Annotated in this window: 57 protein-coding genes and 1 pseudogene (1 of these 58 running past the window's edge); 23 read left to right on the top strand and 35 right to left on the bottom strand. The window is 69.5% G+C overall.

The genetic code is table 11. The features are described from left to right. Positions 1-1323, top strand: the 3' portion of a protein-coding gene (locus D7X30_RS10110; protein ID WP_120562690.1) for a ChaN family lipoprotein. 237 nt of this gene lie to the left of the window's left edge; the window shows 1323 of its 1560 coding nt (coding positions 238-1560); its start codon lies off the left edge, out of view; it ends in the stop codon at positions 1321-1323. A 60-nt stretch (positions 1324-1383) separates the two neighbouring features. Further along, the gene (locus D7X30_RS10105; protein ID WP_120562689.1) at positions 1384-2064 is read left to right on the top strand and encodes a hypothetical protein; all 681 of its coding nucleotides are present in this window, start codon (positions 1384-1386) and stop codon (positions 2062-2064) included. 70 nt (positions 2065-2134) lie between these two features. Here D7X30_RS10105 and D7X30_RS10100 read toward each other — a convergent pair whose 3' ends face one another. The 7 genes from D7X30_RS10100 to D7X30_RS10070 all read right to left on the bottom strand — a co-directional run bounded on the left by D7X30_RS10100 (position 2135) and on the right by D7X30_RS10070 (position 7177). Beyond that, positions 2135-2530: a LysM peptidoglycan-binding domain-containing protein gene (locus D7X30_RS10100; protein ID WP_120562688.1), complete on the bottom strand. Its 396-nt coding sequence runs from the start codon at positions 2528-2530 to the stop codon at positions 2135-2137. A gap of 109 nt (positions 2531-2639) precedes the next feature. Next, positions 2640-3584: a hypothetical protein gene (locus D7X30_RS10095; protein WP_120562687.1), complete on the bottom strand. Its 945-nt coding sequence runs from the start codon at positions 3582-3584 to the stop codon at positions 2640-2642. Positions 3585-3666: 82 nt separating this feature from the next. Beyond that, positions 3667-4053: a hypothetical protein gene (locus D7X30_RS10090; RefSeq protein WP_120562686.1), complete on the bottom strand. Its 387-nt coding sequence runs from the start codon at positions 4051-4053 to the stop codon at positions 3667-3669. Positions 4054-4180: 127 nt separating this feature from the next. Beyond that, complete coding sequence (locus tag D7X30_RS10085) at positions 4181-4732, bottom strand: hypothetical protein (protein WP_120562685.1); 552 nt, start codon at positions 4730-4732, stop codon at positions 4181-4183. A 91-nt stretch (positions 4733-4823) separates the two neighbouring features. Next, on the bottom strand, positions 4824-5621 hold the full coding sequence (locus D7X30_RS10080; RefSeq protein ID WP_120562684.1) for a class I SAM-dependent methyltransferase: 798 nt from the start codon (positions 5619-5621) through the stop codon (positions 4824-4826). After that, positions 5611-6387 (bottom strand): SDR family NAD(P)-dependent oxidoreductase, encoded by a 777-nt coding sequence (locus D7X30_RS10075; RefSeq protein WP_120562683.1) that lies wholly within the window; start codon positions 6385-6387, stop codon positions 5611-5613. The genes D7X30_RS10080 and D7X30_RS10075 overlap by 11 nt, the downstream gene beginning before the upstream one ends. A gap of 163 nt (positions 6388-6550) precedes the next feature. Then, the gene (locus D7X30_RS10070; protein WP_120562682.1) at positions 6551-7177 is read right to left on the bottom strand and encodes a TetR/AcrR family transcriptional regulator C-terminal domain-containing protein; all 627 of its coding nucleotides are present in this window, start codon (positions 7175-7177) and stop codon (positions 6551-6553) included. A gap of 91 nt (positions 7178-7268) precedes the next feature. Here D7X30_RS10070 and D7X30_RS10065 point away from each other — a divergent pair, with 91 nt between their 5' ends. Continuing rightward, the gene (locus D7X30_RS10065; protein ID WP_120562681.1) at positions 7269-8735 is read left to right on the top strand and encodes an FAD-dependent monooxygenase; all 1467 of its coding nucleotides are present in this window, start codon (positions 7269-7271) and stop codon (positions 8733-8735) included. Positions 8736-8902: 167 nt separating this feature from the next. Here the strand turns inward: D7X30_RS10065 and D7X30_RS10060 are convergent, their stop codons facing one another. Genes D7X30_RS10060 through D7X30_RS10040 form a run of 5 tightly spaced genes read right to left on the bottom strand, consistent with a single transcriptional unit; the run spans position 8903 to position 12944 of the window. Continuing rightward, positions 8903-9730, bottom strand: coding sequence for a 3-keto-5-aminohexanoate cleavage protein (locus tag D7X30_RS10060; protein ID WP_120562680.1), 828 nt, complete (start codon positions 9728-9730; stop codon positions 8903-8905). Next, a complete protein-coding gene (locus D7X30_RS10055; protein WP_014396341.1) occupies positions 9727-10125 on the bottom strand; it encodes a hotdog fold domain-containing protein in 399 nt (132 codons plus the stop codon). The genes D7X30_RS10060 and D7X30_RS10055 overlap by 4 nt, the downstream gene beginning before the upstream one ends. Beyond that, positions 10122-10907, bottom strand: coding sequence for an OAM dimerization domain-containing protein (locus D7X30_RS10050; RefSeq protein WP_120562679.1), 786 nt, complete (start codon positions 10905-10907; stop codon positions 10122-10124). The genes D7X30_RS10055 and D7X30_RS10050 overlap by 4 nt, the downstream gene beginning before the upstream one ends. A gap of 4 nt (positions 10908-10911) precedes the next feature. After that, positions 10912-11397, bottom strand: coding sequence for a hypothetical protein (locus tag D7X30_RS10045; protein ID WP_120562678.1), 486 nt, complete (start codon positions 11395-11397; stop codon positions 10912-10914). Beyond that, entirely contained in the window at positions 11394-12944 is a 1551-nt protein-coding gene (locus D7X30_RS10040) for a lysine 5,6-aminomutase subunit alpha (protein WP_120562677.1), read from the bottom strand. The genes D7X30_RS10045 and D7X30_RS10040 overlap by 4 nt, the downstream gene beginning before the upstream one ends. A gap of 314 nt (positions 12945-13258) precedes the next feature. Between D7X30_RS10040 and D7X30_RS10035 the strand changes: the two genes are divergently transcribed. The 3 genes from D7X30_RS10035 (at position 13259) to D7X30_RS10025 (ending at position 17530) form a co-directional block, all read left to right on the top strand. Further along, complete coding sequence (locus D7X30_RS10035; protein ID WP_304984687.1) at positions 13259-14803, top strand: catalase; 1545 nt, start codon at positions 13259-13261, stop codon at positions 14801-14803. 101 nt (positions 14804-14904) lie between these two features. Continuing rightward, a complete protein-coding gene (locus D7X30_RS10030; RefSeq protein WP_120562675.1) occupies positions 14905-15522 on the top strand; it encodes an ankyrin repeat domain-containing protein in 618 nt (205 codons plus the stop codon). Between the two features lie 310 nt (positions 15523-15832). After that, entirely contained in the window at positions 15833-17530 is a 1698-nt protein-coding gene (locus D7X30_RS10025; RefSeq protein ID WP_233591498.1) for a glycosyl hydrolase family 18 protein, read from the top strand. Here D7X30_RS10025 and D7X30_RS10020 read toward each other — a convergent pair. Genes D7X30_RS10020 through D7X30_RS42275 form a run of 3 tightly spaced genes read right to left on the bottom strand, consistent with a single transcriptional unit; the run spans position 17527 to position 20625 of the window. Then, positions 17527-18552: an L-erythro-3,5-diaminohexanoate dehydrogenase gene (locus tag D7X30_RS10020; RefSeq protein WP_120562673.1), complete on the bottom strand. Its 1026-nt coding sequence runs from the start codon at positions 18550-18552 to the stop codon at positions 17527-17529. The two genes, D7X30_RS10025 and D7X30_RS10020, sit on opposite strands and share 4 nt — an antisense overlap. Before the next feature lie 14 nt (positions 18553-18566). Beyond that, a complete protein-coding gene (locus tag D7X30_RS10015) occupies positions 18567-19574 on the bottom strand; it encodes an esterase family protein (RefSeq protein WP_120562672.1) in 1008 nt (335 codons plus the stop codon). Positions 19575-19608: 34 nt separating this feature from the next. After that, positions 19609-20625, bottom strand: a complete 1017-nt coding sequence (locus D7X30_RS42275) for a uracil-DNA glycosylase family protein (protein ID WP_199724234.1) — start codon at positions 20623-20625, stop codon at positions 19609-19611. A gap of 225 nt (positions 20626-20850) precedes the next feature. On the opposite strand from D7X30_RS42275, the gene D7X30_RS10005 reads away from it, so the two are divergent. Further along, complete coding sequence (locus tag D7X30_RS10005; protein WP_120562671.1) at positions 20851-21414, top strand: NADPH-dependent FMN reductase; 564 nt, start codon at positions 20851-20853, stop codon at positions 21412-21414. A 5-nt stretch (positions 21415-21419) separates the two neighbouring features. On the opposite strand, the gene D7X30_RS10000 is transcribed toward D7X30_RS10005, so the two are convergent. Then, complete coding sequence (locus tag D7X30_RS10000; protein ID WP_304984686.1) at positions 21420-22211, bottom strand: helix-turn-helix domain-containing protein; 792 nt, start codon at positions 22209-22211, stop codon at positions 21420-21422. Between the two features lie 183 nt (positions 22212-22394). Between D7X30_RS10000 and D7X30_RS09995 the strand changes: the two genes are divergently transcribed. The 4 genes from D7X30_RS09995 to D7X30_RS09980 all read left to right on the top strand — a co-directional run bounded on the left by D7X30_RS09995 (position 22395) and on the right by D7X30_RS09980 (position 24957). Beyond that, positions 22395-22802 (top strand): hypothetical protein, encoded by a 408-nt coding sequence (locus D7X30_RS09995; RefSeq protein WP_120562669.1) that lies wholly within the window; start codon positions 22395-22397, stop codon positions 22800-22802. A 72-nt stretch (positions 22803-22874) separates the two neighbouring features. Further along, entirely contained in the window at positions 22875-23780 is a 906-nt protein-coding gene (locus tag D7X30_RS09990) for a hypothetical protein (protein WP_120562668.1), read from the top strand. Positions 23781-23931: 151 nt separating this feature from the next. Then, complete coding sequence (locus D7X30_RS09985) at positions 23932-24474, top strand: hypothetical protein (RefSeq protein ID WP_233591497.1); 543 nt, start codon at positions 23932-23934, stop codon at positions 24472-24474. 9 nt (positions 24475-24483) lie between these two features. Further along, positions 24484-24957, top strand: a complete 474-nt coding sequence (locus tag D7X30_RS09980) for an SMI1/KNR4 family protein (RefSeq protein WP_120562666.1) — start codon at positions 24484-24486, stop codon at positions 24955-24957. 10 nt (positions 24958-24967) lie between these two features. Here D7X30_RS09980 and D7X30_RS09975 read toward each other — a convergent pair whose 3' ends face one another. Further along, positions 24968-25870: a LysR family transcriptional regulator gene (locus D7X30_RS09975; RefSeq protein WP_120562665.1), complete on the bottom strand. Its 903-nt coding sequence runs from the start codon at positions 25868-25870 to the stop codon at positions 24968-24970. Between the two features lie 115 nt (positions 25871-25985). Between D7X30_RS09975 and D7X30_RS09970 the strand changes: the two genes are divergently transcribed. Then, complete coding sequence (locus D7X30_RS09970) at positions 25986-27044, top strand: SDR family oxidoreductase (protein WP_120563256.1); 1059 nt, start codon at positions 25986-25988, stop codon at positions 27042-27044. On the opposite strand, the gene D7X30_RS41915 is transcribed toward D7X30_RS09970, so the two are convergent. The 6 genes from D7X30_RS41915 to D7X30_RS09945 all read right to left on the bottom strand — a co-directional run bounded on the left by D7X30_RS41915 (position 27034) and on the right by D7X30_RS09945 (position 34178). Then, positions 27034-27204, bottom strand: a complete 171-nt coding sequence (locus D7X30_RS41915) for a hypothetical protein (RefSeq protein ID WP_158619225.1) — start codon at positions 27202-27204, stop codon at positions 27034-27036. The genes D7X30_RS09970 and D7X30_RS41915 overlap by 11 nt on opposite strands. Before the next feature lie 76 nt (positions 27205-27280). Further along, on the bottom strand, positions 27281-28498 hold the full coding sequence (gene coaBC / locus D7X30_RS09965; RefSeq protein WP_120562664.1) for a bifunctional phosphopantothenoylcysteine decarboxylase/phosphopantothenate--cysteine ligase CoaBC: 1218 nt from the start codon (positions 28496-28498) through the stop codon (positions 27281-27283). A 40-nt stretch (positions 28499-28538) separates the two neighbouring features. Continuing rightward, positions 28539-31514: a carboxypeptidase regulatory-like domain-containing protein gene (locus D7X30_RS09960; protein ID WP_120562663.1), complete on the bottom strand. Its 2976-nt coding sequence runs from the start codon at positions 31512-31514 to the stop codon at positions 28539-28541. 110 nt (positions 31515-31624) lie between these two features. Then, positions 31625-32917: a Stp1/IreP family PP2C-type Ser/Thr phosphatase gene (locus D7X30_RS09955; RefSeq protein ID WP_120562662.1), complete on the bottom strand. Its 1293-nt coding sequence runs from the start codon at positions 32915-32917 to the stop codon at positions 31625-31627. A gap of 57 nt (positions 32918-32974) precedes the next feature. Then, positions 32975-33487 carry an FHA domain-containing protein gene (locus D7X30_RS09950; RefSeq protein WP_120562661.1) on the bottom strand — a complete coding sequence of 171 codons (513 nt, stop codon included), beginning with the start codon at positions 33485-33487 and terminating at the stop codon, positions 32975-32977. A gap of 70 nt (positions 33488-33557) precedes the next feature. Then, positions 33558-34178: a hypothetical protein gene (locus D7X30_RS09945; protein ID WP_120562660.1), complete on the bottom strand. Its 621-nt coding sequence runs from the start codon at positions 34176-34178 to the stop codon at positions 33558-33560. A 109-nt stretch (positions 34179-34287) separates the two neighbouring features. Here D7X30_RS09945 and D7X30_RS09940 point away from each other — a divergent pair, with 109 nt between their 5' ends. Continuing rightward, positions 34288-34482 carry a hypothetical protein gene (locus D7X30_RS09940; protein WP_120562659.1) on the top strand — a complete coding sequence of 65 codons (195 nt, stop codon included), beginning with the start codon at positions 34288-34290 and terminating at the stop codon, positions 34480-34482. Between the two features lie 15 nt (positions 34483-34497). On the opposite strand, the gene D7X30_RS09935 is transcribed toward D7X30_RS09940, so the two are convergent. The 3 genes from D7X30_RS09935 to D7X30_RS09925 form a co-directional block, all read right to left on the bottom strand. Beyond that, the gene (locus D7X30_RS09935) at positions 34498-35127 is read right to left on the bottom strand and encodes a DUF2716 domain-containing protein (RefSeq protein WP_233591496.1); all 630 of its coding nucleotides are present in this window, start codon (positions 35125-35127) and stop codon (positions 34498-34500) included. A gap of 190 nt (positions 35128-35317) precedes the next feature. Next, positions 35318-35854, bottom strand: a complete 537-nt coding sequence (locus tag D7X30_RS09930) for a hypothetical protein (RefSeq protein ID WP_120562657.1) — start codon at positions 35852-35854, stop codon at positions 35318-35320. Between the two features lie 112 nt (positions 35855-35966). Continuing rightward, on the bottom strand, positions 35967-37406 hold the full coding sequence (locus D7X30_RS09925) for an RluA family pseudouridine synthase (RefSeq protein WP_120562656.1): 1440 nt from the start codon (positions 37404-37406) through the stop codon (positions 35967-35969). 93 nt (positions 37407-37499) lie between these two features. Between D7X30_RS09925 and D7X30_RS09920 the strand changes: the two genes are divergently transcribed. From D7X30_RS09920 to D7X30_RS09905, 4 genes are all read left to right on the top strand, one after another. Beyond that, positions 37500-38324 (top strand): helix-turn-helix domain-containing protein, encoded by an 825-nt coding sequence (locus tag D7X30_RS09920; RefSeq protein WP_120562655.1) that lies wholly within the window; start codon positions 37500-37502, stop codon positions 38322-38324. 66 nt (positions 38325-38390) lie between these two features. Beyond that, on the top strand, positions 38391-39158 hold the full coding sequence (locus tag D7X30_RS09915) for a dienelactone hydrolase family protein (protein WP_120563255.1): 768 nt from the start codon (positions 38391-38393) through the stop codon (positions 39156-39158). Positions 39159-39204: 46 nt separating this feature from the next. After that, entirely contained in the window at positions 39205-40575 is a 1371-nt protein-coding gene (locus D7X30_RS09910) for an FAD-binding oxidoreductase (RefSeq protein WP_120562654.1), read from the top strand. Between the two features lie 123 nt (positions 40576-40698). After that, positions 40699-41109 (top strand): VOC family protein, encoded by a 411-nt coding sequence (locus D7X30_RS09905; protein ID WP_120562653.1) that lies wholly within the window; start codon positions 40699-40701, stop codon positions 41107-41109. A 1-nt stretch (position 41110) separates the two neighbouring features. Here D7X30_RS09905 and D7X30_RS09900 read toward each other — a convergent pair whose 3' ends face one another. The 3 genes from D7X30_RS09900 to D7X30_RS09890 are packed head-to-tail and all read right to left on the bottom strand — an operon-like array spanning position 41111 to position 42738. Beyond that, positions 41111-41569, bottom strand: coding sequence for a GNAT family N-acetyltransferase (locus D7X30_RS09900; protein ID WP_120562652.1), 459 nt, complete (start codon positions 41567-41569; stop codon positions 41111-41113). Positions 41570-41602: 33 nt separating this feature from the next. Further along, positions 41603-41974: a hypothetical protein gene (locus tag D7X30_RS09895; RefSeq protein WP_120562651.1), complete on the bottom strand. Its 372-nt coding sequence runs from the start codon at positions 41972-41974 to the stop codon at positions 41603-41605. Between the two features lie 2 nt (positions 41975-41976). Continuing rightward, positions 41977-42738 (bottom strand): hypothetical protein, encoded by a 762-nt coding sequence (locus D7X30_RS09890; RefSeq protein ID WP_120562650.1) that lies wholly within the window; start codon positions 42736-42738, stop codon positions 41977-41979. A 210-nt stretch (positions 42739-42948) separates the two neighbouring features. Here D7X30_RS09890 and D7X30_RS09885 point away from each other — a divergent pair, with 210 nt between their 5' ends. From D7X30_RS09885 to D7X30_RS09870, 4 genes are read left to right on the top strand one after another with little or no spacing between them, the layout of a single operon-like run. Beyond that, the gene (locus D7X30_RS09885; RefSeq protein WP_120562649.1) at positions 42949-43629 is read left to right on the top strand and encodes a hypothetical protein; all 681 of its coding nucleotides are present in this window, start codon (positions 42949-42951) and stop codon (positions 43627-43629) included. Continuing rightward, positions 43626-44708, top strand: coding sequence for a hypothetical protein (locus D7X30_RS09880; RefSeq protein WP_120562648.1), 1083 nt, complete (start codon positions 43626-43628; stop codon positions 44706-44708). Before D7X30_RS09885 ends, D7X30_RS09880 begins: the two co-directional genes overlap by 4 nt. 55 nt (positions 44709-44763) lie before the next feature. Then, positions 44764-46503, top strand: coding sequence for a serine/threonine-protein kinase (locus tag D7X30_RS09875; RefSeq protein WP_120562647.1), 1740 nt, complete (start codon positions 44764-44766; stop codon positions 46501-46503). Positions 46504-46555: 52 nt separating this feature from the next. Continuing rightward, positions 46556-46981, top strand: coding sequence for a DMT family transporter (locus tag D7X30_RS09870; protein WP_233591495.1), 426 nt, complete (start codon positions 46556-46558; stop codon positions 46979-46981). Here the strand turns inward: D7X30_RS09870 and D7X30_RS09865 are convergent. The 3 genes from D7X30_RS09865 to D7X30_RS09855 are packed head-to-tail and all read right to left on the bottom strand — an operon-like array spanning position 46924 to position 50162. After that, on the bottom strand, positions 46924-48186 hold the full coding sequence (locus D7X30_RS09865; RefSeq protein ID WP_120562646.1) for an MFS transporter: 1263 nt from the start codon (positions 48184-48186) through the stop codon (positions 46924-46926). The genes D7X30_RS09870 and D7X30_RS09865 overlap by 58 nt on opposite strands. Before the next feature lie 3 nt (positions 48187-48189). Continuing rightward, positions 48190-49140, bottom strand: a complete 951-nt coding sequence (locus tag D7X30_RS09860) for a DUF1259 domain-containing protein (RefSeq protein WP_120562645.1) — start codon at positions 49138-49140, stop codon at positions 48190-48192. Further along, entirely contained in the window at positions 49137-50162 is a 1026-nt protein-coding gene (locus D7X30_RS09855; RefSeq protein WP_120562644.1) for a chromate resistance protein ChrB domain-containing protein, read from the bottom strand. The genes D7X30_RS09860 and D7X30_RS09855 overlap by 4 nt, the downstream gene beginning before the upstream one ends. Before the next feature lie 160 nt (positions 50163-50322). On the opposite strand from D7X30_RS09855, the gene D7X30_RS09850 reads away from it, so the two are divergent. Continuing rightward, the gene (locus tag D7X30_RS09850; RefSeq protein ID WP_147443150.1) at positions 50323-50628 is read left to right on the top strand and encodes a hypothetical protein; all 306 of its coding nucleotides are present in this window, start codon (positions 50323-50325) and stop codon (positions 50626-50628) included. An 84-nt stretch (positions 50629-50712) separates the two neighbouring features. On the opposite strand, the gene D7X30_RS09845 is transcribed toward D7X30_RS09850, so the two are convergent. Further along, positions 50713-51921 (bottom strand): multicopper oxidase family protein, encoded by a 1209-nt coding sequence (locus D7X30_RS09845; protein ID WP_233591494.1) that lies wholly within the window; start codon positions 51919-51921, stop codon positions 50713-50715. A 460-nt stretch (positions 51922-52381) separates the two neighbouring features. On the opposite strand from D7X30_RS09845, the gene D7X30_RS42745 reads away from it, so the two are divergent. Beyond that, the gene (locus tag D7X30_RS42745; protein WP_233591493.1) at positions 52382-52768 is read left to right on the top strand and encodes a hypothetical protein; all 387 of its coding nucleotides are present in this window, start codon (positions 52382-52384) and stop codon (positions 52766-52768) included. Positions 52769-52833: 65 nt separating this feature from the next. On the opposite strand, the gene D7X30_RS09835 is transcribed toward D7X30_RS42745, so the two are convergent. Together D7X30_RS09835 and D7X30_RS43795 are read right to left on the bottom strand one after the other, a co-directional pair. After that, positions 52834-53310, bottom strand: a complete 477-nt coding sequence (locus D7X30_RS09835) for a hypothetical protein (RefSeq protein ID WP_120562641.1) — start codon at positions 53308-53310, stop codon at positions 52834-52836. Between the two features lie 170 nt (positions 53311-53480). After that, a pseudogene (locus tag D7X30_RS43795) lies at positions 53481-53777 on the bottom strand (YkvA family protein); the annotation flags it as partial. Positions 53778-53933: the final 156 nt, after the last annotated feature.

Here is a 53933-nt window from a genome sequence, read left to right as displayed (position 1 = left end):
GACCTCGCGGAGCGCGCCCTCGCCTCCGGCCGCCGCGTCGTGCTGGCGCTCGAGTGCGTGGAGGGCCGTCATCAAGCCGCCCTCGACGCGTACCTCGCGGGACGCCTGCCCGAGCGCACCCTGATGTCCCGGCTGGGCCATGGCCCCACCCCGGGCTTCGGTCCCGGCGCCGGCATCCGCGCCGTGCTGGCCTTCGCGAAGCGCCTCAAGCTCCAGGTGGCCGCCATCGACCGGAGGGCCCAGGGAGAGCGTTCGCTCGCGCTGCGCGACGCCTTCGCCGCGGAGCGCATCGCCCGCGTGGCCCGCGCGGAGGACGTCCCGCTGGTGATGGTGCTGGTGGGCCAGTTCCATGCAGCGCCCTGCCACCTGCCCGCGCAGGTGGAGCGCGCGTTGGGTGACGCCCATCCGCGCCGCGGCCTCGTCGTGTACCAGAACGCGGAAGGCCTCTGGTGGCGCCTCGCGCGCGAGGGCCGGCTGGGCAGCGCGGAGGCCGTGGAGCTGGCGGACGGCGCGCTGTGCCTGATGAACGCCTCGCCCGTCCTCTGCCAGCAGAGCTTCCTGGACTACCTGGAGGCCGAAGGCGACGACGCGCCCCTCCTGGACCGCAGCGCCGCGGAGCGCTTCCGGGACATGGCGGAGCTCATCGGCGGGCTCGCGGGCGTGCCCGTGGGCCGCGAGTTGGACTCGGTGGAGGTGACGACGGCGGCGGACGGCGACGTGCTCGCCCGCATCCGCCGGCGCGGCCGCTTCACCCAGGCGGAGCTGTCCCAGCTGCGCAAGCACATCCTGTCGCGCGAGAGCGGCTACATCCCGCGCGCGCGCACGGCCTGGCTCGCGTCGCTGTCCCTCAACCACGCCGCGGAGGAGGCCGCCCACTTCGTGCGCCACTGCGCCGTGGGCGACGCCATGGACGCCCCGCGCGGCGCGTCCGAGGCCTTCTACGCACGCTGTCTGGAAGAGGCCCTGGGCTTCTTCGGCTCCAAGCTGATCAACCCGCGCCGCACCTGCCCCAACGTCGCGGAGTGGGCGAAGCGCTTCGGCGAGGCCCGGGGCCTGGAGCGGCAGATCGCCGCCTTCGTGCTCGCCCACAAGGCCACGGAGTCCGAGGCCCCCGACGAGGCCGTGAAGCTCCTCCCCCTGCGCCGCGACCGCCTGTTCCACGGCGTCAGCCACGCGCTCGGCTATCTCCTGGGGGACAGCCTCTACCGCGCCTTCGACGCCGGTCAGGTGGACACCGCCGGCATCCGCGCCCTCTTCCGCGACCCGTTCGTGGATCCGCGCGGTGCCTACCTCGCCTGGGCCGCGCGCCTGCGCGGTCTCTAGGCCCGTGGTAGCGGCGACCCAGCTGAATTCCGCGGCCGCTTGAAGCTACATTCCAGCGGCATGACCCCATCCCCTCGTCCGCTCACGGGCGTTGTGTCCGCTGTCCTCCTGTCCCTCGCCGTGGGCCTCGTGCTGCCCGGGTGCTTCTCCACTCAGAGCGCCTGCGTCCATGGCTCGTCCATCTACTTCTGCAATGAGGACACCGAAGACGAGTGCCGCGACTTCTGGTGCGACGGCTGGGACTACTGCGGCTACTTCGACGGCGACTCGTGCGAGGACGTGGGCTTCTCTGACGGCGAGGTGTACCTGAACAGCTTCTCCGAGCCGAGAACGCCGGAGTGGAGCTGGGGGACGCCTTCTGGCGGCTCGGGCGGCGGTGGTGGTGGCGGAGGCAGCAGCGGCGCGTGCGCCTACTACGACGGGAACCTGAACCGCGTGCTCTGTGAGCAGCGCACCTCGGCCTCCAGCTGTTCGGGCAAGTGGATGGGCAGCGGCACCAACTGCTCCAGCCTCAAGTGCACGAGCAACACCGACCCCAACACCTGCACCGTGTCGGGTGGAAGCTCGGGCGGCACCTGCACGCCCACCTACCAGGGGCCCACCGGCGACGCGCAGGTCTACACGCAGTGCGCTTCCGTGTGGAACTACCGGTGCCAGCAGAAGAACGACAGCGCCGCGGACCAGAACTGCCTCGTCTACGACTCGCTCGAGGCGACGGTGGACTGCCCGTACTGCCCCTGATTCAACGCACCACCGCACCGGGCCGGTGGGCCGCGAGATAGCGGTCCACCGGCAGCGGGAGCGCCGAGGCTCAGGCGCGGTTGGCGATGGTCTTCGGCGGCAGCTTGAGGACCTGGCCCACCTTGATGTGGTCCGGGTCCTTGAGCTGATCCTTGTTGGCCTCGAAGATCTTCGTGTACAGCTTCATGTCCCCGTAGATGTCCTTGGCGAGCTTGCTGAGCGTGTCGCCCGACTTCACGGTGTGGACGCCGTAGGGCTCGGCGTGGGTCACGGTGAGCATCACCATGATCTCGTCGTTCCACTTCGGGTGCTTCGCCTTGATCTGATCCCACATGCGGTCGCGGTCGAAGGCATGATCGACGGCGCCCTTGATGACGAGCTTGCCGTTCTCCTCGCGCGTTTCGATCTTCGCGCCCACGTTCTTCGCCACGTCCAGCACGTCCTGGTAGTCGTTCTGCAAGGCCATCCGCGTCCTCCTGTCGTGAGGGCGCGAACTCAAGCACCCCGCCCCCTGGCCATGACGGACCGCTGGGAAAGACGTGAACGAAGCTCAACACTGCGCAAGCAGGAGCTGTTCAGAGCACCACGTCCGCGCCGGGCTCCGGGGCGACGTTCAGCTCCTTGGGCGGAGCGAAGGTGCCGTCCGGACGCAGCTCGCGCAGGACCTCCTCGCGGCTCAGGCGCACCGCGCGGATGGTGCCATCCGGCGACAGCGCGTAGACGCAGTCCTGGTCCGCCCCGCCCACGAAGAGGCCACCCAGCGCGGGATAGAGCATCACCAGCGCGAGCTCCGTCTCCAGCGGCCCCGGGAAGAGCACGTGCGCGTGCGCGGAGAACTGGGGCCGCTCGCCGTCCGCGTCCGGCGCGACGGACACCGGGATGAGCCCCTGGTGCAGGGGCAGCTCCTGGAGCTTCTGGCGGCCGTCCTTGCTGAACTTGAAGCGGAAGTCGCCGCCCAGCAGGTACAGGTTCGAGTCGTCGAAGCCCTGGAGCACATAGACGGTGATGCCGTCGTCCTCCTCCAGCACGACGGGGTTGAGCTGCTTGCGGCCGTGCACCTGGAAGACGCGCTCGCAGGCGGTGCTCACTGCGCGGGCCAGGGCGTCCATGCCTTCGGGAAGGGACTCGACGGGGAAGTCCTCCATCTCGCCGGAGAACTCGATGGGCGCGCGGTAGGCGTATGAGGGAACGAACACGTCCTGCGGATTGAAGCGGCCGAAGACGGAGTACCAGGCGTTGCCGCGCGGCACGGTGAAGAACCAGTTCATCCGCGAGCGGTCCAGGTCCGGACGCGCCAGCAGCAGGTCCGTGGCGCTGATGGCGCCCTTCTCCGATTCGACGATGTACCGCGCGCGCTTCTGCACGCGCTGGAGCTCCGCGTCCGCCACCAGCACCCCCGAGGCTTGCGCCGCGTCCGGCGCGTCCACCGGGGCCTGCGCCACCTCCGCCTGGGGCGCGCTGGAGTGCGCGCGGCAGCCAGCGGTCAGGGCGACGAGGGCGACGAGGAGACTGCGAAGCATGGGGACTCCCGCGGACGTAAGGGCCCGGTCAGTCTGTGCCGGCCGGGGCCCTCGCGTCACGTCCCCCAATCACGGCGGGACCTCAGGCGCCCTGCTGCGTGGGCGCCAGCGCCGCCTTGATCTTCTCCTTCAGCGCCTTGCGGCGCTCCTTGAACTGCGCGCGCGTGGTCTCATCCACCTGGCCGTTGTTGGAGGCGCGCGCGGCCTTCATCTCCTCGTGGAGCTGTTTGGCCTCCGCCTTGAAGCCGTCGGCCTGGGCCTGCGACAGGCGCCCCTCGGCGACCTGCTTGTCCAGCCGGTGCTCCATGCGGCCGAACTTGTGGCCCCCGCCGCCGTGCTTGCCCCGGCGCCCTTCGCACTGGCCGGCCTTGGCGTTGGAGTCGGACGGCGCGGCCGTCTGGGCGAGCACGGGCACGGCGAGGAGCAGCGTGGCGACGGCGGTACCGCGAAGCATGGACTTGAGCGACATGGTGTGTGGACTCCGGGTTCAGGTCAAAACGCTCCGGGAGCAGCCGTGCAGCCTGCTCCCCGTCGCGCTCTGACACTGAAAACCCCGGAGCCCGCCGAAGGTTAAATCGCCTCCGGAAAAGCGTCGCCTACTGGCAGTCCGCCAGGCCGTAGGTGAAGTCCTGGCGCGGCGTCTGGCCCGGGTCCTGGTTGATGGCCGCGATGCTCAGGTCCGTGTACGACACCGTCTGCGTGCTGCCGATGACCATCTGCGTGCGCTGCACGCGCGTGGTGGACAGCACCACCTTGCCAATCGAGCCGGTGGGCTCGACGCGGTAGCAGTTCATGATGCGCGGATCCACCGTGGAACGGCGGCACTGCGTGTACTGCCCCAGCACCGTGCGCTTCTCATACGTGCAGCGGCAGTCCCAGGGGTCATAGGCCTCCACCACCGTGGCCGCCTCGTAGCCCGTGGCGGTCTGCACCACTTCCAGGTAGCTGCCATCCTGCGGCTGCGTGCAGCGCATCAGCGTGTCGCCCACGGCGCCCTGCTTCACCTCCGCCAGCGCCGGCTCCACCTTCACCTCGGCGCCCGCCTCGATGGCCTGCAGCGGATCCCTCGAGTCCGCACCCTCACAGCCCAGGCCCAGCAGCGACACACCCAGCAACACGACCGCGGAAAGACGCAGCGACACTTTCATGGACGACTCCTACGAATGGGGGGATGTCCCGGAGGACCCGGACATCTCTCCTGTAGGCTTTCCAGGCGGCCGGGTGCAACGCCCTTCTGCGTCACGAACGCGATACGGGCTTCAGGGCACGCGTGGCCATGAAGGTGGGCAGGAACGTGGAGAGCAGGTCCTTCCCTCCCTCGTAGTTGTCCTCGAACAGGTTCGTGAGCACGAAGCCCGCGTCCATCTGTCCGCCCAGCTGATCCTCCAGCGAATGGCCCACGACCATGGGCTCATCCTTGTCGGTGTAGCGGCGGCGCTCCTCGTCCGTGAGGCTGGTGAAGTCCGAGTACGGCATCGTGTACTTGAGCCGCATCACGCCCTTCTCCTCCTCCGCCGGGTCGAAGAGGTAGCGCACCGGATTGCAGATGCCCGACAGGAGCACGCCACCCGGGCGCAGCACGCGGAAGGCCTCGCGCCACACCGGGAGGATCTCCTCCGCGAAGCAGTTGGAGCACGGGTGGAAGATGAGGTCGAAGCTCCCGTCGGCGAAGGCGGACAGGTTCCGCATGTCGCCCTCCACGTACTGGAGCGTGAGCCCCTCGCGCTCGGCGACCTTCCGGTCCTGCGCCAGCTGCGCGGGCGAGTTGTCGAACACGGTGACGTTCGCGCCCGCCGCCGCGAGCACCGGGCACTGCTGGCCGCCCGCGCTCGCCAGGCCCAGCACGTCCTTGCCCTTCAGGTCCCCGAACCACGCACGCGGCACGGGCTTCGTCGGGGTGAGCACCACGCTCCAGTCACCCCGCCTCGCGGCGGCGATGACCTCCGGGGACACCGGCAACGTCCACTTGTTGCCCCGTCCCACCTCGCCGTTCCACGCCTCGCGGTTGTACGTCCGCACGTCCAGCTCAGTCTTCATGCAGCACCCTTCCTTCCATGCCCCCGGCCACGGTGACGACCTCGCCCGTCACGTGGCCTGAGATGCGATCCGACGCGAGCGTCACCACGACGCGCGCCACGTCCTCCGGCTGCCCCACCTTGCGCAGCGGCATCGTCCGCGTGACGCGGCCGACGAACTTCGGGTCCGTCAGCTTGTCGCGGTTGCGGTCCACTTCCGTCCAGCCCGGGCACACCACGTTGACGCGGCCCATGGGCGCGATGCGGTGCAGCTCGTTCTTCAGGCTCTTCACGAAGCCCGCCGCCAGCGCGCCCTTGGCCGCCGCGTAGTCCGTGTGGCCCGCTTCCCCGAAGAGGCCCGCCGTGGAGCTGATGATGACGATGGTGCCCGTGCCCGTGGTCTCCACGTGGCGCAGGAACGCGCGGCAGCTCAGGAACACGCTGTCCAGGTTCTGCGCCAGCGTGCGGCGCCAGCGCTCCAGGGACATCTTCCACAGCGGTTCATCGGGCGCGGGGTACACGCCGGTGTTGCACACCAGCACGTCCAGCCGGCCCAGGTCCTTCACCGCCTGGGGCACCAGCGCGTCCACGTCCGCCTCCACCGTGAGGTCCGCGCGCACGGCCGCGCCGCCCACCTCGCGCGCGAGCGCCGCCGCCTTCTCCTGACTGCGGTGGTAGTGCACCGCCACCTTCGCGCCCTCGCCCGCGAACGCCCGCACCAGCGCGGAGCCGATGCCACCCGCGCCGCCCGTCACCAGCACGCCCTTGCCCTGCAGTCCCGTGTCCATCGCTTCGCGACTCCTCGTGGGCTCCCGTCAGAGCGGGAGGAATGCGCGGCATGATGCCCGAGCCGTCCGGTGCGGACAGCCGGGACGAAGAGGCGGTGTTGGGGGATGCGCTGCGAGCCGGGCAGCGGGACGAAATCCGCGCCGGACTCCTGACAGCGCCGCGCTACGGCGTGGACAGCCGCGCGCGGATGCCCGCGACGAGCAGGTCCAGCCCGAAGGCGAACCGGCGGTCGAAGTCCCGGTCCAGGATGGCGTCCACCGCGCCGGCCGCGTGCGGATAGCGCGCCGAGGCAAGCTGACGCAGCGCCCCTTCCCGCTCCTTCGCTTCGGCGTCCTGCGCGGTGAAGCCCTGCTCCTCGATGGTGAAGCCCAGCACATAGTCGAGCACGGTGAAGGCCGCCCAGCCTGCTGCTTGCGAGTCGAACCCCGCCCGCGCCAGCGCGCCAATCACGGTGTCGGAGACGCGCAGCGTGTGCTCGGACACCACGAGGGTGCCGGCGTAGACGCGAGCGCCGTCCCGGTGGGCCAGGAACGCGCGCCGCAGCTCCTCCGCCACGGTGCGCACCACCGGCTCCCACGGTGACTCGGGCGTCAGCGTCCGCGCCACGTCCCGCACCAGCGTGTCCGCCATCGCGTCCAGCAGGGCCTGCTTGCCCGGGAAGTGCCAGTACAGCGACGGAGCCTGGATGGAGAGCGCCTTCGCCAGGACGCGCATCGTGAGGCCCTCCAGGCCGTGCTCGTCCAGCAGCGTCCACGCCGCCGCTACCACCTGCTCCCGTTGGATTCGCATGCCCGCGCTGACCCTCGCTGGCTTGACAATCTAACGTCGTTAGTTGATCCCTAACAACGTTAGTTTGACGCCTTCGGGCGGGAGGTCGGTCATGGCGGAGGTCCTCGATGTGGCGGTGGTGGGAGGCGGTCCCACCGGGCTGTGGCTCGCGTGCGAGCTGGCGCTGGCGGGCGTCCGGGTGGAGCTGTTCGAGCGGCGCGTGGAGGCCGTGCGCGAGTCGCGAGCGTTGACCCTGCATCCGCGTTCGCTGGAGGTGCTCGCGCTGCGAGGGCTGGAGGACCGGTTCCTGAAACGGGGACGGCCGCTGCCTACCGGCCACTTCGCGATGCTCGACACGCGCCTGGACTTCAGCGTCCTGGACACGCGCTTCCCCTTCACGCTGTTCCTTCCGCAGGCGGTGACCGAGGCCCTGCTGGAGGAGCGGGCGCGGGAGCTGGGCGTGGCCATACGGCGAGGCCACACGGTGGAGGCCCTGCGCCAGGACAGCGAGGGCGTGGACCTGGAGGGCTCCACGGACGCGGGCACGTTCCGCATCCGTGCGAGCTTCGTGGTGGGCGCGGACGGAGCCCGGAGCGCGGTGCGGAGGCTGTCGGGCATCCCCTTTCCGGGGACGGACGTGACACGCACGGCGATGCTCGGGGACGTGACGTTGGGCGCGCCGCCGGTCCAGCCCGCACTCGGCATCTCGAACGAGCGGGGCGGCGTGATGGTGGTGCCCATGGCGCCGGGCGTCCACCGCATCGTCGTCACGGATCCGCTCCGGGAGAAGGCGCAGGTGCGCGAGCCCGTCACGCTGGAAGAACTGCGGGAGAGCACGCTGCGCATCGCGGGCTCTGACTTCGGCATGCGCGAGCCCCGGTGGCTGTCCCGCTTCGGCAACGAGACGCGGCTCGCGGAGCGCTACCGGGAGGGACGCGTGCTGCTCGCGGGCGACGCCGCGCACATCCACTTCCCGGCGGGAGGCCAGGGGCTCAACGTCGGATTGCAGGACGCGATGAACCTGGGATGGAAGCTCGCGGCGGTGGTGAAGGACGGCGCACCGGAGGCACTGCTCGACAGCTACTCGCGCGAGCGCCGTCCCGTGGGTGAAGCATTGATCCACAACACGCTGGCGCAGACCGCCCTCATGGGTGCCACGCGGGAGACGCTGGCCCTGCGCGAGTTGCTGAGCGGCCTGCTCCGCGAGCCCCGGCTGAACCGCCAGCTCGCGGACAACATCGGGGCGCTCGACGTGGGCTACGCGCCGCTGGACGTGCCTGCGCCGGATGCACCCTCACCGCTCCTGTCCGAGTGGTGCGGCCGGCGCCTGAGCGACCTGGAGCTCTCACGGAGGGACGGCGCGGACGCGCGGCTCTACGCGGCGCTGCATCCGGGCCGGTGGCTGCTGCTGGGCCTGGGAGAGGACGACTCACGCCCCCTGCCCCGCTGGGAACCCGGCTGGCCCTCCCAGGTGACGACGTTGCGCGCACGGGGCCGCGTGGGACGAGGGAACCTGGAAGGCGTGGGCGGCATGCTGGTGCGCCCGGATGGCCACGTCGGCTGGGCCTGGGCCGCCTGAGCCGCTCGGATGCCCGAGCAGCCTGGACCGAAGCCTGCCCGGGCGCGGCTTCTCCCGGCGGCGCACGTGTCTGGCGTGGTCCACGTGGGGGCGGGTCCCCTGAAACACGAAGGCCCGGGGCGTCGTCCGCTCCCGGGCCTCGTGTGGTGGCTCCGCGAGTGGCGTTCTCAGCCCAGGCGCAACAACTGCCGGGCCTGCTCGGGGGTGGCAATCTCACGGCCAGCGGCACGGGCCCGCTTCGCGGCCTCCGCCACCAGCTCGAAGTTGCCCTTCGCGAGCACGCCCTTGGACAGGTAGATGTTGTCCTCCAGGCCCACGCGCGCGTTGCCGCCGCGCTTCGCGGCCTCTTCCACGAACGGGAGCTGCTGGCGCCCCACGCCCGCCACCGTCCAGGAGCTCCCCTCCGGCAGCGCGGCGATCATGAAGTCCAGCACCTCCGGCCGCGCCTGCAGCGTGCCCGGCACGCCCAGCACGAAGTCGAAGTGCGCCGGCAGCTCCACCAGCCCCTCCTTCGCCAGGTAGCGCGCCTCGTCGATCATCCCGACGTCGAAGCACTCCAGCTCCGGCTTGAGGCCGATGCTCTTGATGCGCTTCGCGATGTCGCGCACCAGAGGCCGGGGATTCCAGAAGACTTCCTCCCCGAAGTTCACCGTGCCCGTGGTGAGTGTGGCCATGTCCGGCTTGTCCGCGCCGGTGAGCGTGAGCCCGCCGCACCGCTCGTCCACGTCCATGCCCACCGCGCCGCCCGTGGACACCTGGACGAGCACGTCCGTGCGCTTGCGGATGGCGCGGATGGCCGCGCGGAACAACTCCGCGTCCTGCGACGGCTTGCCCTCCGCCGTGCGCACGTGGATGTGCACCATCGCCGCGCCGGCCTCGCGGCACTTCGCCGCGTCCTCCGCGATCTCCTCGGCGGTGATGGGCAGGTACGGCGTCTGCTCGCGCGTCGTCTCCGCGCCCACCAGGGCGGCGGTGATGACCATGGGCCTGCTCATCGCTTCACCCGCTGCTTGTCCTTGGGCACCACGCACGTGCCCGAAGCGCGGCACACCACCACCGCCTCCGGCAGCACGTCCGCCGCGGAGTCATTCACGTCCGGCCGGGGCTTGATGACCTTGCGAGCCTCGAAGCGCATCTTCCGCGACGTGTTGCCCTCGCTGATGATCTCGCCCTCCGCCTCGATGAAGTCGCCCGCGTACACCGGGGCCAGGAACTCCACGGAGTCGTAGGCGCGAAACAGGCCCTCGTCCCCGTCCGAGCGGATGCACAGCTCCGTGGCCACGTCCCCGAACAGACCGAGCATCCGCGCCCCGTCCACCAGGTTGCCGCCGTAGTGCGCGTCGTGGCTGCCCATGCGCAGCCGCAGTACCGCCTTGGTGCCAGTGCTCACGTGGGTTCCCCCTGGTAGTGGGAGTCCGCGGACTCCGTGCCCTCTTTCTTCATCACCGCGTGCACGATGTAGTTCGCCACGTCGGACGGCTTGGTGCCCGGCCCGAAGCCCGCGTCGAAGCCCAGCTCCAGCGCCAGCTTGTGGTCCACGCGCGGCCCGCCCAGCAGCAAGAGCGTCTTGCCGTGGATGCCCGCCGCCTTCGCCGCGTCGATGAACTGGCGCGAGTTGTCCTTGTGCACGTCGCGCTGCGTGACGACCTGGGACACCAGGATGGCGTCCGCGTGCTTCGCGGTGGCCTTCTTGATGAGGTCCTCGTTGGGCACCTGGCTGCCCAGGTTGAACGCCTCGAAGCCGGGGTAGCGCTCCAGGCCGTAGTCGCCCGCGTAGCCCTTCATGTTGAGGATGGCGTCGATGCCCACCGTGTGCGTGTCCGTGCCCGTGCACGCGCCGAAGACGACGATGCGCCGGCGCACCTTCTCCTTGATGAGCGCGTTGAGGTCGTCAAACCCCATCTTGCGCACCACCACCTCCGGCACGTCGATCTCCGCGTAGTCCAGCGTCACGTTGGAGCGGGCGTAGACGACGAAGAACGTGTACTGGTCCGCCGCGCGTTCGGCGGCGGCCACCTTCACGTCCGTGAAGCCCATCTTCTTCGTGAACTGGGCGGCGGCCTCCTTGGCCTTCTCCGACAGCGGCACCGGCAGCGTGAACGACAGCTGCACCATGCCGTCGTCGCGACGGTCGCCGTAGGGGCGGATGATCTGCTTGCTCGGCTTCACCATCGAACTAGCCCTTCTTGCCCTTGGGCGGCGTGAACGACACGCTGGTGCCCACCTTCTCGGCCACCGCGGAGAAACGATCCTTCTTGCCCTGCTCCATGTAGAAGACCACCGACCACGTCGTCTTCCCGTTGCAGCCCACGTACGTCACGGTGTCCACGTTGCCGCTGCCGTCCGGCGCCGCGTCCGTGTCCATCTTCGTGGCCGCCGGCTGACCGCCGACCTTCAGCATCGTCCAGCTGTCGCCGCCCATGTTCGCGAGGATCTTCGTGCGGCACAGCTCCGCCTTCATGCCCGCGGTCTGCACCGTGCCCACGTCCACCATGAAGTACGCGTCGCCAGAGGGCGCCAGGAACTTCTCGGAGCCGTCCACGTTGGAGCGCGTCCACGCCGCCGGAGCCTTCAGCGCGATGTTCTTCACCGTGACGCTGCTCAACGCATCCGCGCTGCCGCCCGCGGCCATCATCACGGCAACAAAGGTACTCAGGATCATGACGCCTCCAGCATTTCCAGGAACGGATTGAAGTAATCCGGCGCCTTCTCCAGCACGCCGTCCAGGCCCTTGCCACCGGTCTCCTCGCGCTTCACGTCGCCGAAGCGCCCCTTGCCGATGGCCGCCACCATGCCCTCGGTGTGGCACTCGCGCAGCAGCTCCTCCGCCTTGGCGAAGACCTCGCGCGCGCGGTTGGCGATCTTCCCGTCCTCGCGGACGGTGAACTCCTCGTCGATGCCCCGCGCCGCGCGGTGGATGTACGACGCGGACTTGAGCGCCACGTACCGGTCCGCGAGCAGCGGCGTGTGCATGGCCTCCGTCATCATGCCCAGCAGCTGGATGCCCTGCCGCGTCCAGATGGCCACCAGGTCCGCCATCACGTCGTACGCGTGGCTGAAGAAGATGTCCGTCTCCTTGTGCTTCGTGGGCGGCATGTACTTGAGCGGCGCGTCCGGGAAGCAGCGGCGAACCAGCATCGCCTGCGACAGCTCCAAGAGCAGCGTGTCGTCCCGGTACGGGTCGATTTCGTACGAGTGCCCGATGCCCAGCTGCCAGTCCTTGAGGCCCGCGCGCTTGGCGAAGCACTCGTTGATGAACTGGCTGGCGATGACGGTGTGGGCCGCGTCGTAGGCGTCCGCGGTGGTGATGTAGTTGTCCTCGCCGGTGTTGATGATGATGCCGGCCAGGGCGCAGATGCGGCGGCTGAAGTACTGGTCGATGAACGTCCGCCGCATGTTGATGTCGCGGAAGAGGATGCCGTACATCGCGTCGTTGAGGAGCATGTCCAGCCGCTCGTACGCCGCGCAGAAGGCGATCTCCGACATGCACAGGCCGGACGAGTAGTTGGTCAGCTGGATGTAGCGCTTGAGCTTGCGGCTCTCGTCGTCCAGGGCCTCGCGCATCACGCGGAAGTTCTCCTGGGTGGCGTAGGTGCCGCCGTAGCCCTCCGTCGTCGCGCCGTGGGGCACGTAGTCCAGCAGCGACTGCGCCGTGGAGCGGATGACCGCGATGACGTCCGCGCCCGCCTGGGCCGCGGCGCGCGCCTGGTCCACGTCGTCGTAGATGTTGCCGGTGGCGACGATGACGTACTTGTGCGGCGCGGGCGACATGGGGAACTGCTCGCGCAGGGCGTTGCGCTGGGCGATGCGGGACTTCAGCTCCGCCATCGCCGCGCGGGCCTCCTCGCGCACGGCGTCGCGGAGATTGGATTCCATCTCCGGAGACAGCGCGCCCAGCTTGTCCGTGGGCAGCGCGGTGATCCGCTCCACGGCGTCCAGCGGACTGCTGGCGCCCAGTTGCAGCGCGCGGCCGTACCAGTACGCGGCGCCCCGGTTGAGCACCCCGGCGGACTGCAGCTTGTCCACCATGAGGTTGGCCAGGGGTACGCCGCGCGTACCCGCGCCGGAAATGCCAAAGAAGCGCAACACGGTGCGCTCATTGGAAACAGTGGTGTTGCGTTGGATGAGGTCGAAGATCGGATTGACGATCTCGTCCGCCAGCTTGCGCGCTTCGGCAATCCGCGCGTCGTCGATGAACGGGCCTGACATGCGCGCACCCTACCCGAGCGCAGCGTCCTTCGGCTCAAGAACACGGCCCCCGCACTGCCAGCAAACGATGCCGCACCGCGCCTCTTGAATGGCGAGACGCATCACGCAAATACCTTCTCACCGAAATTTCATTGCCGCCTCCAGCACCGAAGAATCGGTGACGGTGACTACCGGCAATTCGGTGAATGCACCGAAATGGCGGTGGAAGGCACCGCCGACCTGTATCCAACCTGCTGAATTCACAAGGCCCGAAGGGTCGGCACGAGGCGTGCTCTAGGGGTGGCCCGGTTCCCCCGTAACCCAAGGAGTCCCCCTTGAACCGACGCTCGTTGATGTTCGCCGTCCTGCTGTCTGGCGCCCCCGTCCTCGCAGCCGGCAACCCGCCGCCCATCACCACCGACTCGGGCGCGCCGCTGGGCACGAACCAGAGCTCCAAGACGGCCGGCCCGCGGGGCGGCATCCTCCTGGAGGACTTCGCCCTCATCGAGAAGCTCGCGCGCTTCGACCGTGAGCGCATCCCGGAGCGCGTGGTGCACGCGCGCGGCGTGGGCGCCTACGGCTCCTTCGAGAGCTACGGTGACTTCTCCAACCTCACGCGCGCGTCCGTCTTCTCCCAGAAGGGCAAGAAGACGCCGATGTTCGTGCGCTTCTCCACGGTCATCCACCCCAGTGGTTCGCCGGAGACGCTGCGCGACCCGCGCGGCTTCGCGCTGAAGTTCTTCACGGACGAGGGCAACTGGGACCTGGTCGGCAACAACCTGCCCATCTTCTTCATCCGTGACGCCATCAAGTTCCCGGACATGGTGCACTCGCTGAAGCCGTCCCCCGTCACCAACCGGCAGGACCCGGGCCGCTTCTTCGACTTCTTCAGCCACCAGCCGGAATCCACGCACATGCTCACCCAGCTCTATTCGGACCTGGGCATCCCGGCGAGCTACCGGCAGATGGACGGCAACGGCGTGCACGCCTTCAAGTTCGTCAACGCCAAGGGCCAGGTGAAGTACGTCAAGTTCAACTGGAAGTCGCAGCAGGGCGTGAAGGGCCTCACCGCGGAGGAGGCCACGAAGCTGGGCGGCGAGGACTTCCAGCACGCCACGCACGACCTCTACACGAACATCCAGGCCGGGAAGTTCCCCTCGTGGGAGCTGAGCGTGCAGGTGCTGGATCCCAAGGACCTGGACGGCTTCACGTTTGATCCGCTGGACGCCACCAAGGAGTGGCCCAAGGACAAGCTGCCCCCGGTGAAGCTGGGCAAGTTCACGCTCAACAAGATGCCGGACAACTTCTTCGAGGAGACGGAGCAGTCCGCCTTCTCCCCGGGCGTGATGCCGCCGGGCATCGAGCCGTCCGAGGACCGGCTGCTGCAGGGCCGCCTCTTCTCCTACGCGGACACGCAGCGCTACCGCCTGGGCGCCAACTACCTGTCGCTGCCGGTGAACCGCGCACGCGCCGCGGTGAACAACAACAGCCAGGCCGGCGCGATGAACAGCGGCAACACGAAGTCGGACGTGAACTACGAGCCCAGCGTCACGCGTGAGACGCAGGACACGCCCTCCGCCCTCTTCTCCAACGCGCCGCTCACCGGCACCACGCAGCAGCGCCCCATCGCGAAGACGGACAACTTCGCGCAGGCGGGCGCCTTCTGGACGGCGCTCGACGCGGGCGGCAAGGAGCGGCTCATCCAGAACCTGGCCGGCGACCTGGGCCAGGTGCGCGACGCGAAGGTCAAGGCGCGCATGGTGGGCCACTTCTACGCGGCCAACCCGGACTACGGCACGCGCCTGGCCAAGGCCGTCAACGTGAAGCTGGACGACGCGAAGGCCACCATCGCCCCGCTCGCCACCACCGGCCAGCCGTGACCTGACGCACCGGGGCCGCCGGTGACGCCACGGCGGCCCCACTGCCCTCCCCTCTTTCCCGTCCCCGCCCGCACGCGCGCGGGGCCCCTGGAGATGCCCTCATGGTTCGCAAGCTGCTGCTCGGTTCGCTGGGTCTGGTGATGCTGGTGTGCACGGTGCTGACCGCCGCGTGGATGTCCCTGCGCGCCCCGGCGACGCCCGCCGGACGGCTGCTCGCCACCAGCGACGCGGAGCGCTACCTGCTCGCCGCCGCGCGCGAGGGTGAGACGGACATCGTCCAGGGGCTCGTCAAGGCCGGCACGCCCGTGGAGGCCCGCGACGCGCGAGGCTTCTCTCCCATCATCCTCGCCGCCTATTACGGCCACACCCAGACGGTGCAGGCGCTGCTCGACGCCGGGGCGGACGCGTGCGCGGGTGACAGCCGGGGCAACACCGCCCTCATGGGCGCCGCCTTCAAGGGCTACGCGGACGTGGTGAAGCTGCTCTCCGCCCAACCCTGCGCGGTGGACCAGACCAACCGGCTGGGCCAGACGGCCCTGATGTTCGCCGTCCTCTTCGGCCGCACGGAGGTGGCCGACCAGCTGCGCCACCAGGGCGCATCCCCCGCTCTGCGCGACGCCAGCGGCCGCTCCGCCAATGATTGGGCCCAGACCCAGACGCCGGACGCCCCCGTGGCGCCCACCCCGCTTCCGGACGCCCCCACCGCACAGGTGCGCTGAGGTCCGCACGCCAGGGACGGGGCCGCCTGTCAGCCGCCCCGGACACCAGCCATCCCCAGGGGCTTCATTTCCCACCCACGGAGGTTCTGTGATGACCTACGGGAATGGGATTAGTCGGCTTAATAAGTGTTTTACGAGGCATACAAAAATACCGCAATATTTTGCCTAACCTTGACTCTTACAGGGGGTCCTACCGCATAACATCCCGCGTCCGATCAGGAGTGCGGGAATGAACAGCCATTGGTCAAAGCGGTTGCAGCGATGTGTGGTTTTGGCACTCGCGGGGATGTTTGGCGGTTGTGATTTCGGAATGGGCCCGGACAAGGAGGACGCCCCTCCCGCCGCGCCCGAGGCTCCACAACAGGTCGTCGCGCAGCCGGCGGACGCTTCCGCCCTGGTGACGTGGACGGTGCCGCTCAAGGATGGAGGCAGCCCGATCCTCTACTACGTGGTGCGCTGCATCCCCGAGTGTGGCGGCGCACTGGTGAACGCGCCCGACACGCAGGCCACCATCCGGGGGCTGAACAACGCCTTCCCCTACGCCTTCAAGGTCGCCGCGGTGAACGCGATGGGCGAGGGCCCGGGCTCCATGAACTCCGAAATCGTCACGCCCCAGGCGGGCATGGCCATCGCGACCCCCACGGTGCCGGGGCAGCCGCGCGCGGTGAACCCCACGGCGGGCAATGGACAGGCCTACGTGAGCTGGCTGGCCCCGGCGAGCTTCGGGGGACGGCCCTTGAGCTACTACAAGATCATGGCGGAGCCCGGTGGCCTCACCCAGCGGGTGAACGCCCCCTCCTCCGGGATGCTGTTCGAGGGCCTCGCCAACGGCACCGCGTACACCTTCAGCGTCTGCGCGGCCAACGAGATGGGCGAGGGTCCTTGCACCCGGGTGCCCGCGCCAGTGTCGCCGCGGAGCGGTGGCGCCCCGGTCAGCTGGGTCATGGGCTACTGGGTGGGCTACCAGAAGGACCTCTACCCGGCGGAAACCGTGGACATGTCGCTGCTCACGCACGTGGCCATGGGACGCATCCGGCCGAAGGAGGATGGAACGGTCATCAAGCTCTTCGACATCAGCGAACACGAGGGACCGATCCATGCCCGGAAGATCGCGGAGCAGGCGCACGCCGCGGGCAAGAAGGCCCTGCTGATGCTGGGCGGCATGGATGAGCACGCGGGCTTCAAGGGCGCGACGGAGACGGTCGAGAAGCGCCGGAACTTCGCCCGCAGCATCGTCGCTACCGTGCACGAGTTCGGCTACGACGGCGTCGACGTGGACTGGGAACCCATCGACCTGTCGGCGGGGGATGGGCCGCCGCTGCTCGCCCTCCTGGACGACCTGCGCGCCCTGGACGACAAGCTCATCATCACCGTGCCCGTGGGCTGGGTGAACTCCAACTTCGGCCTGAGCAAGGAGGAGAAGGAGTTCTACCCCCAGCTGGTGGCCCGCGTCGACCAGCTGAACATCATGTCGTACAAGATGAGCGGCGACTGGGCGGATTGGGAGGTGTGGCATTCCAGCGCGCTCTTCGGCGACACGCTGGCCCACCCCACCTCCGTCTCCAGCTCCGTGAAGGCGTACCTCGCGGCGGGCATCCCCGCGCAGCGCCTGGGCGTCGGCACCGGCTTCTTCGGAACCTGCTGGAAGAACGCCACCGAGCCAGGCCAGCCCGTGGACGGCCCCAACAATCCGTACGAGGAGCAGAGCGACAACCGGATGAGCTACGCCAACATCCAGAAGGAGTACCTGCCCAAGATGAAGTACATCTGGGACGCCACGGCGCGGGTGCCCTACCTCTCCGACGCCGACGCGAAGGGCCCGCAGTCCTGCAACTTCGTCTCCTATGAGGACATCCCCTCCGTGACGGAGAAGGGCCGCTGGACGCGGGAGCAGGGCCTGGGGGGCGCCATCATCTGGACCATCAACCAGGGCCACCTCAAGGAGGCCCCGGCGGGTGAGCGGGATCCGCTGCTGAAGGCCGTGCACGCGGCCTTCCTCAAGCCCTAGACGTAGCGGGACTCGAAGAGCTGGCGCAGCGACGGTTCGGTGCGCAGCAGGTCCAGCGTGAGGGTGGCGTGGCCGGGCACGTAACCATTGCCCACGAGCATGGTGACGTCCTTGCCCACGCCCTCCGCGCCCAGGGCCGCCGTGGTGAAGCTGGTGGCCATGGAGAAGAAGATGACGGTGCCGCCGTCTTTCACGGACAAGAGTGACGCCATCTCCGTGTTGCCCACGCTGGCGCAATTGACCACCAGGTCGCAGAGCTGACCGTTGGTCGCCTTGGACACGGCCTCCATCACGTCCACGCCCTGGGTGGCGTCCACCTTCAGCGCCTCGTCACACAGGCCGATGGCGGACAGCGCGTCCAGCGCCTTCTGGGAGATGTCCAGCGCCAGCAGCTTGCCGCGGCTCTCCAGGCTGCGACGGGCCTGCGCCAGGCACAGCGCGCCGCTCTTGCCCGCGCCCAGCACCGCCACCGTCATGCCCGGGCGCACGTGGCGCGCCACCAGCGCGGGCGCGCCGCAGACATCCAGCGCCGCCAGGGACAGCGTGTCCGGCATGTCCGTCGGGAGCTTCGCGTAGATGCCGCTCGCGAAGAGCAGCGCGTGGCCGCGGATGTCCACGCGGTCGATGTCCGCGTGCACCGCCTTCACCTCTTCGATGACGAGCGGCGTGAGCGTCAGGCTCACCAGCGTGGCGATGCGGTCGCCCGGCTTGAGCACGCCGTTGGCGGGGTGCTTCGCGCCCAGCTCCTTCACGCGGCCAATGAGCATGCCGCCGGAGCCGGTGACGGGGTTCTGCATCTTGCCGCGCTCAAGGACGATGTCCTGGATGCGCGAGGCGATGCGCGCGGGGTCGCCGCCCACGTCGTCCTTGATCTGCTTGAAGGACGCGGCGTCGATGTTGAGGCTCTCCACGTCGATGAGCAGCTCCGCCTCGCGGCACGGCAGCGAGGGGTCCAGCTTGCGGGCGCGCTGCGGCAGCACGCCCTTCTCCGCCACGACGCGCGACAGTCCGTAGGTATCCATGGGCTCCCCCCTTATCAGTCCCGCGCCAGGAGCGGCACCAGCACCGAAAGCGATCGCTCGAAGCGATACGACACGCCCGAGTGCCCGTCCTCGAACTCCTCGTGCGCCACGTCCACGCCGCCGGCCTTCAGGTCGTCCGCCACCATGCGCGTGCCCCAGCGCAGGTTGAACTCGTCGCGCGTGCCGGCGTCCAGGTAGACCGTCTTCAGCTTGCGGAAGGAGTCCATGAACTTGGGCACGAAGCGCACGGGGTCGTGCACGAGCCACCGGTTCCACACGTCCAGGCGCAGCTTCGCGTTGTGCTGTTCGAAGGGCAGCTCCAGGTTGAGCGGCTCGCCCTTCTTCGGCGAGTACGCCGCCGCCATGGCCAGGATGTTGATGACCGGGAAGTCGTCGCCGCGCACCTTGGTGGCTACGGCGCGCTGGCGCAGCTCCGTCACCCACGCCTCCACGCCGCCGGCCTTCATCAGCGAGGTGGCGGCCTTGGGCAGGTCCGGCATGTACGAGTACTCGAAGTAGGAATCCGGGGCGTGCGCGCCGACCAGGGAGAATATCTCCGGGTGGTAGCGGCCCATCACCAGCGCGCCGTAGCCGCCGGAGCTGTGGCCCACGACCGCGCGGGACGCGGCCTTGGGCAGCGTGCGGAAGGTCTTGTCCACGAAGCCGACGATGTCCTTGACCAGGTAGTCGCGGTAGCGGCCGATGGCGTCGCTGTTCACCCACTGGCTGCCGCCCAGCTTCGTCCACGCGTCCGGGAAGACGCCGATGACGGGCGGGATGGCGCCCTGCTCGATCAGCGCGTCCAGGCGGTCCGGAACGGAGGGCGAGAAGCCGGACGCGTTGGTCCACGAGCCGCCGCCGTTGCCGAAGGCGTGCAGGAAGTAGACGACCGCGTAGCGCTGCGTGCCTTCCGCGTAGCCCGGCGGCAGGTACACGGTGAGCCGGCGGCGGGCCGGATCTCCCAGCGGGTTGTTCTCCAGCGCGGGGGAATGCACTTCACGCGTCTCGAGCACGCCCTTCATCAATGCCTCTCCTGGTCGCGGTGCGCCGCGCGTTCTACGCGCTGGAGCCCGGGTGCTTGCCGAACAGCTTCATCACCTGCTGCAGGTCCTCCCACGCCTTGCGCTTCTCCGCGCTGTTGCGCAGGAGGTACGCGGGGTGGAAGGTGGGCATGAGCTGGATGCCCTCGTATTCGCGCCACTGGCCCCGCATGCGGGTGATGGGGGTGGTGTCCCTGAGCAGCGTCTGCGCCGCGAACTTGCCCAGCGCGACGATGACCTTGGGCTGGAGCGCGAGCAACTGCGAGCGCAGGAAGGGCTCGCACGCGGCGATCTCATCCGGCTCCGGGTTGCGGTTGCCGGGCGGGCGGCACTTCACGACGTTGGCGATGTAGACGTCGTTCCGGGTGAAGCCCATGGCGCCAATCATCTTGGTGAGCAGGTCGCCCGCGGCGCCCACGAAGGGCACGCCCTGGAGGTCCTCGTTCTCACCGGGGCCCTCGCCCACGAACACCAGGTCCGCGCGAGGGTTGCCGGAGCCGAACACGATGTTCTTGCGGCCCGAGCACAGCTTGCAGCGGCGGCAGTCGCCCAGCTCGCGGCGGATCTGATCCAGCGTGGGGCGTTCACCCTCCACGACGCCGGGCAGCGCGCCGTTGTAGCGGGGCGCGGACCTGGGCACGTCCAGGAGCATCTCCGGAGCCGGAGCCGGCGCCGACGCGGCGCGGGGGGCCGGAGCCACAGCCGGAGCTTCGGGGGTCAGGGGGCGTGCCGCGGCCAGCGGACGGGAAGCGCCCAGGGGCTGCTTCATCGCGGCGTGCAGGGTGTCGCGCGACGGGGACTCCGCCGGGGGCCGGGGAGGCGTGGGGGCGGCGGCCGGCTCGGGGGCCTTGGTCCGGGCGATCATCGTGCGCACGGACGAGGCGGCGGCGCGCTGCTGCTGGAGCTCGGCGGCGACCTTCGCGTCGACGAGGAGCGAGCGGCCCGCGGTCTCCTCCTGCCAGAGCAGGTGGCGGCGCACGTCCTGGAGCACGTCGGCCAGCTCCTGCATGGAATCAGGCGTGTCGTCGTTCACGGTGGTGGATCGGTATCGAAGGGGCCGTCCCGGTGCAAGGAAGCAGCCGGGGAAGTTGCCTGTACGCTTAGCCCAGGGTCGGGGCTTGCGCCACCTTCCGGGCGGAGGCACCGGGCACTGGTCGAATCAGGACACACCCCCGGCGTAACGCCCTTGGCCACGGGGCGGACCTGGGGAAGATGCCGGGCGCTGGTTCCACGCCCTTTTCCCAGGAGTTGCTCGCACATGATCAAGGTGGCCATCGTCGTTGGCAGCACGCGGCCCGGACGCAAGGCGGACAAGGTCGCGGCCTGGGTCCACGACATCGCGAAGAAGCGCAGCGACGCCACGTACGAGCTCGTCGACATCCAGGACTTCAACCTGCCCCTGCTGGATGAGCCGACCCCGCCGTCCGCGGGCAAGTACACCCAGGAGCACACCAAGAGGTGGAGCGCGGCGGTGGAGGGCTACGACGCGTACGTGTTCGTCACGCCCGAGTACAACCACGGCACGTCCGGCGCGCTGAAGAACGCGCTCGATTACGTCTACAAGGAGTGGAACAACAAGGCCGCCGGCTTCGTGGGCTACGGCAGCGCGGGCGGCGTGCGCGCGGTGGAGCAGCTGCGCCTGGTCGCTGCGGAGCTGCAGATGGCCACGGTGCGAGCGCAGGTGCAGCTGTTCCTCTCCACCGACTTCGAGCACTACACCGTCTTCAAGCCGGACCCGGCGAAGGAGAAGCAGGTGAACACGCTGCTGGATCAGGTCGTGTCCTGGGGCACGGCGCTGCGCACGGTGCGTGTGAAGCCGTAGCGGTTTCAGGTGTCCTGGCGGGCCCGCTCCGCAGCGGCCCGCCGCAGCACCTCGGCCGTCTCCGGGTCCGCCGGAAAGAAGGACTCGATGGCCAGCTCCGCGAGCGTGATGTCCACGGGCGTGCCGAACACGGTGGTGGTGCTGAAGAACGACAGCGTCCCCAGTGACGTGCGGATGCGCAGCGGCACCACCACGCCGCCGAAGTCGCGCGCCTTGGAGTCCGGGGTGGACTCCGGAACCGGGTAGCCGCGCAGCTCCTCCAGCAGCGCCGCGAGCGTGGCGTCCCCGGAGACGTCCACCTGCCGGGAGAGGCGGTGGAGGACGTGGTCGCGCCACTGGCGAAGGTTGTCGATGCGGGAGGCCAGCCCCTGGGGGTGCAGGCTCAGGCGCAGGACGTTGATGGGAGGCTCCAGGAGCTCCGGCGCCAGGCCCTCCATCAGGATGCCCACGGCGCGGTTCGCGGTGACGAGCGTCCAGTGCCGGTCCACCGCCAGCGCGGGGTACGGCTCATGGCCCGCGAGCACCAGCTCCACGGCCTCGCGCGTGGCGTTGAGGGCGGGGTCGTCCAGGGAGCGTTCGGCGAAGACGGGCGCGAAGCCCGCGGCGACGAGCAGGCTGTTGCGATCTCTCAGTGGCACGTCCAGTTCCTCCGCCAGGTGCAGCAGCATGTCTCGGCTGGGCTGGGAGCGGCCGGTCTCCAGGAAGCTCACGTGACGGGTGGAGACCTCCGCGCGCAACGCGAGGTCCATCTGGCTCAGCCCGCGCCGCTGTCGCCAGCCGCGCAGCAGTTCTCCCACGGGACGGCTCTGCTGAAGGCTCGTCATGGAGGGGAAGATAGGGGGCGCACGTCATCGCATCCATTCCCTCGGAGGTAATCGACGCCGCACACCCGGCCGCGCATCTTGTCCATTAACGACGGACGGCCTTTCCCAAGGCCCGCGCCGTCGCGTTCATCCATTCCACTGAAGGGAACGTGTGCCATGAGCAAGACGAACGTGTCGGGAAGCCTGTTGCGCCGCGTGCTGCTGCTGGACGGCGTCGCCAGCGGGGCGACGGGCCTGTTGGGGGCGCTGGCAGCGGAACCGCTGGGGGCGCTGACGGGCCTGGAGCCGGGCATCCTGCGCGCGGCGGGGGTGGGGCTGATCCCCTTCGCGTTGCTGCTGGTGTACCTGGCGTCACGGGCCACCCTGCCCTCCTGGCCGGTGTGGTGCGTGGTCGCGGTGAACGTGACGTGGGTGGTGGACAGCGTGCTGCTGCTGACGCACGGGCCGACGACGCCCACGGGCCTGGGAGTGGCGTTCGTCATGGCGCAAGCGCTGGCGGTCGCGGTGTTCGCGGCGCTGGAGTACGCGGGCCTGCGACGAGGCACGACGGTGGCCACGGCCTGAGTGTCGGGTCCGCGCGGTTCGGGCGTCATGCCGTGCCGCGCGGACAGGCTGGCATTGTTATCGTGACGGGACATGGCTTCCTTCGCGCGCCCGTGGCTCGTCATCGCAGCGTTGTCCTCCGGGGTCTTCGGCTGCGCCACGCTTGGCGGCGCGCAGGGGAAGGACCTGGTGACGCTGCGCTACGCCTGGCCGGAGCAGTCGACCATCCGGGTGATGCACACGGTGGACGTGCGGACGGACTGGAGCGGCCGGCAGATGGCGCAGCGCCGGTACTCGATGCGACTCGGTCCCGCGGATGGAGAGGGGCGTCGACGGCTGGTGTTCCAGGACGTGGAGATCATCGAAGCCCCCTTCCCTGCCTTCGTGGAGCCGCTGGCCGCGTCCATCATCGACGCCCAGGGAGACTTCCAGGGGATTGATCCGCTGGAGGACGGCCCCGGCAAGGACCTGCTGGACGCGCTGCCGGTCAGCCCCATGAAGAAGGCCCAGATGGCGAAGGCCCTCAGCAACGGCCTGGAGCGTGAGGCCCGCAACCGGTGGGACGAGTGGGTCGGAAGCTGGCACGGAGCGAGCTTCACGCCTGGGAGGACGACGGTCGTGCCGATGACCATGTCCGTGGGCACCGGCCGCAAGAAGACCGAGGAGGTCTCTGCCGAGGAGCGTGTCCGGCTGGACGTGGGTGTGCCGTGCTCTGAGTCAGTGCCGGAGCCCAAGTGCGTGAAGCTGAAGCTTGTCCGTGAACCTGTCGGACAGTCGGACGAGACAAAAGGACGGTACGCGCGCGTGGAGCTAGAGTTGGTGACGGATCCGGCGACGCTGTCGCCGTACTCGTCACGCATCATCCGCATGGACCGCGTGGACTGGAATGGTGGGCGTGGTGAGCCTGACTTCCATGAGGCCGTGCACGTGGAGCAACACACGTTCATTCACGGGGTGGAAGGGACTCCGGGGCAGGTCGCGGCCGTGGGCTTGCGTTAGCCCGAGCTTGATTGTCGAACGCGCTCTTGCCGCGCTATCACCGCTTGCCGTGATAGCCATTCGTCTCATCCAGCGTGCCGCAAGCGCGGCGTCCCTTGTGGTCCTTGTTGGATGCGGCTCGGCCACCATCGGAACCACGGGCAAACCCGCCATGGCGAAGTGGGTGGCGCCGGTCGTCAGTACGCCGGACGGAGGGCAACTCCAGACGACCATCTACTACGGGCCCTGGCAGTGCAGCGCTGCCTTCCTGTCCCGCTGCGAGTCGAAGTGCGCGGCGCAGGGCCATGCACTCATGGGCTGCATGTGGCTGGCCGACATCAAGGGCGACTGGAAGGGACGTTACCTGTTCATGCCCGCAGAGGCCGGTGGGCGTCTGGCCATCACCCACTGCTGCTGCGATTACCCGACGGTATCGGACGGAAAGTGGCGACGGGACACCTGGCAGTCCGCAAGAGAGTCCTTCCGCCGCAAGTGGAGCTCGGAGTTCGGAGACTGGCCGAAGACAAGCGGAGGTGAGAACTGGGCGGGTCACCACATCTTCGATCTCGCGCACGGTGGCGCCCCAACAGCCGCTGGCAACGTCATCCCTGTCCCCGGGGACGTCCACAAGGTGTTCACCAATGAGTATCCCGCCTGCTACGCCCCTGGAGGCAAGTGGCTCACGCCGGGCCCCGACCGGCCTTACACGGACTGAGGAGCAAACATGTCGATGAAGCGCCTGCTCGACGAAGTCTCGCGGCTCCATTATCCCCGTCCGCCCGCCACGCCCGAGCAGGTCGCGGCCTTTGAAGCGCGCATGGGGTGGAAGCTGGACGAGGACCTGCGAGCCTTCTATCTGCACTGCAACGGAGCGACGCTCTTCGCCCCGCTCCCAGATGTGAACTACCACTTGTTGCCGTTGGAGCGCATTGAACGAGCGCGCGCTGCCATCTTCGGACGAGACGAGGACAGCGCGGGACCGGCCACGCACTACTGTGTGGTGGACATGCAGGACGGCGACTACGTCTTCGTGGACGTCGCGCAGCAGGCAGACGGAAACTATCCGCTGTTCGATGCTTTCCATGAAACGTACCCAGAGGTGGAACGCATCGCATCGTCCTTCGCGGAGTTCCTGGAGAAGGCGCTGCGCAGCGGCAACCGCTCGTTCTGGCTGAGCAGCGAACCGCTGGAAGGATAGGTGTGAGCAGTCAGCGCATGCCCACTTCGGCGAAGTAATCGAGAAACGCACGAATACGCGCAGGAAGCTGTTTCGCGGGATCGAGAAACACAGCGTGGAAGACCACGGTGTCCCCAGGGTTGCGGTCCTCCAGCACGGCGACCAGCCGTCCGGCCTTGATGTCCTCACGCACCTGGAAGGCGGCGATTCGCGCGAGGCCCGCCCCCGCGAGCGCCAGATGCCGCAGCGCTTCGCCGTCGCTGGCGAAGAGGGTCCCGGAAACGGGCACGTCCACCACGGCGCCACGCTCCGTGAGGGGCCACTGCTCCAGTGCGGGAGTGTGACTGGCCCCCATTCGCGTATGCCGCTCCAGGTCCGCGGCTGACTTCGGCGTGCCCATGCCCTTCAGATAGGCCGGCGCGCCGACGATGACCTTGCGCGTCTCCCCCAGCCTTCGCGCGATGAGGTTGGACGACTTGAGCGGGCCCGCGCGGATGGCCACGTCCGCGCGATCCTCCAGCAGATCCACCACGAGGTCCGTGAGCCCGATATCCAGGCGGATGCCCGGATAGCGAGACTGGAACGCGGGCACCCGCGGCAGGAGGAAGTGCGTGCCATAGGGCACGTTGGTGTTCACGCGCACGCGACCCGACGGCGCGTCGTGGGACGTGACACCGCGCTCGGCAGCCTCCAGTTCCGCGAGCACCTGCACGCTGCGCTCGTAGAAGACGCAGCCTTCAGAAGTGAGCTGGAGGCCCCGGGTGTTGCGGTGCACGAGTCGCGCGCCCAGGCGCGCTTCCAGCCGCGCGACGAGCTTGCTAACCGCTGACGGCGTCATCCGCAGCGTGCGCGCCGCCGCGGAGAACCCCTCCTGCTCCACGACCCGGACGAAGACCTCCATCTCCCCGGAGCGATTGATTTCCAGACGCGCCATTGAATTGAACTCACAAGTCCTGTGCCTGGGACGGCTCTACCTCGTGACAGGGCACGCGAATACTAGACCCGTGCGGCCCGGAGACGGATCCACGTGGGGCCGCATGGAGAACCCCATGTCATCCACCAAGAACGTGGCCCTGGTCGTCGGGGCCAACGGAATCGCTGGACTCAACCTCATTGAACACCTCGAAGCGCTCGACGGCTGGGAGGTCATCGGCCTGTCGCGGCGCGGAGGCGAGAACCGCCAGGGTGTGCGCTTCATCTCCGTGGACCTGCTCGACGCGGCCGACAGCCGCGAGAAGCTGAGCGGCCTGACGCAGGTGACGCACATCTTCTACGCCGCCTACCAGGACCGCCCGACGCTCGCGGAGCTGGTGGCGCCCAACGTCGCCATGCTCGTCAACGTGGTGGACGCGGTGGAGCCTGTCGCCAGGAACCTCCAGCACATCAACCTGATGCAGGGCTACAAGGTCTACGGCGCGCAACTGGGACCGTTCAAGACGCCTGCCCGGGAGACGGACGCGCCGCACATGCCTCCCGCGTTCAACGTGGATCAGCAGGTCTTCCTGGAGCAGCGTCAGCAGGGCAAGGCGTGGACGTGGTCCGCGCTCCGCCCGTCCGTCGTGGTGGGCTACGCGATGGGCACCCCGATGAACGCGGCGCTGGCCATTTCGGTGTACGCGTCCATGTCGAAGGAGCTGGGCATCCCACTGCGCTTCCCCGGGCCGCCGTCCGCTTACGACATCCTCATGGACATCACGGACGCGCGGCTCCTGGCGCACGCCATGCTGTGGGCGGCGACGAGCCCCAAGGCCGCCAACCAGGCCTTCAACATCAACAACGGCGACCAGTTCCGCTGGAGCGAGCTGTGGCCGAAGATTGCCCGCATGTTCGACCTGGAGGTGGCCCCTCCCCTCCCCATCTCCCTGGTTGAAACGATGGCGGACAAGGCACCGCTTTGGGACAGGATGGTGGCGAAGCACGGGCTCGCTCCTACTCCATACACGGACATCAACCCCTGGCGTCATGCCCAAGGGATGTTCTCGATCAACTTCGATTTCCTCGCGGACCCGTCCAAGGCGCGGCGCCACGGGTTCCCGGGGCACATCGAAACAGAGACGATGTTCCGCGAAGTCTTCGCGGACTACCGCCGCCGCAAGGTCATTCCCTGAGCGCTTCGACGACGAGCGAGCGGAAGTAACGCGCACCCGGGTCCGCATCCGTCCGGGTGTGCCAGATGAGGCACTTGGTCATGCGCGGTGAGGGGAACGGCATCTCCACCGTGCGCAGGGACAGCATGTCGCAGAAGGCCCGGGCGACACGGCGGGGCACTCCCGCCACCAGGCCGGAGCGGGCCGCCGAGCCACACCTCTCGCGTGAGCCCGTGCTCAATGAGATGCCGAAGCGCTCAGCCGCGCGGTGACACGAGCAACAGCGACAGGATCTCCCCCGCCACCGCGCGCTTGCTGCCTTGCAACACGCGGTCAGGGCCACTGCGCGAAATCACCGTCACCCGGTTCGTATCCGTCCCGAACCCCGCGCCTTCCGCGGTGACGTCGTTGGCGACGATGGCGTCCAGCCCCTTGCGCTCCAGCTTCTCGCGCGCGTGCTCCACCACCCGCTCCGTCTCCGCCGCGAAGCCCACCAGCACCGGACGCTTCGCCCTGCCCGCCACCTTGCGAGACGCCTCCAGCAACACATCCGGCGTGCGCACCAGCTTGAGGTTCTCCGGGCCCTCGCCCTTCTTCACCTTCTGCGGCGCGCGCGACTCCGGCCTCCAGTCGCTCACCGCCGCCGTGGCGATGAACGCGTCCGCGGACTCCACGCGCGACAGCACCTCTCGCGCCATGTCCTCCGCGCTCACCACGTCCACCACTTCCAGCCCCGTGCGGTCCACCGCGCCCACCGGGCCCAACACCACCGTCACCTTCGCTCCCAACGCCCGTGCCTCGTGCGCCAGCGCCAGGCCCATCTTCCCCGTGGACGGATTGGAGATGAACCGCACCGGATCCAGGTACTCGCGCGTGGGGCCCGCCGTCACCAGCACCGTCTTGCCCGTGAGCGGACCGCCTCCCAGACGCGCCGCCACCGCGGACACGATGGCGCCCACGTCCGCCAGCCGCCCCGAGCCCACGTCGCCGCACGCCAACATCCCCGCGCCCGGCCCCACCGTGCTGAAGCGCGCTTCCTTCAGCAGCGACTCCACGTTCTCCTGCGTCCGGGCGTTCTCCCACATCGCCACGTTCATCGCGGGCGCCAGCACCACCGGCCCCTTGAAGGCGAGCAGCGACGTCGTCACCGCGTCGCCGCCGAAGCCCGCGCGAATCTTCGCGATCAGGTCCGCCGTCGCGGGCGCCACCACGTACACCTCACCCCAGCGGGCCAGGTCCAGGTGGCCGAAGTTCCCCTCCTGCGCCGGGTCGAAGTAGTCCGTGAGCGGCGGGTGCCCCACGAGCGCCTGGAAGGTCAGCGGGGTGACGAACTGGCGCGCGGCCTCTGTCATGGCCACCCGCACGTCCGCGCCCGCGCGGCCCAGCTCACGCACCAGCTCGCAGGCCTTGTACGCCGCGATGCCGCCACCCACTCCGACGATGATCCGGCGACCCTTCAATGCGGATGCGTCCATGCGGATTCATTACGCGCCAGCCCGCCCGGTCGCAACCCGACTACCGCAGGGACACCTCGCCCTGGGTGGGAACGTCCACCGAGCGCACCACCGGGCCCGACCCGGGCATCTCCGCGTGGAAGTAGCCCCACACCAGCGTGTACCGGCCCGGCCGCAGCCCCTGCACCACCACCCGCTCCGACATGGGCTGGTACACCAGCTGCGCGAAGCGCGAGCGCAACAGCTCCGTGGGCGGATTGCCCACCGACCCTACGTCACCCGGCACCACCCACAGCGCCTTGCCCCGCTCCGGCTGGATCAGCACCGTCACCGAGCCCGTCCCCGGCACCGGGCCCAGGTCCAACGTCATCTCCGTGCCCGCCACCTGCACCACCACCGCCGGCTGGCCCGCCCCGCGCCCACCCACCACGAAGCGGTAGTTGCCCGGCGACAGGTCCGCGCTGTAGCGGCCATCCGCGCCGGTGATGAGCGACACCGTCTCGCTGCGGTCCGCGTTGAGCCCCTCCACCTGCGCGCCCGCCGCGGGCTTCCCATCCGCCAGGTACACCCGGCCCGTCAGGTGCGTCGCGGGCTTGAGGGTCAGCTCCACCAGCGCCGTGCTGCCTCGCGGCACCTCCTGCGTGCCACTCACCTTGCCCTTGCGCGCGGACACCGTGAAGCGCGGCACGAAGGGCGGGCTCGCCAGCGTGAAGTTGCCGTCCGGCCCGGACAGCACCGACCCGTCACACACGTCGCACGTCACCACCGCGTCCGGCACCGCGCCGCCCGACGCATCCCGCACCCGCCCGGACACCGACGGCGCCTTCACCAGCACGATGTCGCCCATGTCCTGCGGCGTCGCGGGGCGGTCCACCACCTGCGGCTCGTACCCCGCCGCGTCCACCGCGACGATGAGCCGGTCCCCCGCCGTGGACAGCGGCAGTTCGAAGCGCCCGTCCGGGCTGTTCACGTCGTGCTCGTCCACCCGGAAGCGGCGCACCGGCTGGCCCGAGTCGTCCACCACGCGGCCCCGGAACGTCGTGCGCCGGCGCATCTTCACCTGCACCGGCGGCCCGCCCGGCGTGCCCTGCGGCCGCTCCATCGGCTCGTAGCTCGCGTGGCGCGCCTCCACCACGTAGGTGCGGTCCGGCCGCAGCGCGCGGAACTCGAAGTGGCCGCTCGAATCCGACTGCGTCGGCTCCGCCACGCGCGGCGCCACGCTCATCGCCGCGCCCACCACCGGCTGGCCGTCCTCGTCCACCACGTCGCCCGTCAGCTGCGCGCCGGCCTCCAGCTCCACCGTCACCTGCTGCTTCGCTCCGTCCTGCACCGTCACCGGCCGGGGACTCGATGGCAGGTACTCCGGATGCGACGCCACCAGCTGGTACGTGCCCGGCGGCAGGCCCCGCATGGGCACCACGCCGTCCGGCCCGGAGGGGCGGTCGCTGCGGAAGATGTTCTCCGGATCCGCCCACATCGTCACGTCCGCGCCCTCGACCCGCCGGCCGCCGCTGGTCACCGTCACGTCCGCGCCCGCCTTCGCCTCCAGCGACAGTGTCACGTCCGTCGCGGGCGCTGACGCCTGCACGCTGCCTCCGCCCCACTCGGAGTGGTGCGCATGCAGCGTGTAGAGCCCCGGCATGGGCACCTGCGCCGTGAAGTGGCCGTCCTCGCCCGCGTTCACCACGCCGCCCGTGGGCTGCACCAGCACGGACACGCCCGCCGCGGGCCGGCCGTACTCGTCGATGACCTGCCCGCTGATGACCGTGGCCTTCGCCAGCTCCAGCTCCAGCGGCGTCTCGCCCGGCCCCACGCGCGCGGGCAGCTGCGCCGCGGTGAAGCCCTCCGCCTGCCCTTCCAGCACGTACTCACCCGGCGCCAGCGGCCCCAGCTCCGCCAGGGCTCCGGTGGGCACCGCGTCGCGGCGGATGAGGTCGCCCGCCACCGTGCGCAGGAGCAGCTGCGGGTTGGGCACCGGCTGGCCGTCTTCATCCACGATCGTGACGAGCAACCGGCCCGCGGCCTCCAGCACCAGCGTCACCTGCGTCACCCGCTGCGACAGCGTGAGCGTCCGCGGCGCGGAGCCGAAGCCCGGCGCCTCCGCCGTCACCACCACCTCGTCCGGGTACAGGCCGTTGAAGCGCACCGGCCCGCCCTGCGCCTCCGCGTGCTCCTCGCGCGTCAGGTGGTCGCCGCGCAGCCGCACCGTCGCCGCCGCGGGCGCCCCGTCGCGCAGCACGCGCACCTCCAGCGTGCGCGAAGGCGTCAGCTTCAGGCGCAGCGGCTGCGAGTCCGCCTCCACGTGCTGCGCCACCGCGGGCTGGAAGCCCTCCGCGTCCGCGAGCACGTAGAAGGGGCCCTCGCCCAGGCCCGATAACGTGAAGGCCCCGCCCGCGCCCGCCACCGCCTCGAAGGGCAGCGGCACCTTGCGCGACACCGCGCGCACGCGCGCCCCGGGCCTCGCCTGGCCGGAGTCATCCACCACCGTGCCGGTGATGCTCCGCAAGGGCGGCAGGTACAGCTCCACCGCCTCCCCCGGCGCGGCCCGGTCCTTGAGCGCCACGCCCAGCCCCGCCGAGCGCGCCCACACCGTGAAGGACACGCCCGCCAGGTGCTCGAAGCGGAACTTCCCCTCCGCGTCCGTACGCACCGTGGCGCGCGCCGTGAGGAAGCCCTGCTGCTGTTCGAAGAAGGCCCGCGTGTGCAGCGCCGTCTCGTGCGCGGTGCAGGCCAGCAGCGCCAGTCCACACTCGTCGCAGCGCACGTCCGTCAGCGTCCGCTCCGCCGAGGCCGCGAGCGACACCTCCGCGTCCGCCACCGGCCGGCCGTTGCCGTCCAGCACGCGCCCGGTGAGCGTCAATCCCTCCTGCGCGCCAGACGACACCGCCACCGCGTTGAAGGCGGGCATCCCCTGGCGGATGGAACTGGCGGAGACAGGAGAGACGGGGCGCGCGGCCGGTGCGCCCCACCGGGGCCCCAGCACGATGGCGGCGAGCGCCAGCACGGCGGCCGCCGCGATGAAGACCCATTTGCGCATGTGTACGCGGCCGGGACCTTACTCCCAGGCCGGCCCCCCAACGACGGTTTCCCCCGGGAAATTCCAGAGCGTCCTCTTGAGGACGCCCCGGGGCCCTGTGGAGTTCCCGCTCAGTCCTCCGCGAACGGCTGGATGGCCTGCGCCACCGCCAGCTCCTGCCGCGCCTCGCTCAACTCCGAGTTGGTGGCGCGCAGCCGGTCGCTCAGCACCTGCACGAAGCTCCAGAGCATCTTCACCGCCAGGATGGCCTCGCGCTTCATCAGCCCCATCAAGTCAGAGCGGGCGATGACCATGGTCCGCGTGGGCTCCGTGGCGCGCACCGTGGCGGAGCGGGGCGCGTTGTCGATGAGGCCCATCTCGCCGAAGTGCCCGCCCGAGCGCAGCTCCGCGATCTCCACGCCGTTCTTCTCGATGGCCACCCGGCCCCGGATGACGACGAAGAGCTCCTCGCCCGGCTGCCCCTCCACCACGATCTCCCGGCCCGCCGGGTAGGTGCGCGTGGTGGCGATGGACAGCACCGCCGTCTGCTCCTTGTACGTGAGGTGGCGGAAGAGCGGGATCTTCCGCAGCGCCTCCATGCGCGACTGCGCCTCGCTCGTCTCCTCGCTGGCGAGCGCCGCGCTGTCGCCGGCCACCTTCACCACCACGGCGGTGATGTTGTCCTTGCCGCCGCGCTCGTTGGCGATCTCCACGAACTTGCGCGGCAGGTCCCCGGGCTGCAGCCCCGCGACCAGGGGCAAAATCTCCTCGTCCTCGACGTAGCCGTGCAGGCCGTCCGAACAGAGGAGGAACACGTCGCCGGGCATCAGGTCCACGATGAGCGTGTCGACCTGGACGGACTCCTGGATGCCCACCGCGCGGGTGATGACGTTGCGGTACTGCGAGGTGGCGGCCTGCTCCTTGGTGATGGTGCCGGCCTTGAGCTGCGCGGCGACGAGCGTGTGGTCCTCGGTGAGCCGGTGGCACTGCCCGTGCCGCACCAGGTACACGCGGCTGTCGCCCACGTGGCCGATGACGCCCTTGTTGCCGCCCACGGCCAGGCACACGAACGTGGTGCCCATGCCGCGCTTGGAGGCGTCCGTCATCGCCGTGCGGTAGATGTCCGCGCACGCGCGCTGCACCGCCACCTCCACCAGCGCGGCCGCGGCGGAGCGGCTGTCCGCCGTGGGGTTCTGTGCCAGGTCCTTGAGCAGGTGCCGGTTGGCCGCGATGTGCTGCTTGACGACCTCCGTGGCCCGCGCGCTGGCGACTTCACCCGCGGCGTGTCCGCCCATGCCATCGGCGACCATGAACAGGCCGAGCGACGCGTCCACCATCATCGCGTCTTCGTTGTGTTGCCGTTTCCGGCCGACATCGGTCAGCCCGAAGGCTTCTGTGGTCAAGGCCACCGCGAACGCTCCCATCCGTGCCTAGAGGGTGACTCCGCACGTTACGCAGGCCGCCGAAGACGTGGCAAGGCTTCAGGGTTGCAGCCGCACCGACAGCAGGCGCGCGAAGCCTCCAGCCGTGTAGAAGCCGACCTCCACCTGACCGAAGCGCAGCCGCATCCCGTCCTCCACCGCCATGGGTTTGCGAGCCAACAGCCGGCTCCCGGCCACGTACGAGCCGTTCTTCGAGCCCGCATCCGTCAGTAGAAAACGGGTATCCCCTGCGTCCCTTGAAAACCACGCGTGGAACCGGGACACGCTGCCGTCATCCAGGACGACGTCGTTGTTGCCGGTGCGCCCCACGGTGATGCCCCGGCCGAAGGCGTTGCCCTGGGACTTGAGCAGCGGGAAGACGATGGGTTCGTCCTGCCCGAGCGTCGGCGGACCGGCGTTGGTCACCGTCCGCACGGGATACTCCTCCAGGTCGGAGGGAGCCACCGCGCCCAGGGGAGGTGTGAAGAGGAGGATTCCCGCGGGGAGTCCCCGTTCGAACTCCTCGCGGTTGCGCAGGTAGCGCGCGACGTGGGCACTGAGCAGCTCGGCCATGGACGTGGAAGCGGCGCCCTACCCGCACCGGCAGGCGGGGCCGCTCTCGCTCATGGAGTGTACCGCGCCCCTACCGCCAATCCGCGAAAAATCCGATGTTCACGCCACCCACGAAGTCACGCGCGAAGCTGCGGTTCTTCAGGCCGAAGGGCTCCGAGTAGCCCACCGCCAGGCCCACGCCCACGTCCTGCGGGAGCTGGTAGCCAATCTGGAGGCGGCCCTGGACGGTGCCCGCGATGCGGCGGTCCGGCGGCTGGGTGGTGAAGTGGGCGCCGTAGAAGGTGGGGCCGCCCGTCACCTGGAAGCCCCAGTGGGCCTTGCCCGGCAGGTGGTTGCGGTAGCCGAAGCCCACCTGCCCCGTGTGCTCGTAGTAGGAGGTCACCGGCAGGTAGAGGTTCCGGTCCGCCAGCGCGCTGTCGGGCAATGACGCCGCCCACCCCACCCCACCCTCCAGGATGGCGATCCACGCGTCCTTGCGGTCCTGGAAGATGGTGAACTCCCACTGCACGCGCAGGTTGGGGATGATGGCGCCGTTGCTGATCTGCGTGCCCAGGAAGAGGCCGCGGGGCAGCCAGGCGGGCGTGGGCGACACGTGGCCCCGCAGGTAATCTGCTTCGCGCGACTGCGCGGCGGCGGAGGTGGAGACCAGGGCAAGCGAAACAACCAGCAATGCGCGAGCGAGGTGGAGCATGGGACTCTATCCACCGTGGCAGCGCGCACTTGTCAACGAAGTGTTCCGTTGGCTATGACACGCAACGCCTTCCTGCCGTCGCGGGAGGTCACCAGGAGCAGAACACCGAATGCCAGTCGTCACGGTCCGGGCCAGCAGCAAGCAGGGTCCGGCACAGCTCGACACGCTGGTCCGCAAGGTCACGCAGACGACGTCAGGGCTCCTGGAGGAGAACGACCGGGTGCTGGTCGTCTACGGCGAGGGGCGCGCCAACCTCTACTACGAGGGTGCGCCCCGCCCGCGCACCGTGTCCCGGCCAGCCTGACGTTCCGGCTTCTCCTCAGTCGTCAGGCCCCAGCCTGCGCGCGCGCTGGAAGAGCGCCGGCGGGTTCCGGTCCACGGCGGCGATGAGGCGGTGTCCCAGGAGCTCGTAGGTCTCCATCTCGATGGGGCCTCGCCCCGGGGCCTCCAGCCCGTCGAAGTTGCCCACGCGGTAGCGCGCGGCGAAGACGAAGTGGAAGTCCGGCGGCGCGAAGAGGTGCTCCGGGTCCCCCGCCGGGTGGACGTCCATGGCCCAGCGCGGTTCGAACGACGGCGGGTGGATGCCGCGCTCCACGCGCTCCATGTGCTCGCGCGTGTAGAGCCCGGTCATCTCCTCCAGCGTCGCGTCGGCCTCGAAGCGCACGTGCGGGGAGAGGCGGTAGCAGGGGTGCTGCGGATCCAACGCGTAGAGCCAGTCCCCGGGCGGGGTGAGCTCGCGGAACACGGCGAGCATCCGCTCCGCCAGGTCGCGGTAGAGCTCCAGCCGGACGTCGTGCTCCAGGCGGAAGAAGTCCTCGCCCACGACGAAGCGAACGCTGCCCTCTTCCGGGGAAGGCCACGGATGGTCCAACGCGTGGCGCTCCGCATCGCCCGACAGGGGCATCCAGGCTTCAGCTTCGGCTTCGGCTTCCGGTTTGAGTTTGAGCACCACCACTGCCCCCCCTTCTCGAAAACCCGGGTATGCGCGCAACGCTGGAATCGCGCAAGCACCTGGCGGGAGGGGTCGGGGCCTGTGCATGGCACCCGACTTCCACCGCGACGAGGGGCGGATGTGGAAAGCCGCAGGGGCCATCCACACCCGGTGTCGCGCGGTGGACGACGGGACCGCGCCGGGTGAATCAGGGCAGTTCCACCTCATTGCCCAGGAACGTGTAGCCGAAGGTCCCCACGCGGGTGCCCTGGCTGTTCGAGACCTCCTCGAACGTGCCGCGCACCACGGTGCCGCCGTAGTCGATGGTGAGCTGGTTGTTCTCGATGCGGCCCTTGCCCAGACGGAAGTCCAGCCAGAGGTTCTCTCCGAACTCCGCGGGCACCGGGCACACGTGGATCTGATCCGGACGCACGTCCTGCAGATCCTCGTACTCCACCTTGCCGCCCTCCGCGCCGGGCTCGGTGATGTTCCTGTAGGTGGCGGAGAGCGAGCACTGCAGCGCGTTCATCGTGATGAAGGCGTCATCGTCGTTGTAGACGTTGAAGCCCACGTCCAGGCCGCCCTCGGACACCTTCGCGCCGGTGTCGAGCTGGAGATCCAGTTCGTACGTCCCCTGGTACTTGCGCTTGATGTCGTCCTCTCCGCAGCCGGTGAGCGCCGTCGCCGCGAGCAGCAGGCCCGCGATGAAGGACTTCGAGCCGAGGTTCTTGCGTGCGTAGGTCATGGGATTCCTCTCCAAGGTGGGGGTGTCTGTTCATGAAGGGCCTTCCCGCCCTTCCCTTTCCCTTGGTCTCCGCGGGCCTTTGAATTGATCAAACAATTCACGCCGCCAGACTTCAAAACGGCGCGGGCGAGGCGAACACCAGACGCTCGCCGGTGCGTGGATGCACGAAGGCCAGCGCGTCGGCATGGAGCATCAGCCGCACGTCCTCTCGTCCAAAGCGCGCGTCCCCGGCGATGGGCACTCCCAGCCCCAGGCGATGCGCGGCATGGATACGCAACGTGTGGGGCGGATGGGTCGTTGGAACGAATTCCACCCGGGTGCGGGCTGCCTCGCGACGGAGGACCTTCCACGCGCTCCGGGTCCGCTTGCCGTGGCGCGCGTCCACGCAGTCCTCCAGGGAGGCGTGGGGGGTGAAGCGCAGCGGCAGGTCGATGAGGCCTGAGTCTCCGGCCACGCGGCCGTCCACCCAGGCGACGTGGCGGTGCTCCGCCTCGCGCTGGGAGAACTGGCGCTGGAGCGAGCCCCGCGTCACCGCATCCCGGGCGATGACGAGGAGGCCGGAGGACTCCGGGTCCAGTTCGTGGAGGAAGCTGGCGGGGGTCAGTTCCGGGAACCGGGGCTGGAGCCGGACGAGCACCGAGTCGCGCGTGGGCGCATGGCGTCCGGGGAGCGTGGGCAGCCCCTCGGGCTTATCGATTACGAGGAGCCACGGATCCTCATGGAGGAGGCGTGGCCCGGCGGCGGCTGGCTCGGCGGGCGGCAACTCCACCGCCAATCCCTGCAACATGTACGGCAGCACCGTGCCGCATTTGTTGTCACACGCCGGGTAGTACGCGCCGGATTCCCGGCGGCCATCGAGCGGCGGTGCTCCCCACCAGAACTCCGCGAGCTCCAAGGGCGTCAATCCGTTGCGAAAGGCATACGCCAGCAGCTTGGGCGCCGCGCAGTCACCAGCGCCACCGGGAGGAGGCTTGGGCGCGAACAGCGAGGCCAGTGTCTGGGTTTCACCGCGCGCATTGGGAATGACATATCCCTGGGTCACCTGACGCCACAGGGCTCGTGAACGCTCCGCACGCACGTGCTCCACTTCCGCCACGCGCGCTTCCACGTCGCGCAGCGAAGGCTCGTGTCCCTGTGCGCGCAGCGCCTCGGCTTCCCGGCACAGCGCCGCATGCTGTTGTTCCAGCGCGGCCAGCTCCGCCTCTCCCGCCGGCCAGAACGCGTCGCGGGCCACCGGGTCGAACAGCGGCGGCACGAAGCCCTCCACGTTCCACGCACCGTTCAGCATCCCGGAGAAGGCGCTCAGGAACCCCACCCGTCCATCCGGCGCCGCGACCACCAGCACGCCGAACATCTTGCCGCCGCCGGGCCGCCACAGGGCTTCGCGGAACGAGGGCTCCTGCCGCAGCCGCTGCTGGAGTGCCTCCGCCGCGCGGAGCCCCCAGGGGCCGGGAGGCGCTGGATGGAAGGGATTCGCCAGCCGCGCAGGCAGCGGGCCTTCGATGGACGCCAGGGTCCGGATGAGCTCCGCCTCGTCTGTTCGGGTCTTCATCCGGGCCCCATCTTCGCCTGAATCCTCCGGTGGAGGGCGCCTTCGCGGACTATGTTTCCCACCCTACCGCTGGCGGGGAGGCAGAGACACGCCGTGCACTTCCTCAAGCAAGCCCCCGTCGCGCAGCTGTCTTCCCTGGTGCTGGGGTACTGGTTCATCGAGGACCTGAAGGGCGCCCACGAAGGACGGCCCATCCAGACCGCGCCGTCGCCCACGGCGGTGCTGACCCTCAACTTCGGCCGGCCGTGCACGAGCGACTTCGCGGCGGGAGCCCCGCGAGCCTCGCTCCTGGGCATCCAATCCCACCGCCGCGATTGGCGCTCGGGGGAAGGCTGCGCCTTCGTGATGGTCATGCTGACGCCGGCGGGACTCGCGCGCCTGTTTCCCGCGAGCGGCCAGTCCACGGGGGACGACCTGCTGGAGTTGGGTGCGGTGCTTGGCGATGGCGCGTCCCGGCGGCTCGTGGAGGACCTGTCGGCCGCGTGGGAGCCTCACAGGGTCGCCGCACGACTGGATGCCTGGCTGCTCGAACAGCTGGTCACGACGAAGCCCCTTCCCGAAACCGAGCGGCTCGCGCGGGCCTGGGACGTGCTGCGCCGCACGTCGCGCGTGGAAGCCGCGGCGCGGGCCGTGGACGTGTCGACGCGGCAGTTGGAGCGCTGGTTCCAGGAGCACCTCGGGCACTCGCCCCGGCAGGTGGCCGCGCTGGAGCGGATCCACCACAGCTTGCTCGCGGCGCAGACGGGTCAGGGGGATCCGCACGAGGGGTTCAGCGACCAGGCCCACCGCATCCGGATGTGGCGCCGCCATCTGGGCCTGACACCCGGGCGCTTCGCCCGAACACCGCGCTCGATGATGGCGGACTACTTCAACCCCCGACGGGAGGGCTCGGCCGCGGCGCTCGCGCACTTCCTCTGAAAGGCTCGGGCATGTCGCATTCGTTCAAGACGACCCAGGCATGAGGCAGGCAGCGTGAACGCCACCATGTCCCTCCATGCCGAGAGCCTCGACTACGCCGATGGGGAAACCCTCTGTGAAGGGTACGTCGCCCACGACTCCGCCCACGCGGGCCCGCGCCCCTGTGTGCTGATTGCCCATGCGTGGGATGGGCAGAACGCCATCATCCGCGCGATGGCCGAACGGTTCGCGGCACAGGGCTACGTGGGCTTCGCCCTGGATGTGTATGGCAAGGGCGTGCGGGGAGACGTGACGGGGGACAACTCGCACCTCATGGGGCCCTTCCTGGAAGACCGCGCGCTGCTCCGCCGGCGCATGCGAGCGGCGCTGGAGGCCGCGAGGCGCCATCCTCGCGTGGACCCGGAGCGCGTCGCGGTGCTGGGCTACTGCTTCGGGGGACTCTGCGCGCTCGACCTGGCCCGCGCGGCTCCGGAGGGCTTGAGGGGCGCCGTGAGCGTTCACGGGATGCTCCACCCGCCACGGTTGGGTCCCCAGCCGCCCATCTCCGCGAGCATCCTCCTGCTGCACGGATGGGAGGATCCGACCGCGAAGCCGGACGCGGTGCTGGGCATCGCGAGGGAGCTGACCGAGGCGGGCGCGGATTGGCAGCTCCAGGCCTACGGCCACGCGATGCATGCCTTCACCTTCCCCGGCGCTCAGAGGCCCGAAGCAGGCATCCAATACCACCCGGTCGCCGCGGGACGCGCGGACGCCGCCTTGCGGACATTCCTGGCGCAGGTCCTGGGTGAAGCGGCCCCGGCTCCGGGGCAAGCTGGGGCGTCAGGGAACGGATGACGGGCGGCCGGCCCGGCGTTCACGGTCCAGAGCCTGGGAGGCCTTCATGACGGTCGACGTGGAGCGAGCGCTGGCGGAGGTGTTGCCGGCGGAGGCGGTCATCACGGATCCGGACGTGCTCGCGGCGCACCGGCACGACCAGGCGGAGTGGGCGTCCTCGGGCATGCCGAGGGTGCTGGTGCGGCCCGCGTCCACGTCCGAAGTACAGGCCGTGCTCCGGGTGGCCACGGCGCTGCGCGTGCCGGTGGTGCCCCGGGGCGCGGGCTCGGGCCTGTCGGGCGGCGCGAACGCGAGCGACGGCTGCATCGTCCTGTCGCTCATGCGGATGAACCGCATCCTGGAGGTGGACCGGCGCGGCATGCTGGCTGTCGTCCAGCCCGGCGCGCTCAACGGCGCGGTGAAGGCCGCCGCCGCGGAGCACGGCCTCTGGTACGCGCCGGATCCCGCGAGCTGGGAGTTCTCCTCCATCGGCGGCAACCTGGCCACCAACGCAGGTGGCCTGTGCTGCGTGAAGTACGGCGTGACGGGCGACGCGGTGCTGGGGCTGGAGGCGGTGCTCGCGGACGGCACCGTGGTGCGCACCGGCGGGCGGACGGTGAAGAACGTGGCGGGCTACGATCTAACGCGCCTCTTCATCGGTTCGGAGGGCACGCTGGGCGTCCTCACCGAGGCGACACTGCGGCTGCGTCCCCGGCCACCGAACGCGACGACGCTGGTGGCCGCGTTCCCGACGCTCGTGAGCGCGGGCACGGCCGTCTGCGACATCATGGAGCGTTCGCGCCCATCCGTGCTGGAGCTGATGGACCGCACCACCGTGCGCGCCGTCGAGTCCTGGAAGCCCATGGGCCTGGACGTCACCGCCGAGGCCCTGCTGCTGGCGCGCTCCGACGCGGGCGGAGTGCAGGGAGAGGAGGAACTGGCATTGATGGTCGCGGCCTGTGAGCGGGCCGGAGCGACCTCCGTGCTGAGCACCGCGGACGAGGCCGAGGGCGAGCTGCTCATGGGCGCCCGGCGCTTCGCCTTCCCGGCGCTGGAGCAGCGCGGTGCCACGCTGCTGGATGACGTGGGCGTGCCTGTCGTGCGCATCCCGGAGCTGCTCGCGGAGGTGGAGCGCATCGCGGAGAAGCACGGAGTGCTCATCGGCACGTTCGGGCACGCGGGCGACGGGAACATGCACCCCACCGTCGTCTTCGACCGGAAGGATCCAGCGGCGCTGGCCCGGGCGAAGGAAGCGTTCGACGACATCCTGCACGCGGCGCTGGCCCTGGGAGGCACCATCACGGGCGAGCACGGCGTGGGGTCCCTCAAGCGCGGCTTCCTGGGCGCGCAGCTGGGCCCGGAGACGCTGCGCCTGCACCAGGCAATCAAGAGCGCGCTCGACCCACTGGGCCTGCTCAACCCCGGCAAGGTGCTGTGATTCCGGTGGGTTGGCGGCGGCGCGGGGAAAAATAAATCCGGTGTCGATCCCACCGGAGCACGTTCGTCGCGTGGATGAAGGCGACGTTCACCTCATCCTCTTTCTTCCGCCAGGAGACGCACCATGGGCACCAAGATCTTCGTCAACCTCCCCGTCGAGTCGCTGGACCGCGCGGTCGGTTTCTTCACGAAGCTGGGCTACACGTTCAACCCCCAGTTCACGGACGCCAACGCCACCTGCATGGTCATCAGCGAGGACATCTACGTGATGCTGCTGGTGAAGCCCTTCTTCAAGACGTTCACCCAGAAGGAGGTCGCGGACGCCACGAAGACAACGGAGGTGATCATCGCCCTGTCCCAGGAAAACCGTGCCGCCGTGGACGCGCTGATGGAGAAGGCGCTGGCGGCGGGCGCGAAGGAGACCAAGGACAAGACGGACATGGGCTTCATGTACCAGCGCAGCTTCTCGGACCTGGATGGCCACCAGTGGGAGCCGTTCTGGATGGACCCCGCCGCCGTGCAGCCGCAGCCGTGATTCAGAGAGGGCGCTTCATGCCCTCGTGGCTCGCCACGAACCCCAGCCGCGCATAGAAGCGCTGGGCTTCGTGGCGGCGCTTGTCGGTGGTGAGCTGGATCAGGGCGCAGCCCCGGGCCCGAGCGCGCTCCATCGCCTCATTCATCAGCGCTTCTCCAATGCGCTGCCCTCGCAGGTCCGAGCGCACGCGCACCTCCTCCACCAGTGCTCGCCGGATCCCGCCGCGGCCCAGGCCCGGGATGTACGTGAGCTGGAGCGTGGCGATGACCTGCCCGTCCTGCTCGCCTACGACGATCTCGTTGTTCGGGTCGGCGGTGATTTCCTTGAACGCGGCATCGACGGCGGGAGTGACCTCCTCGGCGTAGCCGGTGCGCGAGCGCGCGATGTCGTCATTCGCGAGCAGCGCGATGATGGTGGGCAGGTCGGTGTCACGGGCGTTGCGGAAGGTGGTGGGGGCCATGTCCGAACATCCTAGAGGAGACCGGACCCGGCCTCAGCGCGTCTCATCCTGGTACGCCTTCACGAGGGCATTGATGCGCCGCCCGCTGGGGTCTTCCTTCCGCGGGTCGGCGATGACGAGCAGCGTCTTGCCCGAGACGACCGCGGACCCGACGACATCGCCAATGAGCCCCCACCCGGCTTCCTCTGCCTTCCGGGCCGTCTCGGCGCTGTCGAAGACGCACAGCGTGGCGTCCAGGCCACTCACCTTGCCGGCCTGGCACTTGCCTCCGGGCAACTTCTCGCCAGCATCGGTGAACGCGGAGGGCGACTCGCCCGCCTTCTTCCACGCACCCAACACGTCGTCCACAGGGCTGGAGCAGCCCGCCATCAGTAGAGCCACCAGCGGAAGTGACAGGCGCCTCATGCTCAGTCCCGGTCCTTGAACTTCTTGTGCTTGTGCTTCTTGTGCTTCTTGTGGCCGTGGCCGCAGTGGTCATCGTGATGGTGCTCGTGCACGACGCGCTCCTCGCGGATGATGACCACCTCCCGCTGGGGCGGCGGCGGCGGCGCGCCCACCCGCACCTCGACACCCGGCACCGACACCTCGACCCTGGGCACCGGGACCTTGAAGCCCACCTGGATGACGGGGCCGTGGTACTCGGGCGGCGGGGCCACCGTCACCACCGGGCGCGGAGAGCTCCAGTTTCGGTAGACCGAGTTGACGCGCACGAGCTTCGGGTTCTCCCGCTGGTACTCCTCGGGGTACTCACCCGCGTAATAGGAGACGTCCTCCTTCTCCACGAACCGCTGGCGCGGCGGCGGCTCGTAGGCGTGGTAGTGCGGCCCGTCGTGGTGGCAGTACTCCACCTCGTCCACGTCCACGTCGATGTGGATGATCACGTTGAGGACCACGGGGTGGTGCCCGTAGTAGGCGTGCCGGGGCCCCTCGTAGCCGAAGGGCGTGGGGTCCCCGATGAAGATGTGGACGTTGTCGCGCGTGCGGTAGAGCGTGTCGGCATACAGCGGCGCGGCGGTGTGCACGTGCATCGCCTCGATGTGGCACAGCCCATCCGCCGGCTGCCCGGTGCGCGGGTGCATCCCCGCATACCGCCACTGCTTCGCCTCGGCCGTGCCGCCGACGGCAAACAGCAGCACCGCGGACAGCGCGGCCAGGTTCATCCGTGACATGTTTGGCTTCTCCCTCGGGGGTGTCCTTATACCGGATACGGGACCCCGGCCGCCCCGGGTCGAGCACTCACAAGGCCTCGTCCCCCACCCCCGGTGTCTGCCCTTGTGCACTGCGAGCGACTCAAGGGTGATGCGCGCGAAATATTCTTCACCAGGCGGCAGCCAGCACCCGGAGCGCATCCCCGAGTAACCTCCGTCCGCCGACACCCGATGTTCCCCACCCCTGCCATCTTCCGCCGCTGGCTGCTCGCGTGGGCGGGCATGCTGACCCTCCTGGGCGTGGGAGTCGAAGTCGCGCACCGCGCGCTCGGCACCCCGACGCTGGAGCCCCTCGTCGCGTTCCTCTCCCTGAGCTACGAGCAGAACCTGCCCACCTGGTACGCCTCGGGGCTGCTGCTGGGCTGCGCCCTCGTGCTCGCGGGCATTGCCCGGGCTGCGAGCCTTTCCCGCGACCCGGGACGGCGCCACTGGTGGGCCCTGGCGTGCACGTTCGTGTACCTCTCGCTGGACGAGAGCGTGGGCATTCATGAACACCTTGGAGGGCTCCTCTCCCTGGGGGGAGTGCTGTTCTTCACCTGGGTGGTGCCGGCCGCGGTCCTTGTGCTGCTCGGAGGGCTCGCGTTCCTGCCGTTCCTCGCGCGGCTTCCCTTGCGTCGGCGCGGGCAGTTCATCCTGGCAGGCGTGCTGTACGTGGGCGGCGCGCTGCTCATGGAGTTGCCGCTGGGATGGTGGACGGAGCGGCACGGCAACGACAACCTCGTGTACGCCCTCATCGACCACGTGGAAGAGGCGCTGGAGTTGGTGGGCGCCAGCCTGTTCCTCGCGGCGTTGTTGGAGGAATGGGGTGAGCGGGTGGTGCTCACGGCGCGAGTGGAGGCGCCCCCTCCATGAGCCTGGCCCGGCCACTCCACGCCGAGCCGGAGCGCCCGGTGGAGGCCGTGCGCGAGGCGGCCCCGGCCCCCGCGCGTTCGCCCTACATCGTGGGGCCCGTCTTCGACTGGGCCTTCTTCCTGCTGCCGCCGCTGCTGGCGCTCGGACTGGGCATCGCCATCTCCGGCACGGCCTTCAGCGACGCTCCCGTCCGCCTCTTCGGCCAGGAGAAGACCTGGGCCGCGCTGCTGGTGGGCAGCCTCATCCACGCGCATCTGGTCGCGGTGTTCTTCCGCAGTCATGGCAACCCCGCCATCTTCCGTCTCCACCCCCTGCGCTTCGTCCTGGTGCCCGTGCTGGCGTGGGCGGCCATTCGCGGCTCGGCGGTGGTGGCCGCGGCCGCCACCGTGCTCGCGACGTTCTGGGACGTGTGGCACTCGGGGTTGCAGACGTTCGGCCTGGCCCGCATCTACGACCGCAACCGGGGCACCCCACCCTCGGCGGGGCGCCGGCTCGACTTCTGGCTGAACCACCTGCTGTACGCGGGGCCCATCCTCGCGGGCGCCACGATGCTGGACCACTTCAGCAGCTTCGAGTCCTTCGAGGCGGTGGGCATGCCGTGGCTCGCCTCCGTGCCCGTGCGCATGACGGCCACCCACCGCGTGTGGACGCTGGGCGTGCTGGCCGTGGGCGGCGCGTTCCTCGTCTTCTACGTGGCGGCTTCGGTGCGCCTGTGGAGGCAGGGGCACCGGCCCTCCTTCCAGAAGGTGTTCCTGCTGGTCACCACGGGTGCCTGCTCCATCTATTCGTGGGGCTTCAACACCTGGGGCGAGGCGTTCTTCATCATGAACGTCCTTCACGCCGTGCAGTACCTGGCGCTGGTGTGGGCCACGGAGGGAGAGCGCCTCCGGGAACGGCTGCGGCTGAAGTGGCGCGGGCTGGCGCTCGCGCTCTTTCTGGCAACCGTGCTTGCCTATGGCGTGGGGGCCGAGCTGCTGGACCCGGACCTGGAGAGCCTCTGGGCCTGCACCCTCGTCGTGTCCCTGATGCACTTCTGGTACGACGGCTTCATCTGGTCCGTGGCGCGCAAGCAGGTGTGAAGGCCCCTCCACCCCACCCTCCCCGCCTCCCAGGCACTTGCTATCGTGCGCGCCCATGAATGAGCCCACGGCCGTTTCGGATCCACGCATCGGCTCGGTGTTGCAGGAGCGCTACCGCATCATCGAGCGACTCGCCGCCGGGGGCATGGGCATGGTGTACCGGGGCGAGCGGCTGGAGGTGGGCAAGCCCGTCGCCATCAAGTTCCTCCACGCCTGGGCCGCCCGGGACGAGGACTTCCGCAAGCGCTTCCAGGTGGAGGCGCGCGCGATGAGCCGCCTCACCCATCCGTGCTGCGTGTCGGTCATCGACTTCGGCATGGATCAGGAATCGCCGTACATGGTGATGGACTTCGTCACGGGAGACACGCTGCGAGGGCTGCTGGGCGACGGGGCCCTGCCGCCGCCCCGAGCCCTGGGCGCCGTGCGGCAGGTGCTGGCGGGCCTGGCCCATGCGCATGCGCAGGGGATCATCCACCGGGACATCAAGCCCGAGAACATCATCGTCACCCACGCGGTGGGGCTCGGGGAGCAGGTGCGCATCCTCGACTTCGGGCTGGCCAAGCTCCGCGACGAGGTGACGGGCCTCACCTCGGGGATGATGCTCGGGACCCCGTCCTACATGGCCCCGGAGCAGATCCACGGCGAGCCGGTGGGCCCGCCCACGGATCTGTACGCCACCGGCGTGCTGCTCTACGAGCTCCTCACCGGAAAGAAGCCCTTCAACGCCTCCAGCAACGCGGAGCTGCTGCGCATGCAGCGCGAGGTGCCACCGCCCCGGTTGCGCGACACCGCCCCTGACGCTGGCTTCTCCGCGGAGCTCGAAGCGACGCTGGCGAAGGCGATGGAGAAGGCTCCGGAGAATCGCTTCCAGTCCGCCACGGAGTTCCTGGCCGCGCTCGAAGGGGCCTGGTCGGGACCGGCCGTGTCCCCCACGGCGCCCGTGGCCGGCGATGCACCGGGAGTGCCTCGCTCCTCCTCGCCCACGCCGTCGCGTCCAAGGGAGGAAGTGCTCGCGACCCGGAACGTCCGGGCACAGCCCCGCGCGACGCCGGTGGACCTTCAGGCAGAATCCCGCGCGCTGGAGTCCCCGCAGGCGACCCCGACAGAGGCCGTGGCCAGGAAGGAGGAGTCCGAGGCCACGATCCAGTCTCGCCCCATCACGCCCCCTCCCGGCGGGAGCCGCTCGCGACGGGTGGTGGGAGGCGCGGCGGTGCTCTCCCTGGCCGTGGCGGGCCTTGGCTGGTGGGCGTTGGCGCCAAGGTCCGCTGACCCGGCGCCTGTGGCCTCGGAGCCACCCTCGCCCAGGGCCCCGGCGGCGGAGGAAGCACGGGCGGAGGCTCCCACGGGCGCCACGGACTGGCAGCCCGTCGTGGAGCATCTCCCGGGCATCGACGAGGCCCATCGGTTGATCAAGGCACAGCGACGGGACGCGGCCCTGGCGGCGTTGAAGAAGCTGGCGGCGAAGTACCCGACGAGCGCCTACGTCCGCTACCTGGAGGGGAACGTCAACTTCGACAACCTCCGCTGGGTGGATGGCGTGACGGCCTACCGGACGGCGCTGCGCAATGACGCCGCGTACCGCAACGCACCGGTCGTCATCCAGAACGCCATCCGCTGCCTCGTCAGTGACCGGTTCCACGGCACCTGCGAGGACTTCCTCCGCAAGGATCTGGGCGAGGCCACGGTGCCCTCGCTGGAAGATGCTGCCCGCGAGCACCCCATGGCCAGCGTCCGGACCCGGGCCGCGGCGCTGCTCCGCCAACGTGACCGGGGTTTCACGGACGGCTCACGCTGATCCTCCGGGCGGATGGCCGGCCCACCAGCTCCATCCTTTTGAGGGTCCACGCGTGCGCGCCAAGGCGCTCGGCTCCGGCACGTGCACGTTCGTGCTGGCCTGGCTCACCGGGCAGCCCTTCCCTGCCGCCCAGGTGCTGGGGGCGGCCCTGGTGCTCGGCTTCGCCAGCTACGGGCTGTCCATCGTTCTGGATGCCTATGCCCTGCGACTGCTGGGCGCGGCACGCGAGGCCGCGTACTTCGCCACGGTGCCCTTCGTGGGGGCGCTGGTGGCGGTGCCCCTGCTCGGCGAGCGGCTCAGGCCCCTCGACTTGCTGGAGGGCGTGCTGATGGCGGCGAGCCTCGTCCTGCTGCTGCGTAGCACTGACCCGGACCCGCGTGACGAGGGGCACGGACGCGGGCGCGAGCGGACCTCGGACACTCACGCCTCCTCGGGCGGTTTCGCGCGGCGGAAGGCGAAGTACAGCAGCACGTCGTAGAGCACCTTCAGCCCCGCCCCGATGAAGAGCGGCGTCACGAGTGAGCGTGCCTGCATGAAGTGACCCGCGAACGCAGGAGCCACGGCCCACATGCCCACGCGCACCAACTGCGTGGTCCCCGTGGCGAAGGTTCGCTCCTCCGGGCGCATGACGGCCATGACGTAGGACTGGCGCGTCGGAACGTCCATCTCCACCAGCCCCTCGCGCAGCAGGAACAGCGCCGCGGCCACCGGGAAGCTCGGTGCGTACGCTGCCGTCACCAGCAGCAGGCTGGACGGCAGGTGGGTGAAAACCATGGTGTTCACCAGCCCGATGCGCTTCGCCAGCCACGCCGCGCCCAGGTGCGAGAGCGCGTTGGCCACCCGCGCACCGAAGAAGAGCAGCCCCACCTGCCCCACTCCGACGCCGAAGCGCTCGTGAAAAAAGAACGACAGCAGGGCCGTGGTGAGGAAGCCCCCGCCCAGGCTGTCCAGGGCGAACAGCGCGGACACCTTCACCAGCACCCCGCGGCTCCCCGGTGACAACCGGGTCCTCCCGCCATGCACCGGAACCTCCACCCGTGCGGACAGCGCGAGGTACAGGGGAACGCCGAGTGCCAGCAGTGTCGCGTAGAAGGCCATGCCGCCACGCAGCGCGGGGACTTCCGCCACGCCCGCCCACTCCCTCAGCAGCGCGGGGAGGCCCGCCAGCAAGGCCCCCAGGGCATGCCCCATGTCCTGGACGAGGTGATACCAGGCGAAGGCCCCGGTGCGGCCCTCTGGCGTGGCCGTGGCTGGCAGCACCGACTGCTCCACCACCAGCGCCGCGCCCCGATCGCGGCCCATGCCGTTCACCATGCCAACGAACGCCGCCGCCGCCAGGGGCCAGAACCCCGAGCCCAGCGCCACGACGAGGCCGCCGGCAGCGCCCAGCAGGGAGAGCATCAACAGGAAGCGCTTTCGTCCCAGGCGGTCCGCGAGCAGTGCGGCCACCAGCGTGGCCAGGGCCGCCCCCGCCAGCCCCGAGCCGATGACGGCCCCCACCTCGCCGGGGCCCAGTTCCAGCCGCGCCAGGTAGACGCCGAGCAGCACGCCCACCATTCCGGTGGCGAGGGCGCGCAGGAAGGCAGCCACCAGCAGCAGCTGGCGATCCACCCTTCCCCGTGCGCTTCCATCCTGGCTGAGCACCGGAGTCGTGGCATTCGGAGCAAGGATGGGAGCGGCCATTTCTCAATGGGCTCCTGTCCTCGTAGACGCCGTGGTGAGGTCCAGGGCCGAGCGCACCCCGCGCGCGAGGCCTTCGGCCGGCCCCTCCCCCCAGAAGTGCAGGAACATCATCCGCGGCTCTTCGCCCGTCATGTGGTTGTGGATGGCGACGATGTCGATGTTCGCCGCCCGCAGGGCCTTGAGCACGGGCTGCAGCTCGCTCTCCAGCATGGCGAAGTCCCCGTCCACGACGGCCTGCTGTGGGGTCCCGGCGAACGCCGCCCAGGTGTTGACGCCCATCGCCTTGCCCATCTCATACCCGTGCATGCGCACGGTGCGGCCCACCGTGATCTTGTAGACGCCATCCTTGGAGGTGCCCTTCTGGCCCAGCAGCGCGTCGAGCCGCGCGGCATCCAGCTGTGAGCGGGCCGGGTCAATCGACGCGCGAGGCACGCTGCCCTTTCCGCCCGCTGTCTCACGCAGGCGGCCGAAGACCTTGCCCACCGCGTCGGCGAGCCTAGCCGTCTCGCCCATGCCGCCGATGTGCATGAACATCACCTTCGGCTGATCCCAGAAGAAGTGGTTGTGCAGGGCCGTCACTTCCAGCCCGTTCCGCAGCGCCACGTCCATCACCGGGTTCACCTGATCTTCCAGCAGCACGATGTCGCCCATCACCATGGTGGCGTCCCCGGTGCGCTTGAAGGCGGCCCAGGCGGTGAGGCCCAACGGCGGCGTGAGCTTCACTCCGGCTGCGCTCTCTTGGATGTCCGAGCGGGGCAGGCTCACCTTGAACACGCCCTCCTGGGCGCTCAGCTCGCCCTTGACGCCGGTTCTCCGCTCGATGTCTGACGTGTCGAGTCCCGCGTCCCCGGGCTGACCGCCCTGGGGCGGCTGAGCATGAACCGCGCCGGTGACGAGCAACGCCAGGGCCAGCGCCAGCGCCAGGCGCCTCCAGAATCCGCTTCCCTGCATCATCTCGAGTCCTCCTTGTTCGGGTGTGATGCCCTGGCGCGCGTGTCGCGCGTGGGCTTCTGGGTGAAGATGGCGTACAGGTCGTCCAGGACGGCCGACGCGCGTGCGAGTCGCTCCTCGTCCGTAGGGTTGTTGAGGGCAATGCCGGCGACCAGCCGCTCGAAGCCCGCTGTCTCGGGCCTGCCGAACTTCGCGTCCTTCAGGTCGATGTCGTGCACCATCTCGCTCAGGGCGACGAGCGCGCCGTCGCGGAGGCCGAAGCGCTGTAGGAGCACCTCGAAGGTGCACGACTCCCCCTCGTGTGTGTACTCGCCCTCGAACATGTCGAAGCGCAGCTCGCCGGGGCTGGCCGCGTGCGACCTGCCCGGGACGAAGCGAAAGCGCGCATCCGGGTCGATGAATCGGCGGATGAGCCACGCGGAGGCCATCCGGTCCACATGGATGCCCTTGCGCGTCACCCAGGTGGCCCCGCGCGGGCTCGCCGTCACGTCCGCGGGAGCGGGCGCTGGAGAAGCCTCCTTGCGCAAGGCGCGGGCGAGCATCTCGTCGAGCCCCCCCAGCAGCCCGTCCAACGTCTCGCGGCCCGAGGCGTTGAAGAAGTCGATTCGCGCCACCTCGTCGAGCCGCCGCCGCAGCCGCGCCAGTCCGGCGGAGAGCGCCTGCGGCCCCTCCTTGCGCAAGGTGCGCCGTGTTTCCCGTTCGAGCTCCCGCGCCTCCTCGGCGAGCGCGTGGTAGTCCGCGTCGCGAGCCGCGATGAACAGGGCCGCCACGGCTTCATCGTCGAGGCCCTCCAGCAGACGGGCCTCTAGCATGCTCGCCTCGCCCCCCGAGCGCGCGACTTCTTGCGCCACCCACTGCAGGTCCTCGCGCGTGTCTTCGTTCGCCGGAAGCACCCAGGCCGAGTTCTTGAGTGAGATGGCGCCAATGCGTTGCAGGTGCCGCCACACCTTCACCCGCAGATAGGCGGGCTGCATGGGCAACTGGTGCAGCAACAGAAGCCAGCGTGCTGGAGAGCTTTCGGCCATCCGCCCCGTCTCCGTGAGCCTGTTGATACATCCGTATCAACCCATATCTAGCAATGAAATGACTGAATCAAACCCCTGTGTTCAGTCCAGGGGACGCGGCGCTCCTGCAAGATCCTGGAGATGCCTTGCGCCCCTCCAAGACAACCAAACGAGGTGACTCATGAGTGTACGAATGCAGCGGATGGTCGCGGTGTTGGCGGCGAGCGCACCGCTCTTCCTGGGGCTGGCCGCCCATGCCGCGGTGCCTCATGCGTGGAAGGACTGCGAGAAGGAGGTTGTGCAGTTCTGCCCCAAGGCCCAGAGCAACGAGGCCATCTTCCAGTGCATCGAGAAGCGCGAGGGGATGGGGGCGAAGGCCGGGCTGTCCAAGGCCTGCAACACGGCGCATGAGCGGTACGAGGCGCAGGCGGGCAAGAAGGAGTCCGAGGAGCACGGGCACCAGGAGCACCACCAGCAGGGGGAATAGCCGCTCGTTCCGCACGCGGGCGGAGGGGCTGGGCGCGGATCATCCTCGCAGTACCGCTACAGCGACCCTTGAGCAGCTGACCCATCAAGCCGGTGAGCCGGGCTCCACCGGAGCCGGGGCCTCCACGTCGATGCCGTCCCGGCGCAGCGCCTCCGTGCTCGCCGCCTGGGCCAGCGTGCCGGGCGGGTTGTCGTACCAGCCCGGGTCCTTGTATCCGTCCAGGCGCTCACGGACCTTGAGCACGGTGAACATGCCTCCCATGGTGATGTAATCGTGCTTGCCCTGGCGCCCCACCATGGGGATGGAGTTGGGTGGGACAGGCATCCCCATCTCGCCCATCTGCGCCATGCCCGTCTGACCCATCGTCATGTAGCCGGGCAGCAGCGCGCGCACCTTCGCGTCCAGCCCACCCGGCTTCACGCCAATCATGTTGGGGAAGGCATGGCCCATCTGGTTCATCAGGTGATGGGTCATATGGCAATGCAGGGCCCAGTCGCCGGGCGCGTCCGCCACGAACTCGATGGCGCGTGCGCTGCCCACGGGGACGATCACCGTTGTCTCCGGCTGCTGCGCGGACTCGGGCACACGTCCGCCGTCGGTCTCGGTGATGCGGAAGTGATAGCCATGCAGGTGGATGGGGTGGTGGTTCTGCGGGCTCAGGTTGCCGAGCCGGATGCGCACCCGCTCCCCCTGGCGTACGACGAGCGGCTCCGTGCCCGGGAACGCCTTCGCGTTCATGGTGAGCACGTTGAAGTCCGTCATCTCGTTCGGATTGGGCCGGCGGGTGCCGACGTCGATGCGCCATTCATGCAGCAGGATGGCGAAGTCCCGGTCGATGCGGGGACCCATGGGCCGGCGCGGGTGGATGACGAACATGCCCGTCATGCCGAGGCCGATCTGCGTCATCTCGTCATGATGCGAGTGATACATGTTCGTCCCTGACTGGCGCAGGGTGAACTCGTACTGGAACGTCTCACCGGGGGCGATGGACTTCTGGTTGAGGCCGCCCACGCCGTCCATGCCGTTGGGCAACAGGATGCCGTGCCAGTGCACGGTGGTGGGCGCGGGCAGCCGGTTGGTGACGTAGATGCGCACCCGGTCCCCCTCCACCGCCTCGATGGTGGGCCCGTGGACCCGGCCGTTGTAACCCCAGCAGTAGGCCTTCAGACCGGGCGCGAACTCGTGCTCCACCTCCTCGGCGGCCAGGTGGAAGACCTTCACGCCGTCCACCACCTTCCACGGCAGCTTGGAGCCATTGGGCACCACCACGGGCTGGTAGTCCCGGTCGGGCATCCCGGGGCGCAGCCAGTCCTGCCGCGCTTGTCGCGGGCCGGAACCCACAGCGGAGCCGCTCAGCAGCAGCGCGCCACCCGTGAGGGTAGCGCCCGCTGTCGCCAGCATGCTTCGCCGGGTCAGGGTTCCCGTTCCTCCAGCCTCGGGAGGCATTCCAGGAGGGCCCCCGTGCTCCGAGGTTCCGGGGACGTCCTCGTCGCGGACCGGTGCGTGCGCGGTCTCATTCGTGCGGGTGCGCATGGGGGACCTCGTGGCCATGCCGTGATGGCAGCCAGGATGAGGACCCATGTCGATGTCCCGCGGTCCATGAGGTTCACAACCTCACGGCTCCGCGGAAATGATGCCGCCTCACGCGGCGAGCCACCGCCTCCCCCCACGTTCCACTCTGGCTCGAACAGGCCATCCTCCAGCTCAGGCAGCAGCTTTTCCTTGGGGAAGTTCGAGCCTGGGAGGAAATGCCATGAGGAAGCTTGGATACGGTCTGATCATCACCACGGGACTGCTCTTCGGACCACTTGCCGGAGCCCAAGGCACCGGTCAGACACCGAACCCGGAGCGCCAGACGAACACGCCCGCGCAGCAGCAATCCAGCTGCCCCTGCGGAATGATGGGCGGCGGGATGATGGGCCATGGCATGGGCGGAGCGGGAATGCACTGCCCCATGCACGGAACGGCGGACGTGAAGGTAGAGGAGACGCGGACCGGGGCCATCCTGCGGCTCACCGCGAAGGACCCCAGCCAGGTCTCGGAGGTTCAGCGCATGGCGGAAGGGATGCAGCGCTGCATGAGCGGAAGCGGCACTCCACAGCAGGGCCAGCCGTCCTCGCCCGGTCAGCAGCAGCGCTGACGAGCGCGCGCCGTCTCAAGCACCGGAACCGCCACGCGGCGATGCATCCTCATGAAGGAGGCGCGCTAAAGGGAGAACCTCACGCCCACCCGTTCATGCAGCAGATGAACGTTCGTGCCGAGCAACCGCACGTAGGTATAGGCAGCGGCCACGTTGAGTGAGAACCATCGGTTGGGGTGCCACTCCACCCCGGCCCAGACCTCCGGGAAAGCACCCAGGCGCGACTCGAAGTTGGGATCATCGGAATCGCCGTCGCCATCATCGAAGTCGAAGTCGAGCGATTGCACGGTGGTGACGAGAGGGAGCCCCAGAAACTCCCTGCCCGCCCCCGCGGCTCCGAGCTTCAGCCCGGCACCGAGATACGGAACCCATCGCTGGGCGGCATCGCTGCGCCAGCGGTAGAGCAGCCCCGGGGTGAGGCCCAGCTCGGAGAAGGTGGAGTCCCCGGAGCCGCCGACCCCGGCCTCCAGCGGCAGGCGGAATGCCCACCGGGCACCGAGATCCACCTGGAAAGCGGCTTGGAGGCTGATGCCCACCGCCACTCGGCCTCCCGAGAACGCCTGTACGGGCCCCACGGAGAGGGGCTCCAGATTGACTCCCGCACCGAAATAGCCCGAGCGCGGCACGTCACCTGCGGTTGCTGTGGATGCGAGGACAACGACGAGAAGAGGTATGGGCGTCATTTCATCCACTGTAGCCGCAGGCGATGGCGTCAGTGAGGCCGCAGCCACCGGACGAACAGCAGCGCGAGCAGCACCCAGAGGGTGAGGATGACCGCCCCCGCGGCCCAGCTCGTCTTGCGCAGGTTCGCCTCCTGGCGGGCCCTGTCCCGGCATTCGGCGAGCACTGCGGGAGGGATGAGCCGGCGGACGAGAAGGATGCCGAGTGGGACGAGGATCAGGTCATCGAGCAGTCCGAGGACGGGAATGAAGTCTGGAATGAGATCCACGGGGCTCAGCGCGTAGGCGACCACCCCCGCGGCGAGGAGCTTCGCGTACCAGGGGATCCTCCGCCCCAGGATTTCTTGAGACACCTCTCTGGGGGAATAACCTCCCCCGTGTGAGGTGGATGTGAAGAAGCAGCAGAAGCAGGACAGGACGTCGGAGCGCGGTCGGTTTTCGGCGAAGCGCAAGAAGGAGGCGGTGCTCCGGTTGCTCAAGGGCGA

This window comes from Corallococcus sp. AB011P (genome assembly GCF_003611605.1).
In the GTDB taxonomy this organism is placed as follows: domain Bacteria; phylum Myxococcota; class Myxococcia; order Myxococcales; family Myxococcaceae; genus Corallococcus; species Corallococcus coralloides.
This window is presented reverse-complemented; position numbering and strand designations above follow the sequence as displayed.

Excerpts from the sequence above, each read along its gene's own strand:
- D7X30_RS10105 (WP_120562689.1), top strand. The coding sequence starts at position 1,384 with ATGACCCCATCCCCTCGTCCGCTCACGGGCGTTGTGTCCGCTGTCCTC.
- D7X30_RS10100 (WP_120562688.1), bottom strand. The coding sequence starts at position 2,530 with ATGGCCTTGCAGAACGACTACCAGGACGTGCTGGACGTGGCGAAGAAC.
- D7X30_RS10095 (WP_120562687.1), bottom strand. The coding sequence starts at position 3,584 with ATGCTTCGCAGTCTCCTCGTCGCCCTCGTCGCCCTGACCGCTGGCTGC.
- D7X30_RS10090 (WP_120562686.1), bottom strand. The coding sequence starts at position 4,053 with ATGTCGCTCAAGTCCATGCTTCGCGGTACCGCCGTCGCCACGCTGCTC.
- D7X30_RS10085 (WP_120562685.1), bottom strand. The coding sequence starts at position 4,732 with ATGAAAGTGTCGCTGCGTCTTTCCGCGGTCGTGTTGCTGGGTGTGTCG.
- D7X30_RS10080 (WP_120562684.1), bottom strand. The coding sequence starts at position 5,621 with ATGAAGACTGAGCTGGACGTGCGGACGTACAACCGCGAGGCGTGGAAC.
- D7X30_RS10075 (WP_120562683.1), bottom strand. The coding sequence starts at position 6,387 with ATGGACACGGGACTGCAGGGCAAGGGCGTGCTGGTGACGGGCGGCGCG.
- D7X30_RS10070 (WP_120562682.1), bottom strand. The coding sequence starts at position 7,177 with ATGCGAATCCAACGGGAGCAGGTGGTAGCGGCGGCGTGGACGCTGCTG.
- D7X30_RS10065 (WP_120562681.1), top strand. The coding sequence starts at position 7,269 with ATGGCGGAGGTCCTCGATGTGGCGGTGGTGGGAGGCGGTCCCACCGGG.
- D7X30_RS10060 (WP_120562680.1), bottom strand. The coding sequence starts at position 9,730 with ATGAGCAGGCCCATGGTCATCACCGCCGCCCTGGTGGGCGCGGAGACG.
- D7X30_RS10050 (WP_120562679.1), bottom strand. The coding sequence starts at position 10,907 with ATGGTGAAGCCGAGCAAGCAGATCATCCGCCCCTACGGCGACCGTCGC.
- D7X30_RS10045 (WP_120562678.1), bottom strand. The coding sequence starts at position 11,397 with ATGATCCTGAGTACCTTTGTTGCCGTGATGATGGCCGCGGGCGGCAGC.
- D7X30_RS10040 (WP_120562677.1), bottom strand. The coding sequence starts at position 12,944 with ATGTCAGGCCCGTTCATCGACGACGCGCGGATTGCCGAAGCGCGCAAG.
- D7X30_RS10030 (WP_120562675.1), top strand. The coding sequence starts at position 14,905 with ATGGTTCGCAAGCTGCTGCTCGGTTCGCTGGGTCTGGTGATGCTGGTG.
- D7X30_RS10025 (WP_233591498.1), top strand. The coding sequence starts at position 15,833 with ATGGGCCCGGACAAGGAGGACGCCCCTCCCGCCGCGCCCGAGGCTCCA.
- D7X30_RS10020 (WP_120562673.1), bottom strand. The coding sequence starts at position 18,552 with ATGGATACCTACGGACTGTCGCGCGTCGTGGCGGAGAAGGGCGTGCTG.
- D7X30_RS10015 (WP_120562672.1), bottom strand. The coding sequence starts at position 19,574 with ATGAAGGGCGTGCTCGAGACGCGTGAAGTGCATTCCCCCGCGCTGGAG.
- D7X30_RS10005 (WP_120562671.1), top strand. The coding sequence starts at position 20,851 with ATGATCAAGGTGGCCATCGTCGTTGGCAGCACGCGGCCCGGACGCAAG.
- D7X30_RS09995 (WP_120562669.1), top strand. The coding sequence starts at position 22,395 with ATGAGCAAGACGAACGTGTCGGGAAGCCTGTTGCGCCGCGTGCTGCTG.
- D7X30_RS09990 (WP_120562668.1), top strand. The coding sequence starts at position 22,875 with ATGGCTTCCTTCGCGCGCCCGTGGCTCGTCATCGCAGCGTTGTCCTCC.
- D7X30_RS09985 (WP_233591497.1), top strand. The coding sequence starts at position 23,932 with ATGGCGAAGTGGGTGGCGCCGGTCGTCAGTACGCCGGACGGAGGGCAA.
- D7X30_RS09980 (WP_120562666.1), top strand. The coding sequence starts at position 24,484 with ATGTCGATGAAGCGCCTGCTCGACGAAGTCTCGCGGCTCCATTATCCC.
- D7X30_RS09975 (WP_120562665.1), bottom strand. The coding sequence starts at position 25,870 with ATGGCGCGTCTGGAAATCAATCGCTCCGGGGAGATGGAGGTCTTCGTC.
- D7X30_RS09970 (WP_120563256.1), top strand. The coding sequence starts at position 25,986 with ATGTCATCCACCAAGAACGTGGCCCTGGTCGTCGGGGCCAACGGAATC.
- coaBC (WP_120562664.1), bottom strand. The coding sequence starts at position 28,498 with ATGGACGCATCCGCATTGAAGGGTCGCCGGATCATCGTCGGAGTGGGT.
- D7X30_RS09960 (WP_120562663.1), bottom strand. The coding sequence starts at position 31,514 with ATGCGCAAATGGGTCTTCATCGCGGCGGCCGCCGTGCTGGCGCTCGCC.
- D7X30_RS09955 (WP_120562662.1), bottom strand. The coding sequence starts at position 32,917 with ATGGGAGCGTTCGCGGTGGCCTTGACCACAGAAGCCTTCGGGCTGACC.
- D7X30_RS09950 (WP_120562661.1), bottom strand. The coding sequence starts at position 33,487 with ATGGCCGAGCTGCTCAGTGCCCACGTCGCGCGCTACCTGCGCAACCGC.
- D7X30_RS09945 (WP_120562660.1), bottom strand. The coding sequence starts at position 34,178 with ATGCTCCACCTCGCTCGCGCATTGCTGGTTGTTTCGCTTGCCCTGGTC.
- D7X30_RS09940 (WP_120562659.1), top strand. The coding sequence starts at position 34,288 with ATGCCAGTCGTCACGGTCCGGGCCAGCAGCAAGCAGGGTCCGGCACAG.
- D7X30_RS09930 (WP_120562657.1), bottom strand. The coding sequence starts at position 35,854 with ATGACCTACGCACGCAAGAACCTCGGCTCGAAGTCCTTCATCGCGGGC.
- D7X30_RS09925 (WP_120562656.1), bottom strand. The coding sequence starts at position 37,406 with ATGAAGACCCGAACAGACGAGGCGGAGCTCATCCGGACCCTGGCGTCC.
- D7X30_RS09915 (WP_120563255.1), top strand. The coding sequence starts at position 38,391 with ATGTCCCTCCATGCCGAGAGCCTCGACTACGCCGATGGGGAAACCCTC.
- D7X30_RS09910 (WP_120562654.1), top strand. The coding sequence starts at position 39,205 with ATGACGGTCGACGTGGAGCGAGCGCTGGCGGAGGTGTTGCCGGCGGAG.
- D7X30_RS09905 (WP_120562653.1), top strand. The coding sequence starts at position 40,699 with ATGGGCACCAAGATCTTCGTCAACCTCCCCGTCGAGTCGCTGGACCGC.
- D7X30_RS09900 (WP_120562652.1), bottom strand. The coding sequence starts at position 41,569 with ATGGCCCCCACCACCTTCCGCAACGCCCGTGACACCGACCTGCCCACC.
- D7X30_RS09895 (WP_120562651.1), bottom strand. The coding sequence starts at position 41,974 with ATGAGGCGCCTGTCACTTCCGCTGGTGGCTCTACTGATGGCGGGCTGC.
- D7X30_RS09890 (WP_120562650.1), bottom strand. The coding sequence starts at position 42,738 with ATGTCACGGATGAACCTGGCCGCGCTGTCCGCGGTGCTGCTGTTTGCC.
- D7X30_RS09885 (WP_120562649.1), top strand. The coding sequence starts at position 42,949 with ATGTTCCCCACCCCTGCCATCTTCCGCCGCTGGCTGCTCGCGTGGGCG.
- D7X30_RS09880 (WP_120562648.1), top strand. The coding sequence starts at position 43,626 with ATGAGCCTGGCCCGGCCACTCCACGCCGAGCCGGAGCGCCCGGTGGAG.
- D7X30_RS09875 (WP_120562647.1), top strand. The coding sequence starts at position 44,764 with ATGAATGAGCCCACGGCCGTTTCGGATCCACGCATCGGCTCGGTGTTG.
- D7X30_RS09865 (WP_120562646.1), bottom strand. The coding sequence starts at position 48,186 with ATGGCCGCTCCCATCCTTGCTCCGAATGCCACGACTCCGGTGCTCAGC.
- D7X30_RS09860 (WP_120562645.1), bottom strand. The coding sequence starts at position 49,140 with ATGATGCAGGGAAGCGGATTCTGGAGGCGCCTGGCGCTGGCGCTGGCC.
- D7X30_RS09855 (WP_120562644.1), bottom strand. The coding sequence starts at position 50,162 with ATGGCCGAAAGCTCTCCAGCACGCTGGCTTCTGTTGCTGCACCAGTTG.
- D7X30_RS09850 (WP_147443150.1), top strand. The coding sequence starts at position 50,323 with ATGAGTGTACGAATGCAGCGGATGGTCGCGGTGTTGGCGGCGAGCGCA.
- D7X30_RS09845 (WP_233591494.1), bottom strand. The coding sequence starts at position 51,921 with ATGCCCGACCGGGACTACCAGCCCGTGGTGGTGCCCAATGGCTCCAAG.
- D7X30_RS42745 (WP_233591493.1), top strand. The coding sequence starts at position 52,382 with ATGAGGAAGCTTGGATACGGTCTGATCATCACCACGGGACTGCTCTTC.